The 42566-nt window shown below is 29.3% G+C and carries 39 protein-coding genes and 2 other annotated features; of the genes, 34 read left to right on the top strand and 5 right to left on the bottom strand.

The window, feature by feature from the left end:
- The 14 genes from SPD90_RS07760 to SPD90_RS07695 all read left to right on the top strand — a co-directional run.
- Positions 1 to 764 (top strand): tetratricopeptide repeat protein (locus SPD90_RS07760; RefSeq protein ID WP_320924846.1); only part of this gene is annotated, 764 nt, incomplete at its 5' end.
- Between the two features lie 561 nt (positions 765 to 1325).
- Complete coding sequence (locus tag SPD90_RS07755; protein ID WP_320924845.1) at positions 1326 to 2201, top strand: YitT family protein; 876 nt, start codon at positions 1326 to 1328, stop codon at positions 2199 to 2201.
- A gap of 126 nt (positions 2202 to 2327) precedes the next feature.
- Entirely contained in the window at positions 2328 to 3134 is an 807-nt protein-coding gene (locus SPD90_RS07750; protein WP_320626959.1) for an MORN repeat-containing protein, read from the top strand.
- Between the two features lie 95 nt (positions 3135 to 3229).
- The gene (locus tag SPD90_RS07745) at positions 3230 to 3955 is read left to right on the top strand and encodes a polysaccharide deacetylase family protein (RefSeq protein WP_320626960.1); all 726 of its coding nucleotides are present in this window, start codon (positions 3230 to 3232) and stop codon (positions 3953 to 3955) included.
- A 54-nt stretch (positions 3956 to 4009) separates the two neighbouring features.
- Positions 4010 to 4333 (top strand): hypothetical protein, encoded by a 324-nt coding sequence (locus SPD90_RS07740; RefSeq protein ID WP_320924844.1) that lies wholly within the window; start codon positions 4010 to 4012, stop codon positions 4331 to 4333.
- A gap of 339 nt (positions 4334 to 4672) precedes the next feature.
- A complete protein-coding gene (gene dnaG, locus SPD90_RS07735; protein WP_320924843.1) occupies positions 4673 to 6490 on the top strand; it encodes a DNA primase in 1818 nt (605 codons plus the stop codon).
- Positions 6491 to 6507: 17 nt separating this feature from the next.
- Entirely contained in the window at positions 6508 to 7665 is a 1158-nt protein-coding gene (gene rpoD, locus SPD90_RS07730) for an RNA polymerase sigma factor RpoD (RefSeq protein WP_320624121.1), read from the top strand.
- A 39-nt stretch (positions 7666 to 7704) separates the two neighbouring features.
- Positions 7705 to 8445 (top strand): tRNA (adenine(22)-N(1))-methyltransferase, encoded by a 741-nt coding sequence (locus SPD90_RS07725; RefSeq protein WP_320924842.1) that lies wholly within the window; start codon positions 7705 to 7707, stop codon positions 8443 to 8445.
- Between the two features lie 12 nt (positions 8446 to 8457).
- Entirely contained in the window at positions 8458 to 9555 is a 1098-nt protein-coding gene (locus SPD90_RS07720) for a Nif3-like dinuclear metal center hexameric protein (RefSeq protein ID WP_320924841.1), read from the top strand.
- A 93-nt stretch (positions 9556 to 9648) separates the two neighbouring features.
- Positions 9649 to 9891: a binding site (T-box leader), on the top strand.
- 193 nt (positions 9892 to 10084) lie between these two features.
- Positions 10085 to 10636, top strand: coding sequence for a tryptophan transporter (locus SPD90_RS07715; RefSeq protein ID WP_320924840.1), 552 nt, complete (start codon positions 10085 to 10087; stop codon positions 10634 to 10636).
- 222 nt (positions 10637 to 10858) lie between these two features.
- On the top strand, positions 10859 to 12916 hold the full coding sequence (locus tag SPD90_RS07710) for a sensor histidine kinase (protein WP_320924839.1): 2058 nt from the start codon (positions 10859 to 10861) through the stop codon (positions 12914 to 12916).
- Between the two features lie 142 nt (positions 12917 to 13058).
- On the top strand, positions 13059 to 13277 hold the full coding sequence (locus SPD90_RS07705; RefSeq protein WP_320924838.1) for a hypothetical protein: 219 nt from the start codon (positions 13059 to 13061) through the stop codon (positions 13275 to 13277).
- A 166-nt stretch (positions 13278 to 13443) separates the two neighbouring features.
- On the top strand, positions 13444 to 14613 hold the full coding sequence (gene alr, locus SPD90_RS07700) for an alanine racemase (RefSeq protein ID WP_320924837.1): 1170 nt from the start codon (positions 13444 to 13446) through the stop codon (positions 14611 to 14613).
- 145 nt (positions 14614 to 14758) lie between these two features.
- Positions 14759 to 15439, top strand: coding sequence for a TIGR00266 family protein (locus SPD90_RS07695; protein ID WP_290691881.1), 681 nt, complete (start codon positions 14759 to 14761; stop codon positions 15437 to 15439).
- Between the two features lie 63 nt (positions 15440 to 15502).
- Here the strand turns inward: SPD90_RS07695 and SPD90_RS07690 are convergent, their stop codons facing one another.
- Together SPD90_RS07690 and SPD90_RS07685 are read right to left on the bottom strand one after the other, a co-directional pair.
- Entirely contained in the window at positions 15503 to 15907 is a 405-nt protein-coding gene (locus tag SPD90_RS07690; protein ID WP_320924836.1) for a hypothetical protein, read from the bottom strand.
- Between the two features lie 296 nt (positions 15908 to 16203).
- Positions 16204 to 16815: a manganese efflux pump MntP gene (locus SPD90_RS07685; RefSeq protein WP_320625160.1), complete on the bottom strand. Its 612-nt coding sequence runs from the start codon at positions 16813 to 16815 to the stop codon at positions 16204 to 16206.
- Positions 16816 to 17018: 203 nt separating this feature from the next.
- Between SPD90_RS07685 and SPD90_RS07680 the strand changes: the two genes are divergently transcribed.
- Complete coding sequence (locus SPD90_RS07680; RefSeq protein WP_320625161.1) at positions 17019 to 17567, top strand: NADH peroxidase; 549 nt, start codon at positions 17019 to 17021, stop codon at positions 17565 to 17567.
- A gap of 42 nt (positions 17568 to 17609) precedes the next feature.
- Here the strand turns inward: SPD90_RS07680 and SPD90_RS07675 are convergent, their stop codons facing one another.
- Positions 17610 to 18710 (bottom strand): aldo/keto reductase, encoded by a 1101-nt coding sequence (locus SPD90_RS07675; protein WP_331680536.1) that lies wholly within the window; start codon positions 18708 to 18710, stop codon positions 17610 to 17612.
- Positions 18711 to 18919: 209 nt separating this feature from the next.
- Positions 18920 to 19165: a binding site (T-box leader), on the top strand.
- Between the two features lie 81 nt (positions 19166 to 19246).
- Here SPD90_RS07675 and aspS point away from each other — a divergent pair.
- The 7 genes from aspS (at position 19247) to SPD90_RS07640 (ending at position 27401) form a co-directional block, all read left to right on the top strand.
- Positions 19247 to 20542 carry an aspartate--tRNA(Asn) ligase gene (aspS, locus tag SPD90_RS07670; RefSeq protein WP_320625508.1) on the top strand — a complete coding sequence of 432 codons (1296 nt, stop codon included), beginning with the start codon at positions 19247 to 19249 and terminating at the stop codon, positions 20540 to 20542.
- A gap of 43 nt (positions 20543 to 20585) precedes the next feature.
- Positions 20586 to 20861, top strand: a complete 276-nt coding sequence (gene gatC / locus SPD90_RS07665) for an Asp-tRNA(Asn)/Glu-tRNA(Gln) amidotransferase subunit GatC (protein WP_290691704.1) — start codon at positions 20586 to 20588, stop codon at positions 20859 to 20861.
- A gap of 12 nt (positions 20862 to 20873) precedes the next feature.
- A complete protein-coding gene (gene gatA / locus SPD90_RS07660) occupies positions 20874 to 22322 on the top strand; it encodes an Asp-tRNA(Asn)/Glu-tRNA(Gln) amidotransferase subunit GatA (RefSeq protein WP_320924835.1) in 1449 nt (482 codons plus the stop codon).
- Between the two features lie 3 nt (positions 22323 to 22325).
- Positions 22326 to 23768, top strand: a complete 1443-nt coding sequence (gatB, locus tag SPD90_RS07655) for an Asp-tRNA(Asn)/Glu-tRNA(Gln) amidotransferase subunit GatB (RefSeq protein WP_320924834.1) — start codon at positions 22326 to 22328, stop codon at positions 23766 to 23768.
- Between the two features lie 164 nt (positions 23769 to 23932).
- Positions 23933 to 25462, top strand: coding sequence for a cardiolipin synthase (gene cls / locus SPD90_RS07650; RefSeq protein ID WP_320924833.1), 1530 nt, complete (start codon positions 23933 to 23935; stop codon positions 25460 to 25462).
- Between the two features lie 26 nt (positions 25463 to 25488).
- Positions 25489 to 26238, top strand: a complete 750-nt coding sequence (locus SPD90_RS07645; RefSeq protein WP_320924832.1) for a YdcF family protein — start codon at positions 25489 to 25491, stop codon at positions 26236 to 26238.
- 11 nt (positions 26239 to 26249) lie between these two features.
- Positions 26250 to 27401: an AAA family ATPase gene (locus SPD90_RS07640; protein ID WP_320924831.1), complete on the top strand. Its 1152-nt coding sequence runs from the start codon at positions 26250 to 26252 to the stop codon at positions 27399 to 27401.
- A 64-nt stretch (positions 27402 to 27465) separates the two neighbouring features.
- Here the strand turns inward: SPD90_RS07640 and SPD90_RS07635 are convergent, their stop codons facing one another.
- Complete coding sequence (locus SPD90_RS07635; RefSeq protein ID WP_290692167.1) at positions 27466 to 27852, bottom strand: hypothetical protein; 387 nt, start codon at positions 27850 to 27852, stop codon at positions 27466 to 27468.
- Positions 27853 to 28039: 187 nt separating this feature from the next.
- Here SPD90_RS07635 and SPD90_RS07630 point away from each other — a divergent pair, with 187 nt between their 5' ends.
- Both SPD90_RS07630 and SPD90_RS07625 read left to right on the top strand, forming a co-directional pair.
- The gene (locus tag SPD90_RS07630) at positions 28040 to 28918 is read left to right on the top strand and encodes a mechanosensitive ion channel family protein (RefSeq protein WP_331680222.1); all 879 of its coding nucleotides are present in this window, start codon (positions 28040 to 28042) and stop codon (positions 28916 to 28918) included.
- Between the two features lie 216 nt (positions 28919 to 29134).
- On the top strand, positions 29135 to 29782 hold the full coding sequence (locus SPD90_RS07625; protein WP_320625501.1) for a TVP38/TMEM64 family protein: 648 nt from the start codon (positions 29135 to 29137) through the stop codon (positions 29780 to 29782).
- Positions 29783 to 29820: 38 nt separating this feature from the next.
- On the opposite strand, the gene SPD90_RS07620 is transcribed toward SPD90_RS07625, so the two are convergent.
- Entirely contained in the window at positions 29821 to 30489 is a 669-nt protein-coding gene (locus SPD90_RS07620; RefSeq protein ID WP_320625500.1) for a Fe-Mn family superoxide dismutase, read from the bottom strand.
- A gap of 196 nt (positions 30490 to 30685) precedes the next feature.
- On the opposite strand from SPD90_RS07620, the gene SPD90_RS07615 reads away from it, so the two are divergent.
- The 10 genes from SPD90_RS07615 to SPD90_RS07570 all read left to right on the top strand — a co-directional run bounded on the left by SPD90_RS07615 (position 30686) and on the right by SPD90_RS07570 (position 42417).
- A complete protein-coding gene (locus SPD90_RS07615; RefSeq protein ID WP_320625499.1) occupies positions 30686 to 31264 on the top strand; it encodes a TerD family protein in 579 nt (192 codons plus the stop codon).
- Positions 31265 to 31286: 22 nt separating this feature from the next.
- The gene (locus SPD90_RS07610) at positions 31287 to 31865 is read left to right on the top strand and encodes a TerD family protein (protein ID WP_320924830.1); all 579 of its coding nucleotides are present in this window, start codon (positions 31287 to 31289) and stop codon (positions 31863 to 31865) included.
- Between the two features lie 25 nt (positions 31866 to 31890).
- Positions 31891 to 32505 carry a TerD family protein gene (locus SPD90_RS07605; RefSeq protein ID WP_320924829.1) on the top strand — a complete coding sequence of 205 codons (615 nt, stop codon included), beginning with the start codon at positions 31891 to 31893 and terminating at the stop codon, positions 32503 to 32505.
- 3 nt (positions 32506 to 32508) lie between these two features.
- A complete protein-coding gene (locus SPD90_RS07600) occupies positions 32509 to 35280 on the top strand; it encodes a calcium-translocating P-type ATPase, PMCA-type (protein WP_320924828.1) in 2772 nt (923 codons plus the stop codon).
- A gap of 77 nt (positions 35281 to 35357) precedes the next feature.
- Complete coding sequence (locus SPD90_RS07595; RefSeq protein ID WP_320924827.1) at positions 35358 to 36953, top strand: YceG family protein; 1596 nt, start codon at positions 35358 to 35360, stop codon at positions 36951 to 36953.
- Positions 36954 to 36955: 2 nt separating this feature from the next.
- Entirely contained in the window at positions 36956 to 38104 is a 1149-nt protein-coding gene (locus SPD90_RS07590) for a toxic anion resistance protein (protein WP_320924826.1), read from the top strand.
- A 122-nt stretch (positions 38105 to 38226) separates the two neighbouring features.
- Positions 38227 to 39309, top strand: a complete 1083-nt coding sequence (locus tag SPD90_RS07585) for an HpcH/HpaI aldolase/citrate lyase family protein (RefSeq protein WP_320924825.1) — start codon at positions 38227 to 38229, stop codon at positions 39307 to 39309.
- Positions 39284 to 40516, top strand: coding sequence for a phosphoribosyltransferase family protein (locus SPD90_RS07580; RefSeq protein ID WP_320924824.1), 1233 nt, complete (start codon positions 39284 to 39286; stop codon positions 40514 to 40516). The genes SPD90_RS07585 and SPD90_RS07580 overlap by 26 nt, the downstream gene beginning before the upstream one ends.
- A gap of 15 nt (positions 40517 to 40531) precedes the next feature.
- Entirely contained in the window at positions 40532 to 41620 is a 1089-nt protein-coding gene (locus tag SPD90_RS07575; RefSeq protein ID WP_320924823.1) for a cysteine protease StiP family protein, read from the top strand.
- Positions 41621 to 41622: 2 nt separating this feature from the next.
- Positions 41623 to 42417: an HAD hydrolase family protein gene (locus tag SPD90_RS07570; protein ID WP_320924822.1), complete on the top strand. Its 795-nt coding sequence runs from the start codon at positions 41623 to 41625 to the stop codon at positions 42415 to 42417.
- The last annotated feature ends 149 nt before the right edge of the window (positions 42418 to 42566 follow it).

Raw genomic sequence — 42566 nt, 5'->3', positions numbered from 1 at the left:
TTGAAAAATTCGATGAGAATGGAGAAGTATACACAAATACTGCTCAAGAAAAACAAGATGTAAAAAAAGAAGATAAAAAAGAAAATACAGAAATATCTAAAACAAAATCAAATAAAAACAATAAAAAAGACAAAAAGCATTTTGTTTTATACGCTGTAATAGCTCTATTAATAGTTGTTATGGGAGCTTTTTATTTGAATAACCAAAGAAAAATCGAGGATTTAAACAATCAAATAAGTTCTAAAGATGAAGAAATAGACCAAAAGGATAAAGAGCTTTCTGAAAAGGAAGAAGAATTAACACAAAAAGAAGAAGAGGAAAAGAAAGCTAAAGAGGAAGAAGAAAAGGCAAAAGAAGAAGCAAAACAAGAAGAACAAATAATAAAAAAGGGAGCTGAAAGTCTGTACTTCACAGCAAATAATTATAAAATGGCAGGAGACTATGAAGAGGCTATAAAATATTATAAATATACTTTAAAAGCTACAGATACAAATCAGTTTAGAGCTGATGCAATATATAATTTAGGTCTTTCATATCAAAAGCTAGGCGATGATGAAAAGGCAGAAGAATACTACAAGAGATTTGTAAATACTTATTCAGCTTCAGAAGAATACTACGACGATGCTTTCTATCATCTTGGAGTTTTATATTATAAGGATGGTAGATTACAGGATGCAAAGGATGCATTTTATACTTTAAGGGCAGAGGATCCTTCAAGTCCTTATAATAGTAGCAATGAGGTAAAAAATATTTTAAGTAAATAAGAAAATCTTTATTCTAAAAATACATAATGTAGATTTCCTATGTGTTATAAAAGAGAAAAATAGTTTTATGGATTGATTTCATAGAACTATTTTTTTTTGAAAAGATAAGGAGTACATAGTAAAATGAACTATTTCATCTAATTTTTAGAAAATTAAATAAATTATAAAATAATTACACAAGTAAAAAAATATAAAAAAAATTTTTAATATAAATAATGAATTTAAAGAAATACTACTTTCATCGCATGAAAGTTACACACCAAAAACCTTCTTAAATCAGATTTTTTATGAGTAAAACACTTATTTTTAAATTTAAAAATGAAATAAAAAAAATAGAAATATCATAATAAAGATAGAAAAAAATTTTGAAATACAAAATTGCATAAATAATATCAAATTATGGGAAAATGACTGGAAAATTGCACTTTACAGATAAAAAAAAGATACTATAATAATAGGTAAGAAAAGAAAATGAAGGAATGATAGTAAAAAAAGATGGATAGAAATAATTTAAAAGGAAAGGAGAATGTCAAAATAAAAGAAGGGGTTTAATTTTGACAAATGGATATTATGAGTAAAGTTAACAAGGTTATAGGGAAAGATATATTTTTTAGATACAGTGTGATTTTAACAGGAATGATCATATCTAGTATAGGGATTAATGGATTTATAAGACCAGCACATCTTTTAAGTGGAGGTGTTACAGGACTTGCAACTATGCTTAATTACATCACAAATATAAACGTAGGTTTACTTACATTTTTAATTAATATACCGATATTTGTACTTGGATTTATATATTTAGAAAAGGACTTTTGTATTACTAGTTTAATCAATATGGTATTATTTTCCTTTATATTAGGTATAACACAAGATATAGGGGCTTATATAAATATAAATGATATTCTACTTCAAAGTGCATATGGAGGAATCCTATGTGGAGTAGGTGTAGGACTTACTTTTAGAGCTAAATCATCTCAAGGTGGTACTGATATTATAGGTGCAATATTAAAAATAAAGAGAAATGTTCCAGTAAAAAATACAGCTTTAGCGGCAAATGTAGCTATAGTTTTATGTGGAAGCTTCTTATTTGGAATGCATCTAGCTCTATATACACTTATAAGTATGTTTTTAAATGCACAGACAATGTCTGTAGTCAAGGATGCATTCTTTGATGAAAAATCAGTCATGGTATTTACTAAAAAATCTGAAGAGATTGCAGATGATATAATGAAAAACCTAGACAGAGGTGTTACATTTTTAGATGCAGAAGGCGGATATACACATGAGAAGAAAAAAATCATATACTGTGTAGCCTTATCAAAAGAAATTCCTAAAATAAAGGAAATAGCTCTTAAATACGACAATAGAGCATTTATATCAGTAAACGATGTAAATGAAGTAAAAGGTAAAGGATTTAAAGAAAGATATTTATAATGAATAAAATATATTAGGCAGTATCAATTTTAATTTTGATGCTGTCTGTTTTTTATTGTTATAAAAGTATTATGAATATATAATAATAGTATAAATTTATTATTTTAAAGAAAGGGAGCCTTTTATATGAGTGATGTAAAAAACAATATTAATATATATAATGATTATTTAAAATCTATAAATGAAGCTAAAAAAAAGGTAAGACATGCACAAAACATAAAAAGAAGAGCGTTAAAAAAAGATATAAAAGCGACTGAAGAAGAAGTAGCATTAATTGAAAAGGGAGCTCTTACAGATGAAAAGGTAGATTTTACTTGTAATGAGGCTAAAATTTATTGTTTTACAAATGGAGATAAATATATAGGAAAAATAGAAAATGGTAAGATGAACGGTTTAGGAGTTTATATATTTTTTACAGAGGCTGAAAATGAACTAGAGTATATAGGCGAATTTAAATATAATTTAAAGGAGGGCTGCGGACAATATACTTTTCAAAATGGAAATGTGTATATAGGAAGTTTTCAAAATGATGTAAGAGAAGGAATAGGTCAAATAATATATGCAAATGGAGATGAATACGTAGGAAATTTTAAACAAGGTAAGAAAAATGGTAAGGGAATTTTTAAGTGGAATGACGGATGTACATACTATGGAGAATATAAAGACAATAAAATGGATGGAGAAGGAAGTTGTTATAATTCTTCGGGTGTTTTAATATATGAAGGTGAGTGGAAGGTAAATCAAATTCACGGAAAGGGAACTTACATTTGGAGTGAGAATAAAAAATATATAGGCGAATTTAGAAATGGAAAAAAACACGGATTTGGCAAGTTTTATTTAAATGGAGAGTTAGTTTATGAAGGAACTTGGAAATTCGACAAGCCTTGTATATTTGGAAGAAGCTTAGAGGAAATTTTTACAGTTAAATTTTAAAAAAATTACAAAAATATAATTTCGTATGTATTATAAAAAATATTTAGGATATGATAATTACTAATGAAATATTAAAACTGTGAAAGGAAGATATTATGAGTTGTGAAAAGTTTTTAAAAAAAGCGATTGCTTTAACAGTTTTATTTTTTTTAGTAAGTACATTTTCGGTAACGGCTCAAGTTGATACAGATAATAATAGTAATATAATAAAAAATAATTCAAATGATCAGATGAAAATAGCTATTACTTTCGACGATGGACCACATCCAAAGGAGACAGATAAAGTGCTAGATATCTTGGAAAAATACAATGCTAAAGCTACGTTTTTCGTAGTTGGAAAGCATGTAAAATGGTATACAGATGCAGTAGTCAGAGCTAGCAAAGATGGACATGAAATAGGTAATCACACCTATACTCATCCCGATATAAGTAATCTATCACAGGAACAGATAAAGCAAGAGATTAAATTATGTGAAGATATCATAATAGAGAAGACTGGGCAAAAGCCAAAGATATTTAGACCTCCTTTTGGCAATTACGATGAACAATCTCTAAGTAAGCTTTCTAAAGATTTAGGGTACACTGTAGTTTTATGGAGTGGAGTAGATGTAAAGGATTGGAAAAATCCTCCTCCTGATCAAATTGCCGATAAAGTAATAAATAATGTAAAATCTGGAGATATAATATTACTACACGATTATGGAACAAATAGCACCGTAGAGGCATTGGACAAAATATTAGCTTCGTTGACAGAAAAGGGTTATAAATTTGTTACAGTTTCTGAACTTTTAGAGGAGAAAAATAAAAAAAATAGTAATTAGATTCAAAAAAAATAATATTATATATTAAGATTATCTTGAGAAGGATTTGATTAAATGTATAATAAAATTTATGAGAAAAAGGAATATATAATCTTTCAAGTAAAGGGAGGTTATATAGCTTATAACACAAAAAAATGTTTTAAAGATGGACACACTCATTTAAAACATTTTGAAGCTGCAAAGACAGCCATAGATTTGGTTATCAAAAAAAGAATTCCTAAGAGTACAGATGAATATTATTTGGTCAGTTTAATCAGATTAAGTGAGGATAATAATTATATAGAAAAAATACATGAGTTAATAAATACAAGACAGAGCAAAGGTAAAAAGGATAAATACTATAATGTAACATGTAAATTGATAAAAAGGGGCTTATAGCCTCTTTTATAATGCATAGGAAGATTTTCTTATAATGTATAGGAAGATTTTTTTGCTACAAAAAATACTAAAATATATTATATAATCAAGTTTTTGGGTATAAATAACATATGCTTAAAAATATAATTTTAAAAATATTAAAAATTTTTAAATTTCTATTAAAAAATGATATTTAAGCAATTTTTTAGGATATTTTTATCAAAAAAATAAAAAATAAAGTAAGAAAAAATAATTTTATTAGAAGGAAATAAACAAAAAAAGTCGAATTATGTATAATAGTATTTGACAAATATGTGTTATAAGGTAAAATAAGAATGTTGACAAAAAATACACCAGAAGGTGATAAACTTGAATGATTTAAAAGACATTATAGAAGAAATAAAAAGCAGGTGTGACATTGTAGATGTAATATCAGATTATATGCATATTGAAAAGTCTGGTTCTAATTATACTGGATTGTGTCCATTCCATACAGAGAAGACAGGATCTTTTATGGTCAGCAAATCTAAACAAATATATAAATGTTTTGGATGCAATGCAGGTGGAGATGTAATTAGTTTTGTAATGAGATGGGAAAATGTAGACTTTATGGAGGCTGTAAAGATATTAGCTAAAAGATGTGGAATAACTTTAAATAGAAATATAAGTGAAGAAGAAAGACAAAAAATACAAGAGATAAATAAATTTAGAGAAATTCACACAGAGGCAGCAAGGTTTTATTTTGCTAATTTATTGAGCAGAAAAAATCCTGGATATGAATACCTTAAAAAAAGAGGATTGAGCGATAAAATCATTAAAAGGTTTGGTTTGGGATATTCATTAAATTCTTGGAATAGCTTGATGAATCATTTACTTGCTAAAGGCTATGACAAAGCAGATTTAGTAAAATGTGGTTTAGTTACCCATAAAAGCGAGACTAATAAGTACTATGATAGATTTAGAAATAGAGTTATGTTCCCTATATTTAACTACAATGGAAAGGTTATTGGTTTTGGAGGAAGAGTGCTAGATGATTCACTTCCTAAGTACTTAAATTCACCAGAAACTTTAATTTTTAATAAGAGATTGAATTTATATGGACTCAATATTTCTAAAAAAAGTATAAAAGACGATACTTTAATTTTAGTAGAGGGATATATGGATTTAATTTCACTTTACCAAAATAATATAGAGAATGTAGTGGCTACTTTGGGAACCGCTTTGACTATAGGTCAAGCAAAGTTAATTAGAAAATTTGCAAAAAATGTTATTATATCCTATGATTCAGATCAAGCAGGACAAAATGCTACTTTAAGAGCCATTGATATTTTACTTCAGGCTGATATTAAAGTAAAAATATTAAATTTAAAAGATTGCAAGGATCCCGATGATTTCATAAAAAAATACGGCTTTGAGGGTTATAAAAAGGCAATAGATGAATCTGACTATTATATTAAATTCAAAATAGATATACTTAAAAATAAATATAATTTACAAAATGACACTCAGAAGATGAGCTTTGTCGAAGAGGCAACTTTACTACTTAGAAAGTTGAAAAGTCCTATAGAAAAAGATTTATACGCCAAATATTTAAGCGATTTAACAAATATAAGTATAGAATCTATAAGGGCTAATGTGGGTATAAAGGTTAAAAGCAATTATAATAATAGCAAAAATAATACTAATAATAGGAAGATAGAACAAATGTCTAAAATCCAAAATGGATATTTAAAGGTAGAAGCTAAATTTATAAAATTATTGATGGAAAACAAAAAATTGAGAAATAGTGTATTAATGGATTATGAAATAGAAGATTTTTTATTTGGAGATACAAAGGAAATTTTTGATTACATAATTAAAAATAAAGAATTGGACAAAATAACTATTGACAAAATTAAAAGTTTAAACATATCTGAAGAATATGTTAAAACCATCCAAAGTATTCCAATAGAAGAAATTAATACTTACACTTTAGAAGGTACAAAAAAAATAATAGATCAAATTAGAAAAAATATAATAGATGACGAGATAAAATCGATGTCTGATGAAATAAAACAATTGTCAAATAAGCTTGAGTTATTGAAAAAGAACAATGACAATACGAAAGAGGTAGATGATAAAATTATGAATTTAAGTTTAGAAATTTTAAAAAGAGAAAAGATAAAAAAAGATTTATAGAAAGGAGGAGATAGAATATGGCGGGTAAAAAGGAAAATAAAAAATTAACGGCAAAGGCACTTATAGATAAAGGTAAAAAGCAAGGTTCTTTAACATTATCAGAGATAATGGAAGCTTTTTCAGAAACTGAGTTAGATAAGGATCAAGTTGAAAATCTTTACGAAACACTTGGAAATCTAGGAATTGAAATAATTGAAGATAAATCACAAAAGGCTGATGTTGATTTTTCTGATGATGATACAGATTTAATGGCAGATGATCATTTCAATTCAGTGTCTGATGACGACATTAAAAAAGAAGACAGCATAGATATGGAAAAAATAGACTTATCTCTTCCTAAAGGAATAAGTATAGATGACCCTGTTAGAATGTATCTTAAGGAAATAGGAAAAATACCTCTACTTAAACCACATGAAGAGATAGAATACGCTAAGAGAATGTTAGAGGGAGACGAAGTAGCTAAACAAAGATTAGTAGAAGCCAATTTAAGATTAGTTGTAAGTATAGCGAAAAGATATGTAGGTAGAGGAATGTTATTTTTGGATTTAATTCAAGAAGGTAATCTTGGACTTATAAAGGCAGTTGAAAAATTCGACTACGAAAGAGGATTTAAATTCAGTACTTACGCTACTTGGTGGATAAGACAGGCTATAACTCGTGCTATAGCAGACCAAGCTAGAACTATAAGAATACCTGTTCATATGGTTGAGACTATAAATAAATTAATAAGAGTATCTAGACAATTGCTTCAAGAGTTAGGACGTGATCCAAAACCAGAAGAAATTGCAAAGGAAATGGATATGTCTGAAGAAAAAGTAAGAGAAATAATGAAAATAGCTCAAGATCCAGTTTCTCTAGAAACTCCAATCGGTGAAGAAGAAGATAGTCACTTAGGAGACTTTATACCAGATGAGGACGCTTTAGCACCTGCAGAGGCAGCAGCTTATTCTCTACTTAAGGATCAAATAGAAGAAGTATTAGGCTCTTTAAATGAAAGAGAACAAAAGGTATTAAAATTAAGATTTGGATTAGAAGACGGTAGAGCTAGAACTCTAGAAGAAGTAGGTAAGGAATTCGATGTAACTAGAGAAAGAATAAGACAAATAGAAGCAAAGGCCTTGAGAAAGCTTAGACATCCAAGTCGTTCTAAAAAATTAAGAGATTATTTAGATTAGTTAAAATAAAAAAATTCGCCCCAAAAGGCGAATTTTTAAATGAATAAAAATAAAAACTACACATTTATAAGAGAAAGGATGAAATATTTGAAGCTTACAGATAGACTGTTAAAAATTGCATCGTTAGTAGATAAGGACAAAAAAATAGCAGATATAGGAACTGACCACGGTTATATACCTGTATATCTTTTAAATAAAAATATAATAAATTACGCTATTTTAGGTGATATAAATAAAGGACCTCTAGAAAATGCAAAAAAGGAAGTAGTTAGAAATAACTTATCTGATAAGGTAGATTTGAGATTGGGCTCAGGCATAGAGGTGCTAAAGCCAAATGAAGTAGACCAAATTATAATAGCTGGTATGGGAGGAGTTTTAATAAACGATATATTAAAGGCAAATGAACCTGTAGCCCATAGCGCAGAAAAATTAATACTTCAACCTATGCAAAGTCCAGAGGAATTGAGAAAGTTTTTATACAAAAATGGATACGAAATATTAGACGAATATTTAGTTAGAGAAGAACATAGATTATACGAAATAATAGTATGTAGATATCGAGATTTAGAGCCATCTCAAATAGATTCTATTTATTATGAAGTCGGTCAAAAATTAATAGAAAAAAATGATCCTCTAATTAAAGATTTCATAGAAAATAAAATAAGAATAAATAAAAATATATTAAATAAACTAGAAGGAAAAGAAGGTAGCGTAGTAGAAGAAAGAAAGGCTATTGTAAGTAAAAAAATAGAAGATTTAAATAGCCTATTGAGTAGATAGGGGGATTTTTATATGAAGCTTTGCAATTTAATAGAGAAGATAGAGAGCAAATACCCTACTAATTTGGCATATTCATGGGACAACGTGGGATTACTAGTAGGAGATTACGAAAATAACATAAAAAAAATACTAGTTACATTAGAAGCAAATGAAGCTGTAGTAGATGAAGCAATAAAAAATAATGTCGACCTGATAATAACTCATCACCCTTTTATATTTTCAAAAATAAGTAGAGTAAATTCAGGGGATTTAAAGGGAAGACTAATCTTAAAATTGATAAAAAATGATATAAGCCTTTATTCTATGCATACTAATTTCGATATAGCAAAGGATGGCTTAAACGACTATTTCATGGAAATTATGGGCTTTAAAAATTGTGAGATTTTAGAAGAAACTCACAGCGAAAAATTATATAAACTAGCTGTATACGTTCCAGTTGGATACGAAGACAGGATAAGAGACGTTTTAGGAGTAAATAATGCCGGCTATATAGGAAATTACAGCCATTGCACATTCAATACTTCAGGGACAGGTACATTTAAAGCAGAAGAAGGTACAAATCCGTTTATAGGTGAAATCGGTCAGATAGAAAAGGCCGATGAAGTAAAAATAGAGACAGTTGTACAAGAAAGTATATTAAATAAAGTAGTACAAGAAGTAATAAAAGCACATCCATATGAAGAGGTGGCTTACGATGTGTTTGAATTAAAAAATCAAGGACAAAAAGAAGGCTTGGGAAGAATAAGTACTCTAGACGAAGAAATGACTTTAAAAGAGTTAGCAAATAAAATTAAGTCTACTTTAAATATGGATAAGATAAGATTAGTTGGAAGCTTAGACAGTAAAATAAATAGAGTAGCCCTTTGTACAGGTGCTGGATCTGATTTAGTAAAATTATCTAAAGCAAAAGGTGCAGACGTTTTAATAACAGGAGATATGAAATACCATGAAGCGCAAGATGCACTAGATATGGGAATGAATGTGATAGATTGTGGCCATTTTGATACAGAGGATATATTCAAAGATGTCATGAAGAGATTTATAGACAGCTTTGAAGAATTTGAAACTATAAAGAGCGAAGTATACTTAAATCCATTTAAGATAATTTAGAAAAATTTAGACAATTAAAAAAATTAAATAAAAAAATAAAAAAATTAGTTGACAAAAATTAGTAAAGAGAATATTATATAAATATAAGATAACTTAAATCCTTTGATGAGGGAGAGTAATTAAGTTTAGGATCAATATAGAGAGTCGAGGATGGTGGAAGCTCGGCAAGAAGGGATTTAATGAATGGGCCTCTGAGGAGTAAATTGAAATCATATTTTGAGAGTAGACTTTACCGTGATCGCACGTTACAGCGAAAGAGTATGTTAGTACTTTAATGAGAGGTATATATTTATATATACAACTTAGGTGGCAACGCGGATAATCTCCGTCCTATACAAATGGGACGGAGTTTTTTATTTTTCAAAAAAAGTTTTATATAAACTTTCAAAATATATTTAAAAATTTATACCGAGTATTAAATAAAGAAGGAGGGAGGTGTAAAAGATGTTATGAACTTCATTTAAAGGATTTGAAAAGAAAGAAAATAAAGAATATTACAAAAATAGAAATTTTAGGAGGATTTTAGAAAATGAGAACAAATACAAATACAAAGAGATTAGTTTTAAACGCAATATTATTAGCAATGGGGTTAGTACTACATCAAGTAACACCACCAATATTTACAATTAAACCAGATACAACACTTATAATGTTATTCACACTTATGGTAATAAATAGAGATAGTTATAAAACATGTTTAGTAGCAGGAATAATAGCAGGTATATTCGCAGGGATGACAAGTTCTTTCCCAGGTGGTCAAGTACCAAACTTAATAGATAAATTCATAACTACAAATGTTATGTTTGTGATTATGGCTGCTTCATATAAATTACCTTTTATAAATAATTTATCAGATAAAACTAAAGACTTAGTAGTAACAGCAATAATGATGGTTTTAGGAACTTTAGTGAGTGGTACAGCATTCTTAACTTCAGCTCAAATATTAGTTGGTCTTCCAGGAAACTTTACAGCATTATTTATAGCAGTAGTTTTACCAGCAGTAGTTATCAACTTAATAGTTGGAGTATTAGTTTACAAGATAATAAATGTCACAGTTCAAAAAGCTGTATTAAACGCTTAAAATTTAATTTAAAATAAATAGAAAACAGATGTCGCAAAATAGAATTTTATGACATCTGTTTTTTTAATTCGTTTATTACTCGTCAAAATATATCAAAAATATCTAAAAAAAAAGAGGAAAGAATAAATAAAATTAGAATAAATAAAATATGTATATTTTTTAATTGGAAATATAGTGGTAATAGTTAAGTGTAGTTGTTTAAGTTTTTATGGGGGGAAAATAATGAAATTTTTAAATAAATATAATGACTTTGTCAACTTTATGATTGCATATATAATGATAATATGTATGTTTTTAATAGTTTTGGGGGATATGGATATTTATTATATGTATTTGATACTCGTAATAATAAATAGCTCGGTGGGGATTTTTGGATTTATTATAAGCTCTGTTACATTAAGTACAGGAGAAGAAAAGATTTATAAGGACTTAGCAAAAATTTTTGGAATAGTAGGAATTAATAATTTATTATTTTCAATGTATGTATTTAATAATTTAGAATATATAACTCTTAATCAAGAGGTTCAAATTGTATTATTTAATTTTGCAATACAAATGGTGCTTTATATTTCTTTAATACACACTTATGGAAATAATAAAAATATAATTCCATTTAAATATATTTTGGGGATTGTGGTTTTAAGTATTCCAATATTATATATCCTTGTTGCTAGATTGAATATATTGCCAAAGATATTTGATCAAAAGGAATATAGCCCTGCTAAAAATATATTATGCGCTGTATATATTTTGGGATATGTTTATTTATTGTGTAATATAAAAAGATTAGAGGGAAAGTTTTATAATAGTAAAACAGTTAAAAATATAGGATTTATATTAATTTGTACAATTGGAAGAATATTACTTATGGTGTTTTTAGGTGGTATAAATTTCTTTAATGGTAATATAAATAGTAGTACAAATATAGAATTTATAAATAGATTTAATTGTTTAAGTATGACAATTTTAAATTTTATTTATGTATATATGGTATATATTATCTGTTTTAGGGATATAATAAAAAGACCTAATCAAAATTTATATTACAATTTATTAAAAGAAAAGGATAAGCTTCAGAAGAATATAGAGAAGCTTAAAGAAGTTAGCTTCAATATGGAGTACTATAAAATTATCTATGAAGAGCTTTTAAGAAATATGCCGGCGGGAATTTTGATATCCTCAGATAATAAAATTATGTTTGTAAATAAAAAGGTATTAAATTTATTTAAATTAAAGTCAGAAAATTCTATAATCAATAAAAATATTCTTGATATAATAGATGAAAATGTAAAGGATAAATATATAGAGGACTTAAAATCCTTAAATTTAAATCAAATTGATCAAAATGTAATTAAAACTAGATTTTCATATAATAATGTGACATTTGAAGGATCTGAAATAAGATTCTATGAAAATGTTCGTGGAAGAATATTCCAAGTATCTATTATAAGTAATATAGAAGACAAAATAAAATTAGAAAATGCAGAAAAACAATTAGAGCTAAGAGATTTAATGGATAAAGCAAAAAATGAAGTTTTATCTAATATTTCACATGAATTTAAAACTCCAGTAAATGTCATATATTCTACTGTTCAGATACAGGATATAAATTTGAAAAAGGGAAATTACGGAAAAATATTAGAGTTTAACGAAATTATAAGACAAAATTGCAATCGCTTGATAAGGCTTATAAATAATTTTATAGATTCCACTAAACTAGAAAACAATCAGCTAAAAGTAAATTTAAAATGTGTAAATATCGTCTCTATTATAGAAGATATTACTATGTCCGTTATAAATTTTGCTGAAAGACAAAATATTGAGTTGATTTTCGATACAGAAGAAGAAGAACTATACTGTGAAATAGATATAGAGTGTATTGAGAGAGTTATGCTGAATCTACTTTCAAATGCGATAAAATACAACAAAAAAAATGGGACTATAGATGTAATCATCAAAAATGACGAGGAACATATTTACGTAGAAGTCATAGACAGTGGAATAGGAATTCCTAAGGAGAAGATAGATAAGATTTTTGATAGATTTGAGAGAATGAAAGATAATAACGCAGTAATTAAAGAGGGAAGTGGAATCGGTCTTAGTATAGTTAAGCAGCTTGTTAAGGCTTTAAATGGAGAAATAGAAATAGAAAGTCAAATAGGCAAAGGAACTACTGTCAGACTTACTTTTAAAAAATCAGGGGAAGTATCGGAAGAAATTTACGATGTATCACAGGATTTAGAAGAAAAGGTAAAATTAGAATTATCTGATATTAGTTGATAGCGTTTCTTGATTTTATGTCAAATATTATTTTAGATATTACAAATAATATTATTAATTCAAATATATGAGGTGATTGATAATGTTTTGTTGTCTAAATAATAAAAATAGGAAAAAACAAAAGGCTTCTTATTGCAGGGGTATGGCAGTAGGCGGTATTTTAACAATTGTTTCATTAATGATTTTAAAAATTAAAACATGTATTTGTAAAAAAGATCAAAATCAGCAGTTAAGTAATAAAGAAGATAGTGATTTCAAAGAGAATAAAGACTATGAAAAATCAAAATTAGAAGATAAAATAGAGGAGTTTAATTCTAGAAGATTGACTGTTGAAAACGAATCTAAAAATAAAAATTTATAATATATAAAATAATTTATTTAATTTTACGAATTATTAAAAAAATATAATATATTTAATGAATTTTATGCTATAATTGACTTGGAAGTAAATTATGGCATATTTATTGTGCAGGAAAAGATTTTACTTTAAAATAATTTAAGTTAATTACATACCAAGGGGGATCAATATGGAAACTAAAATTTACAATAGCAAAGAAGAAATAGATACTTCTAGACTTAGAGCATGGGTAGAAATCGATTTATCAAAATTTAAACACAATGTAGAAGTTATAAAAGAATTATTACACGACGATGTAGAAATGGTTGGAGTTGTTAAAGCTAATGCCTATGGTCATGGAGATGTAGTTGTAGCAAAATATTTTGAAAGTATTGGAATAAAATATTTCGCTGTTGCTTGTATAGAAGAAGCAATAAAACTTAGAGAAGGCGGAGTAAAAGGTGACATAATCATATTAGGTTGGACTCCTGCTTGCCAAAAAGACGACTTAATCAAATACGATTTATGCCAAACATTGGCTAACGAAGAATATGCTGAAGAATTAAGTAAATTACCTGGAACTGTAAGAGGTTATGTAAAATTAAATACAGGTATGAATAGATTAGGTGAACCAAAAGAACATCTAGATTTAATCAAGAAAATATACACTTTAGATAATATAAAAATAGAAGGTATATTCTCTCACTTATCTAGATCTGATAGTCAATTAGAAGCAGATGTAGTATTTACTAAACAACAAATAGCAAACTTTGACTATGTAATAGGTGAATTAAAAGCTGCTGGATTTGAACTTGGTAATGTACATCTTCAAAACAGCTATGGTATAGTAACTTACAGAGATTTACACTATGATTTAGCTAGACCAGGTATCATATTATACGGTGTTCCTTCAGATCCACTAGATGATACATTAGACAAATTACCAAACGGATTAAAATTCGAAGCTCCACTTTCATTAAAATGTAAGGTAGCTATGGTTAAAGAAGTATATCCAGGACAATCTGTAGGATATGGTAATAACTTCACTGCTACAGAAACTATAAAAGTTGCTACAGTTACTATAGGTTATGCTGATGGTTTATCAAGACTTGTATCTAAAAAAGATATGAAAGTTTTAGTAAATGGAAAATTCGGTAGACAAATAGGTAACGTTTGTATGGACCAAATGATGATAGATGTAACTGGTATAGATGTAAAATCAGGAGATACTGTTACTTTAATAGGACAAGATGGAGATAACTACTTACCAGTTAACCAAATAAGCTTATTAAGCAACACTATAACTAATGAAACTTTAAGTGTTATAGGTGAAAGAGTTAAGAGAGTATATCACTTATAGGATTTAATTTGAATTAAAATTATAAATTATTGAATATAAAGATACTTAGATACAAGCGATTGCATTTAAGTATCTTTTTTAATTTAAAGTGAAAATAATATATGATAAAATAAAATAAAAAAATATTATAACTGGAGGAATGTAAATGGATTATGAAATAAAAGGAAATATAGTTCCAAGTGTGGAGATAAACCTTACAAAGGGAGAGTCAGTATTCACTCAATCTGGCGGGATGTTCTACCAAACAGATGGAATAAGAATGGAAACAAATGCAAAGGGTGGTTTTCTAAAAGGTATTGGAAGAATGTTTGCTGGAGAATCTTTCTTCATGGTAACTTATACAGCTGAAAGAAATTCAAAAATTGCGTTTGCATCAACAGTTCCAGGAACAATAATACCTGTCGATGTAAGTAACAATAACAACTTCACTATACAAAAGGGTGCGTTTTTGGCAGCTGAAACTTCTGTAGATTTAAAGACTACTTTTAATAAAAAGGTGGGAACAGGATTTTTCGGTGGAGAAGGATTTATACTTCAAGAGCTTAGAGGTCATGGTATGGCGTTTTTAGAAATAGATGGAGATGCAATTGAGATAAATCTAGCGCCTGGTGAAGTTATAAAAGTTGACACAGGAAATCTTGTTGGATTTGAAAGCAGTGTTTCATATGAAATTGAAACTGTAAAAGGCGTTGGAAATATACTATTTGGCGGTGAAGGATTGTTTTTAACAAGACTTACAGGTCCAGGTCAAGTCGTACTTCAAACTATGAATATTAATGAATTTGCGCTTAAGATAGGTTCTTTTATACCTACTAGCTCTAACTAATAAATAGCGTTTTATGTAAAATACACTATGCCTATAGAACTTACTATAAGTATAGTGTATTTTTTAGTATTTTATAGAGTTTGAATAAGTTATTTGTAGCCAATAGTCGGTTATTTGATACAGACAGCCGAGTAAAATTCGCTGGTCTTGATTTTGTACTTCGCTAGGGATTTTATTATTATATCTAGAGTAATGTATTTGATTATTCGATAAAACTCTGATAACGTGCATATAAGAAGTTATCCACGGTGAAACATTTCCCTGTCTTAAGTAAGAATCGATTGAGCTTTGTAATCTTTTATCGGAGTCATCCCAAGGTAGTTGTTCTGCTAAGAGAACTTCTACTAGTTTTCTAGAGTAGCTGCATAATTCGAAATATCTCAGCGATTTTCTTTTTATCTGATTGTAAAAATCATGTAGTATTTCGTAGTTGACATTTAGGTTGTTGCTTTTCTTAAGCTTGATCAATTTGTATATATTGTCCTCTAGCTTTTCTAACACGTCTTTATTGTAATCATCTAAGAAAATATCTCTAGTTTGAGTTTCACTTCTGTCTAAGTATTTATTTAAGGCGATATCTAATTTATGAGCTTTTAGTTTGTTTTTTTCAACTAAATAGATTTTAGATAGAGATGGTATATTTTCTAGACATTTCTATTTCATATGAATTAATTAGATCGTAGCACATAAAATTCCCCTCGTTTTTAAAATTAATTAAATTTATTGTAGCAGATTTTATGATGTTTAGTGCTATTAAAATTGTTTTAACCGAATATCTTAGATAAAAATCCTGTGTGTTCATTTAATATATTCAGCCCTATAAATATTAAGATGATGCCGCCGAGTATCTGAGCGTAGTTTTTGAATACGCCTCCTAGTTTTTTACCTATTAAAACTCCTATAAAACAAAGTGACAGAGTAATTGCAAATATACTAAAACAAACAGGGAAAATAGATATACTCAAAAATGCAAAGCTGACTCCTACAGCTAAAGCATCGATGCTCGTAGCTATTGAAAGTATAAAAATCTCTCTGTTGTCGATTGTATTTATGCTTTCTATATATTTTTGCTTTTCTGCTTCGTCTTTGAATTTTATAGTTTCTGTCTCGACAGCCTCAAAAATCATTTTTAGTCCGATAAACGAAAGTAAAAACAATGCAATCCAGTGGTCTACAGATTTTATATATGATTCAAATTTAATTCCTAAAAACCATCCAATAAACGGCATGAATCCCTGAAAAAATCCAAAGAAAAAAGCAATTTTAAACGCCAATTTAGAGTTTATGTTTTTTAAAGTCATGCCCTTGCTGACAGACACAGCAAAGGCATCCATCGAAAGCGCAAATCCAGTTAAAAATATATTTATCAAGCTCATAATGGACCTCCTAAAAAAATATTTATAGCTCAAAAATTTAAAGTGTATTTAGGTATATTTTTTGAGATTATAGAAAAAATATACATAGAAGTAAAATGTAAATAGTTTATGCACTAGTAAACAATTTACATAAAGGAATATATAAATAAATATGAAAAATTTTTTTTATCTATTCTTGAATAAAATGCAAAGGAGATTTTTATATGAAAAAATGGGTATGCATCGTATGTGGATATATATACGAGGGAGAAGAACCACCGGAAAAATGCCCTGTGTGTGGTGTAGGTGCAGATAAATTTCAAGTAAAGACAGATACATTAAACTGGGCAGATGAGCACCGTATAGGAGTGGCAAAGGGCATCGATGAGGATTTAGCAGAGGATTTAAGAGCTAACTTTATAGGTGAATGTACAGAAGTAGGCATGTATCTAGCTATGGGTAGAGTCGCCGATAGAGAAGGTTATCCTGAAATTGGAGCAGCATATGATAAAATAGCTTATGAAGAGGCATTGCACGCCGCTAAGTTTGCAGAGCTATTAGGAGAAGTAGTAGAGCCATGTACAAAATCTAATTTAGAGGCTAGAGTTGAAGCCGAATACGGAGCTGCTGAAGGTAAATTAAAAATAGCTAAAAAGGCTAAGGAATTGGGACTTGATGCAATTCACGACACAGTCCACGAGATGTGCAAAGACGAGGCTAGACATGGTAAGGCATTTTTAGGACTTTTAGACAGATATTTTGGTTTAAAATAAATAGTAAAGGGGTTGTTGATTTGGCAATAACCCCTTTATGATTTATTCAAATACTGTTGAAACTTTTTCTAACCAAGATGTAATTTCAATTTTTTGAGGACAATTTTTCTCACAAGATTTACATTTTATACAATCTGACGCCTTGGCGTTTGTCGAAGCTATTTTATCGTAAATCGGTTTGATTTTCCAGTCTTCTTCAGGATATCTAAAGTATTCGTTATACAGATCAAAATACTCTGGAATTGATATATTTTGAGGACAATTATTTTTACAGTAACTGCATCCTGTACAACGAATAGCAGTTTTATTATTGATAATTTGGCATACATCTTCAATCACTTTTAATTCTATATCATTCAAAATAGGCATATCTTTCATATTGTCGTATATCTGTTCTAGAGAACTCATTCCACTTAGAACAATTTCTACTTGATCTAAAGATTGTGCAAATCGTATAGCCCAAGAAGCAGTACTTTTTTCGGGATGTATTTTTTTAAAAATTTCATCCGCCTCTTCTGGAAGATTTGCGAGAGTTCCCCCTTTTACAGGTTCCATTACTATAATCTGCTTATTGTGTTTTTTTGCAACTTCATAGCATTTTTCAGCCTCTATAGATGGACTTTTCCAGTCCAAGTAATTAATTTGTAGCTGAACATAATCGACCTCTGGATGGTCTGATAAGATTTTATCCAATAGCTCTGCATTATCATGGTATGAAAATCCTATCTTTTTTGCCTTTCCCTGTTGTTTTAGCTCTTTTAAAAATTCGAATTCATCGTATTTTTTGCAAATATCGTAGTGCTCTTTATTTAACCAATGAAGCATATAATTATCAAAATATGTCACACCACAGCGGTTTAATTGCTCTTCAAAATATTTATAGCATTCCTGATGAGATTTTACTTTCCAAGTCGGAAGCTTATCTGCAATGAAAAATGATTCGCGTGGATGTCTTTTTACTAAGCATGTTTTTAAAGCTTTTTCACTTTCTCCATCTAGATAAGTATAAGCTGTATCAAAGTACTTTCCGCCTTTTTGCAAAAAAGAGTCGACCATTTTATTTAAAAGAGGAAAATCAATGCTTTTATCATCGTTTTCATCTATTTTTGGAAGTCTTAAAAAACCAAAGCCTAATTTATTCATATCGATGCCTCCTAAGTATATGTTATAAATAATTATATTCAAAATTTATTGCATTTAAAAGAATAAAAAGATGCTAAATTGGAAAATATATAAGTAAAATGTTTAAATATAAAAATTAAAAAAAATAAATAAATAGTTAAAATTTTGAAAAATTAGTTGCAATTAGCATTTTTTTATCTTACAATGTATACATAGTCAAAAATTAATAATTAAATGCAATGAAAAAGAAAGTAGGTTTAATGTGGATTTATAGAGAGTAGAGGATGGTGGAAGCTCTACATGATACTTAGATTGAAATAACGCTTTGGAGTGGTTAGAAGAAATTACGTTTCGTAAGAGTAAAACTAAACGGAGCCTCACCGTTAAAGGAGGAAAAGTATAATAATTGTACTTTACGAAGGTGGACACATATGTGTCAACTAGGGTGGTACCGCGGAATATATCCCGTCCCTATACTATTGTATAGGGGCGGTTTTTTATTTTAAAGATAATCGCATTTATGCATTAAATATTTTAAAGAAAGGGATGAAGTAACAATGACGCTAAATAGAACATTTGCAAATGAATTAAAAGATTCAAAAGATGAAGTTATATTACTTAGAGGTTGGATATACAAAATAATCGACTTAAGTAATGTAGTATTCATAAAATTAAGAGATAAAAGTGGAATAGTACAACTTGTAGCAACTAAAGAACAAATAGAAGGTTTGAGACTTGAAAACGCTATAGAAGTAACAGGTAAAAAGAGCGAAAATGAAAAAGCACCAGGCGGTGTAGAAGTTGTAGTAGACGAAATCAAGGTATTAGGAAAAACATATTACGACAAGCTTCCATTTGAAGTAAACAGCTTCAAAAACAAAGCTGCTCTAGAAACTCAATTAGACAACAGAACAATAGCACTTAGAAGACCAGAAATACGTGCAATATTTAAAGTTCAAAATGAAATAGAACAAGCTTTTAGAGATTATCTAAGATCTAAAAACTTCGAACAAATACATACTGCAAAAATTATAGACTCATCTACTGAAGGTGGATCTGAAATGTTTACAGTAAACTACTTTGATAGAAGATCTTTCTTAGCTCAATCACCACAATTCTACAAACAAATGATGGTAGGAGCTGGATTTGAAAGAGTATACGAAATAGGACATGCATATAGAGCTGAGCTTCACAATACTTGGAGACATTTAAATGAATACGTGAGCTTAGACGTAGAAATGGGATTCATAAAAGATGAATTCGAGCTTATGGACTTAGAAGAAGGCTTCTTAGATTACTTATTCAAACATTTAAATAAGGTTTGTAAAAAAGAATTAGAAATGTACAAAATCGATCTTCCAAATGAAGTTAAAATACCAAGAATAACTTTAGCAGAAGCTCACAAAATATTACTTGAAGAATACGGTAAAAAATCACCAATAGGAAATATAGATGCTAAAGGTGAAGAATTAATCTGTAAATACGTAAAAGAAAAATACGGAACAGAATTTGTATTTTTAACTAAATATCCAGTGGCAAAAAGACCTATGTACACTATGCCAGACGACGAAGATCCTACACTTACAAAGAGCTTTGACTTAATATACGATGGTCTTGAAATAACTACAGGTGGACAAAGAATACACGACTATGAAATGTTAAAAGAAAACATAATCAAATTTAGATTAAAACCAGAAGATTTTGATTTCTATCTAGATACATTTAAATACGGTATGCCACCACATGGAGGATTTGCAATAGGTTTAGAAAGACTTACTATGAAAATATTAAAACTTTCAAACATAAGAGAAGCTACATTAGTACCAAGAGACATGAAAAGATTAACTCCATAAAATAAGATATAACATTTAATAAAATAAAAAGGAGATGGATATTATGGCAATTAGTAAGGATCAAGTTAAATATATTGCACAGTTAGCTAAGCTTCACTTTGAAGAAGACGAAGCTGAAAAATTTGCAAAGGAATTTGAAAATATATTAGAGCAATTCAAAACACTAGATGCTCTAGACTTAGACGATGTTGTAGTTGAAAGACCAACAGTTTCAGTAACTAGAAAAGATATACCTAAAAAATGTGAAATTGAAGACTTATTTAGAAATGTAAAAACAATGAGAGACACTGCTATAGAAGTGCCAAAAATCATTGAATAGGAGGTCATTTTGATGAGTATAAGAGAAACAGTAGCTAAGATTAAGTCTGGCGATATAAAAAGTTATGATGTCGTTAAATCATACGTAGATGTTATAGAAAAAAAAGAAGATAAAATAGATGCTTTCCTACTACTTCAAACTGATGAAGCTCTAGAAAAAGCAAAAGAAATAGATGAAAAAGTTAAAAACGGAGAAAAACTAGGAGCACTAGCCGGTATACCAATAGCTATAAAAGACAATATATGTACACACGGTGTAAAAACTACTTGTGCATCAAAAATGCTAGAGGATTTCGTTCCACCATATGATGCTACTATAATTAAAAAATTATTAGCTGAAGATGCTATATTAATAGGAAAAACTAACCTAGACGAATTTGCAATGGGTTCTTCTACAGAAAATTCAGCTATGAAGATAACTAAAAACCCAATAGATGTAACTAGAGTTCCAGGAGGATCTTCAGGTGGTTCTGCAGCAGCAGTTGGTTCTGAAATGGTTCCACTTGCACTTGGTTCTGATACTGGTGGTTCTATAAGACAACCTGCATCATTCTGCGGTATAGTAGGTATGAAACCAACTTACGGTTTAGTATCTAGATTTGGTCTTATAGCATTCGGTTCTTCACTTGACCAAATAGGACCATTCTCTATGAGTGTAGAAGATAATGCTTATCTACTTAACGTACTTGCTGGAGAAGATGATTTAGACTGTACTACTGCTAAAGGACGTGAAAAGGTAGATTACACTAAAGATCTAGGTTCAGATATAGCTGGTATGAAAATAGGTATACCAAAGGAATTCATAGAAGAAGCAGGTTTAGACCCTGAAATCAAAGAAATAGTACTAAAAGACTTAGAAGCTTTAAAAGAATTAGGCTGTGAGGTTGAAGAATTTTCTCTACCTATAACTAAAGATGGACTTGCTCCATATTATATAATATCTTCTGCTGAAGCTAGTTCAAACTTAGCTAGATTCAACTCAGTAAGTTACGGATATAGAGCAAAAGATTACACATCTGTAGATGATATGATAGAAAAAAGTAGAAGTGAAGGATTTGGTAGTGAAGTAAAAAGAAGAATAATGCTTGGAACTTATGCATTATCATCTGGATACTACGATGCTTACTACAACAAGGCTCAAAAATTCAGAGCAAAATTAAAATCTGACTTCCAAGAAGCCTTCAAAAAATACGATATAATACTTGGACCAGTATCTCCAATACTTCCATTTAAAATAGGTGAAAGATGTGAAGACCCTACTGCAATGTACTTAGCTGATATTTACACAATAAATATAAACCTAGCTACAGTGCCAGCATTATCTATGCCAGGAGGAAAGAGCAAAGAAGGTCTTCCAGTAGGTATCCAATTAATAGGAGATACATTTACAGAAGATAAGATATACAAAGTAGCTTATCAACTTGAAAAGAAATTAGCACTAGAATTTGATAGAGAGGTGTAAGATATGGTATATGAAACAGTCATAGGACTTGAAATACATGCTGAATTAAAAACTAAAACAAAAATATTCTGTAGCTGTTCTACAGAATTCGGTAAAAAACCTAATGAAAATACTTGTCCAATATGTCTAGGTATTCCAGGAACTTTACCAGTGTTAAATGAAGATGTAATAAAGCTTGCAATTAAAGCAGGGACTGCTCTTGATTGTACAATAAACAACTACAATAAGATGGACAGAAAAAACTACTTCTATCCAGACTTAACTAAAAACTTCCAAACTTCACAATATGATTTACCAATGTGTAGTAATGGTCTAGTAAAATTTGATTTTGAAGGAAAAGAAGTAAAGGTTAGAATAAACAGAATACATATAGAAGAAGATGCAGGTAAGCTTGTGCATTTAGAGGATGAACCATATTCATTAGTAGATTACAATAGATGTGGTGTGCCACTAATTGAAATCGTTACAGAACCAGATTTACGTTCTCCTGCTGAAGCTGCTGAATTTATGAGACAATTAAAGGGTATTCTTGAATATGCTGAAGTATCAGATTGTCGTATGGAACAAGGTTCAATAAGATGTGATGCCAACATATCTATAAGACCACTTGGACAAGAAGAATACGGAACAAAGGTAGAAATAAAAAATATAAACTCATTTAGAGAAGTTCAAAAAGCTCTAGAAAAAGAAGAAAAAAGACAAAGAGAATTATATCAATACGGTGAACAACATAAGATAAAACAAGAAACTAGAAGATGGGATGCTGCAAAGGCTAAAACTTTACCAATGCGTTCAAAAGAAGAAGCTCATGACTACAGATACTTCCCAGAACCAGACTTAACACCAATTATAATAGAACAATCTTTTGTAGATGAAACTAAGGCTAATTTACCAGAAATGCCAATTCAAAAACGCGAAAGATTTGTAAGAGATTACAAAATACCAGAAAAAGACGCTGCTATAATAATAGCTAATAAGACATTAGCACATTTTTATGAAGATGTAGTAGCACTAGGTGCAGATCCTAAGACAGTTGACAATTATATATTAGGAGAAATGCTTAGACTTCTAAATGCTAAAGGATTAGAACCAGAAGATATAACTATGGAACCTAAAAACTTAGCAGAACTGATAAAGGTTATAGCTGAAGGAAAAATAAGTAAAACTGCTGGTAAAGAAGTATTTGAAGAAATGTTTGAAACTAACAAGGATCCAAATACTATAATAGAAGAAAAAGGACTTGCTCAAATAAGTTCATCTGACGAGCTTGAAAAATTAGTCGATGAAGTACTTGCTAAGAACCCTCAATCAGTAGAAGACTTCAAAGCAGGTAAAAAACAAGCTGCAGGCTTCTTAATGGGACAAGTAATGAAGGCTTCAAAAGGAAAAGCAAACCCACAAGTTGCTAAAAAGATGATAGACGACAAATTAAACGCTTTAGCTTAGTAGATAATTTAAAAAATTGATTTTAGGGAACCATTGTGTAATAATTAAATTATATGATGGTTCTTTTTTAAATAAAATTTATGAAAAGAGAAAAGATTAGCGAATTTGCTATATCAAATATAAAAAATAATATAACTATATTGTAAAAAGAAGGTAAATATATTATGAATATTTTATTGAAAAGATCAGTACAAAGAGCTCTACTTTTAGTGACCTCATTTGTAATACAAATCGCGGTATTGGTGTTTTTTATATTTCAATATAAAGGAAATTTCCTACATTTTTATCTAGGTTCATTAACTCTTAGTATAGCGATAGTTTTTGTAATTATAAATAATAAGAGCAACCCGAGCTACAAAATCGCATGGATTATACCTGTGCTTATTTTTCCTATATTTGGAGGGTTGTTTTACTTATTATACGGTGGAAATAAATTGAGCACTAGAGAAAAATTAAAAATGGTAATCCAAAATATAAAAATGACTAATTCTCTAAAACAAGATGATAAAATAATAGAAAATTTAGGCAAAGAGAATATATACGCTCAAAATCAAAGCAAATATATTTTAGATTACGCAAAATGTCCTGTTTACAATAATACAGAGACTACTTACTTTAAAATCGGAGAAGAAAAGTACGAGGCCCTTTTAAAGGAATTAGAAAAAGCGCAGAAATTTATCTTTTTAGAGTATTTTATTATACAGGAAGGGAAGATGTTCAACTCCATACTAGAAATTTTAGAGAGAAAGGCCAAAGAAGGCGTAGATGTAAGGTTGATTTACGACGATGTAGGTTGTCTAGTTACGCTGCCACATAATTATCATAAGGAAATAGAAAAAAAGGGAATCAAATGTAGAGTGTTTAACCCTATAAAGCCGTTTTTTACTAGAAGATTAAACAATAGAGACCACAGAAAGATAGCTGTAATAGATGGAAATGTCGGTTTTACTGGTGGTATAAATCTAGCTGATGAATATATAAATGAATACGAAAAGCATGGATATTGGAAGGATGCTGCTATAATGCTAAAGGGAGATGCAGTGTGGAGTTTGACGATAATGTTTTTATCTATGTGGGATTATATAGACAATATAGATGAAAATTATCTGAGATTTAAGCCTTCTGCAGAAAAAAGATATACGAGCAAGGGATATGTTCAACCATTTGATGATAGTCCGCTTGTGAACGAGCCAATAGGTGAAACTGTTTATTTAAATTTAATAAACAAAGCTAAAAAATACATATATATAAATACTCCTTATTTGATAATAGACAACGAAATGGCGACTGCACTTAAAATAGCATCTAAATCAGGTGTAGATGTTAAAATAGTGACTCCTTATATTCCAGATAAGGTATTTGTCCACGCAGTTACAAAATCATACTACGAATCATTTATAAAGGACAATATAGAAATCTACGAGTTTACTCCTGGATTTATGCATGCAAAGACATTTGTAGTAGATGATGAGTACGCAGTAGTTGGAAGTATTAATTTGGATTTTAGAAGTCTGTACCTACATTATGAGTGTGGTGTATGGCTTTACAATACAGATAGTATAAAGGACATAAAGGAGGATTACCTAAAAACTCTTGAAAAATGCCATAAGGTTACTATACAGGAATGTAAAAATACAAGTAAGATTAAAAAGTTCTTTAGATTAGTTATAAGATTGTTTGCGCCACTATTATAGCAGTGAGCAGATTATGGAGAAGATTTATGATAAAAAAATATATGGATTTGATATTTGGATTTTTGATGATTTTTTATTTTTTATTGATAAATTCAATGTCTTTATTGAGGTTTAAATACATATTTTTAGTTTTGGGGTTTTTATGTATTTTTTACCATTTTATTAAAAAATACTTAGATGGCAAAAATAAAGTTTATAAATTTATAAGAAAGGTGTTTATAATAGCACTGGCATTGTTTTTTATGATAGAAGGATGCATGATTTTTTATCCTAAGAAAAATTTAAAAAATGATTGTGATTATATAATTGTTTTGGGCGCATTAGTGAATAAAAACCAAATAAGCAAGAGTCTACAGGATAGGTTAGATACATGCATAGATTATTTAGATAAAAGCGAAGACGATTGTTATATCGTAGTTTCGGGAGGTCAAGGTAGAGGGGAAAATGTAACCGAGGCTTCTGCGATGAAGAAATACTTAGTTTCTAAAGGAGTTAGTGATGATTTAATTCTTATGGAGGATAAATCAACTACGACAAAGGAAAATTTCGTGTTTTCGAAAAAATTAATAGAACAAAAAAGTAGTAAAAAAATAGAAAACCTAAATATAAGAATAATAACGACAGATTTTCATACCTTGAGAAGTAAGTTGATTTCGTATAGAGCTGGATATAAAAATACTAGCTTTTATACTTCAAAATCGAGCTACTACTTATATGTTTTAAATTATACAAGAGAATTTTTTGCATTAATATGTAATGTTATATTTAATTACTAAAGGAGAACAAGATGCTTAATAAATTTAATATAAACGTGGATGAATTAAAAGCAAATATAGATGGAATAAAATCTATGGTAAATAAGAAAAAAAACTATCAAGATATAAAGAAAAAGGTATTAAATAAGCATATAGAATTAGATGATCAAAATATAATCGATATATCTATAGATGTGAATGTAGCTCGTAATGAAAATGGCGAGGAGGTCGTCTTAAATTCAAAAAATGTAGACCAGATAATAAACGATATAGCGGGGACTATTGTAAGAAATACTAACGAAAACATGGTCATGCCTAAAAATATAATTATTTCTTCTAAAGAAAACATAATGGAACAAATTGAGTATCAAAATATAGAAAAAACTTACGATGATGTAGATTTAGGGATTATGAGTATAGAAAAGCCGAGATACAGCATGGATGAGGTTTTTTTAAATCAAGATATGAAAAAAAATATTTCGAGAATACTGGCTATAAGTAAAAATAAAAGAAAAATAGTAGAGGAGCTAAAAATTCAAAATTCTCTAAAGGGAGGTAACTCTATACTTTGCAATTTCTATGGAGAAAGCGGCAGTGGAAAAGCCTCTGTAATACACTGCATAGCAAGTGAGATAAATAAAAATATAGTTACAGTCAACTACAACATGATAGAGGCAATACCTGTTTACGATATACCAAAGACTATAAAGGCGATATTTGAAATAGCCAAAAAACAAAATGCTGTAGTCGTTATCACAGAGAGCAATAGGCTTATAAAACAGAAAAAAGTAGATTCAAGCGAGTACTACGATAATCTAATCAACGTAATAAAGGGTTCGATAAAAGTAGAGATTGGAAAATTTGACTCCTTATTATTTTTTACTTCGACTAATAAAGATAAAATAGACGAGTATTTTAGCAAATTGTTCTTTATAAACGTGGAATTTAAAAATCCAGACGAATACGAACGCGAAAAGCTATGGGAGTTTTGTACTAAGGAAAATGTAAAATTATCTCCTATATTAGATCCTAAGAGCTTAGCTCAGAAGTATCAAAATATAAGTAGAGCTGATATTAAGGATATATTATTTATAGCAGCTTCTATTGCTTTAGAAAACAATAGAGATATTCTATACGAATCAGATTTTGATTCGGCGTACAGTCAGGTTTTAGAAAGATACTAATTTTATTTTGTGAAAATTAATAGAGGCTTTTGCAAATTTTGTTTTGCAGAAGCCTTTAATATATTTAACATGAAAAATCTATATTTAATTGAATTTCCTCCCCGTCTATAAATAAATTATCTTCAATTAAATAAACAACGCTATTTCTAAAAAAATATGCATCTTTATCAGAAAGCTCAAAAGGGCAATTTTTCTTATCTAGTACAATATTATTTACTTTTACTACTAAAAATTCGTTTTCAAATACAACATCTACTATCAAGTTATGTATAAATTTGACTTGGATATTTTTTAGGTAAGTATCGATAGATTTAAAAATAGAATCAAATATACAGTGTTTTAGTGCAAGCTCTTTATTGTAGCCGCATTTTGCACAATAGATGTAATTAGATGATGTTTCTGATGTTATAGTTGTGTATTCCTCATTACAAATGCTGCAAAATCTTTTCATTTTTGTTTCCCCCTCGTTTTGAAATAATATATAATTAATTTAATTATGATTAAATAGTAGCACTAAAATTCTGAAAATGGCACAGGTAAGTAATGGTAAATATATTTTGAAATTTATTAAATATTTTCGATGAAAATATGTTATCATATATAGATATGCGAGAAAAATGTATTGAGGAGGAATTTTTGTGGAAGAAATATCAAATATGAATTTTGAAAATCTATCTTTTTCAACAGTTATGAGAAGACTTTCAAACTGGGCATTAAACGATGGTATAAATGCTGGTGTAAAACTTATAATAGGTGTGCTTGTAATAATTATTGGATTTAAGTTGATCAATAAAGTATCTAATAAGTTTTTAAAATTTGCAGAGTTGAAAAGCATAGACGTTACTCTAGTTAAATTTTTAAAATCATTTATAAATATATCTTTGAAATGTCTATTATTATTGATAATAATTGGAGGATATTGGGATATTGAATTGACTGGATTTGCGGCTATTTTAGCTTCAGCAGGGGTTGCAATAGGTTTAGCACTTCAAGGAAGTCTATCGAATTTTGCTGGTGGATTTATAATACTTTTCTTGAGACCTTTTAAGGTAGGCGATTATATCCAAGCAGCAGGATTTGAAGGAACAGTTGAGCAAATAGGAGTATTTTATACTAATTTAGCGACTGTAGACAATAAATTAGTAATGATACCTAATGGTACTCTATCAAATGGAAGCTTGATAAATTTCACAGCTAAAGAAACTAGAAGAGTTGATTTTATTTTCTCAGTTGGATATGATACAGAGCTTTTAAAGGTAAGACGAGTTTTAAAGGATATAGTGGACAAGCATAATTTAATTTTATCTAAGCCAGAGCCTTTTATAGGTCTTGTTGAACACAATGCTAGCTCGTTAGATTTTGCTGTTAGAGTATGGGTAAAAACTGAAGATTACTGGACGGTCTACTTTGATTTACTAGAAACTGTAAAAAATAGATTCGATGAAGAAAATATAAATATACCATATCCACAAATGGATTTACATTTTATAAATCAAATAAATCAAAAGCAAGATTAATTATAAAAAACTGGTCGATACTAACTATATCGGTCAGTTTTTTTTATTAAAAATATATTACAAATTTGTTATGAAATTGTAAGCATATTTAAATAAATAATTTCGTGAAATAATGTATAATCATATTATAAAAGAACATAATTATAAGAGATTGAAATACAAATGTATCTCTTTGATATAAAAGTTTTATAATTTAAAACTGAGGAGCGTGGTAATATGGAATATATACAAAGTTTACTAAATTTAGTACAAGATTACTGGATACTTTCAATCTGTGTGGGGTTTTTTAGTGCTTTTGTAGAGAGCTTTGTTCCTATGCTGCCATTAGTTGCAATCGTAACAGCAAATGCTGCCTTGTTTGGAATGGCAAAGGGATTTTTGATATCCTGGATTGGATCTGTTACAGGAACTATTTGTTTATTTTTAATAGTTTCTAAAATCGGAAATAGTAAGAAATTACTTGAGAGAGTTAAAAGTGAAAAGGTTAAGAAAGCTATTTTATGGATAGATAACAGGGGATTTAAGCTTTTGTTTATAGCTTATGCTTGTCCGTTTTTACCTGCATGTGTGATAACTATAGCGGCGGCTCTTAGCAAGAGACATATAACTACATTTACATCAGCAGTTTTATCAGGTAAGTTCATAATGTTTTTAGTGATAAGTTATATTGGACAAGATATATACGGCTTTATAACTAGCCCAGTTAAGATAGTAGGATTTTGTTTGATTGTATTCTTGGCTTGGAAGCTAGGTAATAAATTAAACAAAGACTTAGATTATATAGAAGAAAAAAGACATATTAAGACAGAGGGAAATTATTTAGATGACAGTGAATATATAGAAATGAAAAAAAGAGTTAGATAAAAATTAGAGGTTATTTTGCAAACCTCTAATTTTGATGTTTAATAATTTTCGGATATATTTTTATCGACTTGATCCCAATTTACGAAGCTGAAAAATTTATCTACAAACTCACATTTATCTGAATAAAGTTTTTTGTCTAAATTTAAGCAGAGTATTATTTGGTGCTTAAATGATATGGGACAGTAAATTTCATCAGAGGTTGTTAAATACAGATTTCCGTCAGGCTTACAGGCTAAAAAAATCCAATCGGAATTTGAATTTATAGCTGAGCTTTTAAATTCTCTTTTGAAACTATTAAAGCAGGTAAATGATTTATCTATTTTTTTTAGAAATTTTTCACCTGGAGAAGTTTTTCTAGCAGATAGATTTTTAAAAAAATATTCAAAATTAATTGCATACGATGCGTTTAATTTAACCTTCAGAGCTATTTCTTCTGGCATAGAATCTAAATTTTTTAGAAGATCTTCTAAAGATGCATCTTTAAATTCTTTATTATCTTCTAATATAAGGTTTAGATTATCTATACATGAAGTATATTCGTCGTACATAGTTTTTAATTGAGTTTCGTTTATAAATTGATTTAATTCGCAAAAGGAATAATCGAGCTTTATAGCCTCTAATTTAGCTGAGCTCAAAGCATATGTACAACTTAAATCGATTGTCGTACAAAATAATAATATCGACAAAAATAAAATTAATTTTTTCATTAGATTCACCTCTAATATATTATGTTACAAAATAGTTAAAAGTATTATAAAATTCATTTATAATATACAAAAATTATTTATAATATATAATAGAATGTATCTTTGCAATCTATTTGTAATAAAATTTGAGATACGTTATGCTATAATGATATTAAACATTATAAAAATTTAATAAAATTTAAAAGGAGAGATAAAAATGGCAATCACATTATCAAAAGGTCAAAAAGTTAGTTTAACTAAAGGAAATCCAGGGCTTAAACATCTAGTTGTTGGACTAGGATGGGATACTAATAAATACGATGGAGGATTTGATTTTGACTTAGATTCAGCTGCTTTTTTATTAGGAGAAGGTGGAAAAGTAAATAATGATGCAGATTTTATTTTCTACAATAATTTAAAGCATTCATCAGGAGCTGTTGAACATCTAGGAGATAATTTAACTGGAGCAGGCGATGGAGACGATGAACAAATAAAGGTTGATTTAAGTTTAGTACCAGCTAATGTAAGTAAAATTGCTTTTACTGTAACTATACATGAAGCTCTAGAAAGAAGACAAAACTTTGGACAAGTAAGCAATTCATTTGTAAGAGTTGTAAATGAAGATACTAAAGAAGAGCTTTTAAACTATGAATTAGGTGAAGATTTCTCTATAGAAACAGCTGTAGTTGTTTGTGAAATATACAGACATAATGGAGAATGGAAATTCAATGCTTTAGGTTCAGGGTTTGAAGGAGGGCTTGAAGCTCTTTGTAAAAACTTTGGAATAAATATATAAATATAAGTGAGGGGGAGTAAATATGGCAATCACATTAAAAAAAGGTCAAAAAATCGATTTAACTAAAGGAAATCCAGGTCTTAAACATATTAAGTTAGGATTAGGCTGGGATACTAATGTATTCGATGGAGGAGCAGATTTCGACTTAGACGTAAGTTTATTTATGGTTGGAAAAAGCGGAAAAGTAGAACACGATGAAGATTTTATATTCTACAATAACTTAAAGCATCCATCTGAAGCCGTTGAACATTTAGGAGATAATAGAACTGGTGATGGCGATGGAGATGACGAAGAAATATTAGTAGATTTTTCTAAAATGCCAGACTATGTGGACAGAATAGCTGTAACAGTTACTATATACGAAGCTAAAGAAAGAAGACAAAATTTTGGACAAGTAAATAATTCTTATGTAAGACTTTTAAATTCAGATAATGACGAAGAATTACTTAGATATGATTTAGGAGAAGAATTCTCTATAGAAACTGCAATAGTTGTATGTGAAATATATAAACATAACGGCGAATGGAAATTCAGTGCAGTAGGTTCAGGATTTGAAGGAGGACTTGAAGCTCTTTGTAGAAACTACGGTTTGGACGTATAATATGAACTAATATGGAGGAATAGACATGTCAATAAATCTTAAAAAAGGACAAAAAATCGATTTAAAAAAATCTAATCCAGGACTTAGCACAGTTAGAGTAGGATTAGGATGGGATCCTGTAAACCAAGGTGGAGGAGGATTTTTAAAATCTCTATTTGGTTCAGGAAAGGCTGATATAGATTGTGATGCTTCTGTATTTTTATTAAATGGAGATAGCAAGCCAATTGATTTAATTTATTTTGGAAATTTAAGAACAAGAAACGATTCTATAATACATACAGGTGATAATTTAACTGGAGAAGGAGAAGGCGATGACGAGGTTATCTTAGTAGACCTAGATAGAATAGATCCTAAGGTAGATAAATTATTATTTGTTGTAAATATTTACGACTGTGTCAGAAGAGGTCAAGACTTTGGTATGATCCAAAATGCATATATAAGAATTACAGATGCTAAAAATAATTCTGAAATAGCTAGATACAACTTATCAGATGATTATAGAGGAAAAACAGGATTATTGGTTGGCCTTATATACAGATATAATGGAACTTGGAAATTCAATGCAATAGGAGAAGGAACAAGAGACACAGGCTTAAACGACATGAAGAAAAATCTTGAAAGAAAAGCATATGGAGTGTAAAAAATGAAATTTTATGGTGAGACGAAAGAGAGCGTACTAAAAGAGCTCAATGTAGATAAAAATAAAGGTCTTTCTAATGATGAGGTAAAAGAAAGAAGAGAAAAATACGGCCTAAATGAATTTACGCCTAGAGAAGAAGGTAGCTTTTGGGATGATTTAAAAGATGCCCTATCAGAGCCTATGATAGTGATATTAATCGTAGCAGCTATAATAAGTGCTGTTATTGGAGAATTCCACGATGCAATAGGTATAGTATGTGCTATAGCAATAGGTATAGCGATAGGAATGATCACAGAAGGTCGTTCTAAAAAGGCTGCAGAAGCTCTATCAAAATTGACAGAAAATATAGAGGTAAAGGTACTTAGAAATTCACAGGTAGAACAAGTATCAAAATCAGAATTAGTTCCTGGAGATATAGTTTTTATAGAAACAGGAGATATGATTCCAGCAGATGGTAGACTTATAAAGAGCATAAACTTAAAGGTCAGAGAAGACATGCTTACAGGTGAATCTGATGATGTATCTAAAAAATGCGACGTAACTATCGGCATGGAAAAGGTCGAAACTAAAGACGGTATAAAAGAGCTTGAACCAATACCAGCAAAACAAATAAACATGGTATTTGGAGGAACTCTAGTTGCATATGGTACAGGTATGATGGTTGTAACTTCTATAGGAGACGACACTCAAATGGGAGATATAGCTAAAAACCTATCAGAAGAAGACGAGGAAACTCCACTTCAAATAAAGCTTGGACATTTAGGTGGATTAATAGCTAAGGTTTCAAGTGCCATAGCAGGATTACTATTTATATTTATGGTAGTAAGAATGGTCATGAATGGATTAAAAATAGATACTTCAGGAGTATTTGCATTTTTAGATTCTATAGATGAAGTAAAAACTGCATTTACTGTTTGTGTAGCTTTAATAGTTGCAGCAGTTCCAGAAGGTCTTCCAACTATGATAAATATGACTCTTGCTATAACTATGCAAAAAATGGCGAAGATAAATGCCTTAGTTACTAAGAAAGAGGCTTGCGAAACTATAGGTTCAGTTTCAGTTATATGTTCAGATAAAACTGGTACATTAACTCAAAATAGAATGACTGTAGAAGTAGCTTATATAGACGGTAGATATGTAGAAGACGACAATATTAATTCAAATAGTTATTTCTTAGAAAACTGTACAGTAAACTCTACAGCAGATATAGAAGTTCACGATGACGAAACTAAGTATCTAGGTAGTGCTACAGAATGTGCTCTACTTCTTAGAAATAAAGACACTGATTATAGAAAAATGAGAAACGATGCAATTATAATTGCACAAAATCAATTCTCTTCTAACTTAAAGAGAATGTCTACTATAATCGCACAAAATCACAAATACGTACTTCTTACAAAAGGTGCTCCAGAGGTAATTCTTGAGCTTTGTAAGTTTGTCGAAGAGCCAGATGGAGTAAAAGAACTTACACAAGATAGAAAAGAAAAAATACTATCTGAAATAGCTAAATTACAAGAAAAATCTATGAGAGCATTGGGATTTGCATATAAAGAAATGCCTATATACGAAGAATCAAAAGAAGCTGCAATAGCGCTTGAGGATGAAGATATAAGCATAGAAAAATGCGAAGAAAGCTTAGTATTTGGCGGATTCGTAGGTATTAGAGATCCACTTAGACCAGATGTAGCTGAATCTGTTAAAACTGCAAATCATGCAGGTGTAGCAGTAAAAATGCTTACAGGAGATAATATAAACACAGCTAGAGCAATAGGAGAAGATTTAGGTCTTCTTAAAAATAATATGAGGGCTGTAGAAGCTTCATATATAGATACTTTAACTGATGAAGAATTAAAAGAAGAAATCAAGACTATTTCAATAGTTGCTAGAAGTAAACCAGATAGTAAGATGAGAATAGTTCAAGCTTTACAAGCAAATGGAGAAGTAGTAGCTGTAACAGGAGATGGTATAAACGATGCACCAGCTCTAGCTAAAGCAGATGTAGGTATAGCTATGGGTATATCTGGAACAGAGGTTTCTAAAAACGCTGCTGACATCATACTTACTGACGACTCATTCTCAACTATTGTAAGTGGTATAAAATGGGGTAGAGGAATCTACGATAACTTCCAAAGATTCGTCCAATTCCAGTTGACAGTTAATATAATTGCGTTCTTAGTTGCGATTATTTCACAAGTATTAGGTCAAGAAATGCCATTTACAACTATACAATTACTATGGGTTAATATAATAATGGATGGACCACCAGCACTTGCTCTAGGTCTTGAACCAGTTAGAAACCACGTATTAGACAGAAAGCCTGTCAACAGAAATGCAAGTATAATCACAAAATCTATGATTTTCACAATTGTAGGTAATGCTTTTTATATAACATTGATACTTATGTTACAATCTTCATTTAACATATTAAATGTTACACCAGAGCAAAATGAAACAGTAATGTTCTGTATATTTGCATTTAGTGCATTATTTAACGCATTTAACTGTAGAGAGTTTAACTTCGACAGTATAATTCCAAATTTAACTAAAAATAAATTAGCTATAGAAATTATACTAGTTACAGGAATAGCACAAATTATATTTACACAAGTATTTAGAGATTTCTTCAATGCCGTTCCTCTTAGCATAACAATATGGCTAAAGGTATTAGCTCTAGCATTTACTGTTATAGTAGTAGATGAAGTAATTAAATTTATAGGCAGATTATTTAAAAAAGAAGACAAAAAAGATAGCAATATGCCAAAAGTAGAGGCATAACAATGTTTTAGCTGCTTTACTTTTATTTAAAAATAAAGCAGCTAAAATAATAAATGGCAGATTATAAGGAGGATAACATGGAGTTAGGTAGCAAATCAAATATATTTAGTAAAATATTCTCCAGCCAATCAGATAGAGGCAACTACACCTCATCTAAAGGATATGAAAATTATTTTTTAGCATATATAGGTGTTGGTGATGCAGAGGTTTACGATTTAGAAATTTACGAATTAAATAGAAAAATAAAAAAAAGAAAAAATATCGCTCTATTTACTAACAGCATATTAAATCCAGATGATTTTGATATAATATCTTATTTGAAAGCTAAAGCTTCTAAATACAATGGAAGTGTTTTTGATTTAGATATAGATTTAGTAGGATATGAAGAGATAAACAACAGGATAAAAAGAGCTTTTGATATTTTCTTAAAATCAGAAGGAGATAAATTCAACAACGACAGGGTTAAGTTTAATTTTATAATAAAGGTAATGAGTTGGATAAGAATTTATATAAATCCTTTAGTTATAGATTACAATGATGCTCCAAAGGTTGTAGTTTATGGAAATATTAAAAAACACGAGCTATACTTTTTGTTAATTCTCTATATCGCTGGATTTGATATTTTGTATATAAATCCAAATGGATTAGGTGAGCTTCAAAATATAGATACAAATAAATACAATATAGAAATTGAAAATAATCCAATTCAAAACGATATAATTTCATTTGAAGAAAGAGTAAAAAAAGGAGAAATATTAGATAAATCTTCTATAAAAAAAGCATATACTGTAGGAGCACAGGCATCAAAAAAAATAAGCGATGAACTTTTAAACGACGCTGGATTTATAAAACCATGGCAGCTTCAAAATAGAAATATAAAGACGCTGCTTTTAAGCTCTACAGTAGATGAGGTCGATATATATTGGAAAGAGCCGATGAAACTTAGACCTGGATTTAAGTTCGATCAAGAAATTGTAACTTTGCCAGTATTTTTCACAAAAATAGATGGAGTATACAGAGATTTAGATGAATATTATTCATTAGTGGATAAATTACAAATAGATGATTTTTCTTATTTTGTACAGTTTGACAACAACATAAGACCTCTTTCTAAGCCATTTGTTAGAGAGGGATACAATCTATCTTTCTTTATCGAAAATAATGGAAGGCTCAATAAAAAAGCAATTATAAAAGAGGGCAATTTTTCTATTTCAAATTTAAGCTTGAGATGGCAGGAAAATATATTAAATAAAATAGAAGAGACTATTTTAAGCGATATGTTTATAGAGGGGCTTAACAAGGATGATATAGTAAAAGGTCTTTACACTGTTTTAAATATGAATGAAAAATTCGTGTATTTGATAAATAGCTTTGATTATGCAAACATAAATCCTAAGCTGATAATATATATTGAACAGATGAGGATGTTTACTAAAGAAATAGTATTTTTATTGTTGACTTTAAGTAAAATAGGTTTTGATATAGTCATCTTTACTCCAGGAGGAGTAAATTGCATTGAAAATATTATAAACAGTCAAATAGTGGATATTCATAGACTAGATGTAATAAATTATAATTTAAAATACAAATCATCAAGACAAACTAGCTATAATAATAGTAGTAGAAATTCGAGTTCATGGATTGAAAAATTATTCGGGAAATGGAGTGATTAGTAATGGGTATAGATATCAGTAAATTTTCAAATAACAACGACGAGGTTGTAGAAGTAGTAGAGAAGCAACAGCCAGCTGTACCAGAGGTGGCTCAAGATAACTTTGATATAGTTGAATATACAAACAACAAAAAGATGGAGCTTAGAAAATCTAAAGAAGTAGAAAACTTGACATCTTTAATAGAAGTAGACAATCCAAATACAATTCTTCAATTTGGTAAGGAAGCTTCTGAGGGGATAGCTAGAGTTTCAGATAACTTGCTTTCAACTATAAAAATGAACCAAAATGAAAAAAATTCAGAAATGCTAGTTAGATTGACTAAAATAATGGATAAGTTCGATTTAGATGATTTTGCAAAAACTAAAGAACCTAATTTCTTCCAAAAAATGTTTAAAAAGGCAAATAGCGCTATAGAAGTTATGTTCCAAAAATACGAAACTCTAGGCGGAGAAGTCGAAAAAATTCAAATCGAGCTTCAAAATTACGAAAGAGAAATAGGCGATTCAAATAAACAATTAGGAGCTATGCTAAATGAAAACTTCAACTACTACAACGAGCTTCAAAAATACATTGTAGCAGGTGAAATGGGCGTAGAAGAGCTAGAAAACGACCTACTTCCACAATTTAAAGCTAAGGCAGATATGGGAGATCAAATGGACATAGCTAATTATCAAGAGCTATTAAACATAAAGGATATGCTAGTTCAAAGAGTTTACGACTTGAGAATAGCTGAAAATATTTCTCTTCAAACAATACCTATGCTTAGAACTATGCAACACAACAACTACGGATTAATAAGAAAAATAAACAGCGCATTTGTAGTAACTCTACCAGTATTTAAGCAATGCTTATCTCAAGCAATACTTATCAAAAAACAAGAGCTTCAAACTAAGTCTCTAAAAGCGCTTGACGATAAGACTAATGAATTACTACTTAAAAACGCACAAAATGTATCTAATGCAAGTACTCAAATTGCGAAGATGGCGACTTCAAGCTCTGTTCAAATAGAAACTCTAGAAAAAATGCACAATACTATTAAAAATGGTATAGAAGAAACTATGAGAATAGAACAAGCTAATAGAGATGCCATAGCTCAAAATACAAGACGACTAGAAGAATTGAATACTAATATAATAACTAACAGAAGATAATTTGTATTAAAGCTACGATTTAAATAATGAAATAAACTATTAAAAAGCAATTAAGCCGCAAAATAATACGTTTTGCGGCTTTCGTTTTAAAATGTATTTGCAACTAATTGTAGGAGGACGAAGTGAAGTATTTTAATTATATAGACGATGAAAAATTAGACGAAATTTTTTATAAAAAACCACAAAAGTTCGATAAAAATACTGAAAAAGATATTTTAAAGTATTCTCTAGGGGCTTTTTTGTATGTTCCAGCCAACAAATACAGCCAAATATATAAAAGTGTTGTAAATCAAGATAAGCACCCTAAGCCACTCGCTATATGTTTAGAGGATGCTATAGGTGAGTTTGGAGAAAAGGAAGCTATAGAAAGCTTAGAATTAGTCTTAAGGGATTTATCAGAAGATGTATTTGGCAAGCTGGAGAATTTACCACTGATTTTTATAAGAGTCAAGGATCAGGAGCAGTTGAAGAGGATAAAGGATATATTGATAAAAAATAGAGATTTTATAACTGGGATAATAATTCCAAAGGCGACAGGAGTTTTATTAAAGGCATTTATCGGTATATTGGACAGCTTAGGGCTTCAAGATATGTACGTTATACCTATAATAGAATCTAAGGATTTTATATACAAGGAGATAAAGGAAGCTTATTTCAGAGAAATGTATAACAGTATTTTAAACCATAAAGAAAGGGTATTAGGAATAAGGATAGGACTTACGGATGTTCTAGGAATGTATGGAATTAGAAGAGATAAAAATTTCTGTATATACGACAATTTAATAGCGACTTCATTTATTGAGGATGTGATAAATTATCTAAATAGAGAAGAGCTAGACATACCTATAAGTGCTGGAGTTTCAGAGCTATTCAATATGGAGGATGAAATTATAAAGCAAACTTATATAAAGGAAATAATGCTCGATAAATACCACGGTTTTGTAGGAAAGACAGTAATTCATCCAAAGCAAATTGAAATTGTTCAGTCGCTTTCGGCTGTTACTTACGAGGATTATATGGATGCGAAGGACATAATAGATAACTATCACTCTGAGATAGGAGTCAAAAAGAGCTCTTCTGGAGATAAAATGAATGAGTACAAGCCACATTATAAATGGGCTAAAAAAATCATGAGCTTATCGTATGTATACGGTGTTTTAAGAGAGGGGGTAGATTACAATGCACTTATTGGAGCTTCAATGTAGAGACGAATTAGATTTTAAATACGATATAAATATACAAGAGAATATACTTAATTTAAATATAGAGGATTATCTAGATTTGGCGATTAGAAATAATAAAAAGAGAAGATTTTTATTTGTATCTAAGTGCCTTGGAAAGCACCTTCCATGTAAGGCTATGGATATGGATAAGCTGGGATACGATATAGTTAGAGCATATGAAAAAAAACAAGATTACTTAAATTCTGGACTAGTTATATCATTTGCAGAGACAGGTACAGCTCTAGGCCACAGTGTATTTAACTATATAAATGCAGATTATGAATTTATACATACAACTAGAGAGAGAGTAGAAAATAAAAAGTCACTAGACTTTTTAGAGGAACACTCACATGCTACAAATCACAATCTATACTACGAAGACTTAAAGCGATTTGAAAGCGGTGAGGAGGTAGTGCTAGTAGACGACGAGATAACTACTGGAAATACTTGTATAAATCTTATAAGAAAAATAAACAGCATCTACCCTAAAAAAAGATATACAATCTGTTCTATCTTAAATTGGATGGACTGTGATGCCTTCGATAGATTTAAAAATTTAGAAAACGAGATAGATGCAAAAATAAATTTTGTATATCTATTTGCCGGAAATTTTGAATTTGAGTGTGACGAGGATAAGGTCGAAAAATTGATTTTAGAAAGCGAAAGAGAATGTAAGGTATTTACAAAAAATAAGGATTTAAAAGTATCGTACACTTATCTAGATATGAAAAAATATGAAAAAAACGAAAAATATATAAAATATACAGGTAGATTCGGAATGAATAAAGAAGATCAAAATAATCTACTAGAAGAGGTAAGAAGAGAAAGCAAAAAATTAAAGGTTAAAGACGGAGAGAAGACTTTATTTCTAGGAAGTGAAGAGTTTATGTATATTCCTATGCTGTTTGCAAAGCAGTTCGAAGGAAAAAATATATACTACCATTCAACTACTAGAAGTCCTATTGTAGATTTAGAAATAGAAAATTATCCTATAAAGAGCAAATTCCCTCATAATAGCCTATACAACAGAGGTGTTCAAAACTACGTGTACAACATAGATAAGTACAATTATGAAAAGTGCTTTTTCTTCTGTGAATTAAATAGAGAAAAAAACGACTTCGATGAAATAATAAATATAATTTCAAATACAGGTATAAAAGAATTAAATATAGTAATATGCAATAAATAAAAAAGGAGAAGATGTATGAAAGAATTTTCAACATATAAAAGAGACGATGTTGTCTTTTTATTAAAGGACATATCGGATTTAATAAAAGAAGAGGACAATTTAACTAGAGAGAAAAAAATTCAAAGTGGCACTCACTATTCAGAGATGATACCTATAGAATATCAAGTTAGTGATGTTTATTTGAATTTATATAGAGAAAAATTAGAAGAAACTAAAGACAAGCTAGCATTTGCAGTTGGAGTTATGAGCGAAAAGATTTTAAAGAGAAATCAAAAGGATGTTGTCTTGGTTTCACTTGCTAGAGCTGGTACACCTATAGGTATATTGGCTAAGAGGTATATAAAGAAGAGATATAACTTGAATTTACCGCACTACACTATGTCCATAATAAGGGACAAGGGCATAGATGTAAATGCAATCAAATACATAATAGAGAAGCACAAAGATTCAAAAATACAATTTATAGATGGATGGACAGGCAAGGGCACTATAGCAAATGAATTAAAAAAAGCTTGTGTAGAGCTTGAAAAAATATTTAAAAGACCTTTTGATTCATCTTTGGCTGTGCTTGCGGATCCATGCGGGTATTCTAATCTATACGGCGTAAGAGAGGACTTTTTAATTCCAAGTGCTTGTCTAAATTCTACAGTCAGCGGTCTTGTAAGTAGAACTGTGCTTAGAAGTGACTTAATAGGAAAGGACGATTTTCACGGGGCAAAATACTATAGGGAGCTAAAAGACGTCGACGAATCTAATAATTATATAGATATGATTAGCGCGTGCTTTGAAGCTCAGTACGAAAATATAGATGCTGCTATGAATGGTTGGACTGAAGATATAATTACAAAAATCGGCGATGAAGATGTCAAAATGATAAAACAAAAATACGATATAGACGATATAAATTTCATAAAGCCAGGAGTTGGAGAGACTACTAGAGTTCTATTGAGAAGAATACCTTATAAAATACTTGTAGACGATTTAAACGATGAAAAGCTAAGACATATATTGATTTTAGCTGAAGAAAAAAACGTAGAGGTAGAACAAATCGATTTAAAAGCATACAGCTGCTGTGGGATAATCAAGAGAGTGAGGGATGTATAAAGATGGTAGTATTTTCTGATTTGGATAGGAGTATAATTTACTCTAAGAAGTTTATACAGGAAGAATCAAATCCACTTGATATAGAGATTTACAAAGGTGAAAATATATCTTATATATCGAGAAAAACTATTGAAAATATAAAAAAGATAGAGAAAAACAGCGATTTTATACCTACCACGACGAGAACTATCGAGCAGTTTAAGAGAATAGATTTTAAAAAGTACGGTCTTGATTTTAAGCACGTCATTACTTCAAATGGAGGAAATATTTTAATAGATGGAGAAATAGATATAGAATATAAATATTTTATAGATGAAAAATTAAAATTGAGTTCATATATTTCCGATATAATAAAGTTGTTTAAAGAATATAAAAATATAAATGGCATTAAAAAATTTAGAGTAGCAGAAAATTTATTTTTTTATATTGTTGTGGATGAAGAGAGATTTGATTTAAATAATTTAAACTCCTTCACAGAAAAAATACGTGATTTAAATTGGGATGTCTACATAAGTGGAAGGAAAATATATTTTCTACCTAGGGAGATAAAAAAATCTACTGCATTAAAGTATATCTGTGATAAATATGGATATAAAAATACTTTTGCAATAGGTGATTCTACAATGGACGGTGATATGTTAAATTTTTGTAATTATTCTTATATATTGAGACATGGAGATTTTGTGAATTATATAAAAAGAGGCGACAAATTTATAATAAGTGATAAAAAAGGATTTCAAGGAAGTGAAGAAATTTTAGATAAAGTCATATTATGTCAAAATAACTTAAAATTTTAAAATATAATGTAAAATATTGTAATAAAATAGAGTATAATAAAAATACAAAATGTTGATAATTTTTGATATAATATAATTGTAGAAAAATATTAATTTAAAAATTATTAAATTAATTTAGATTTTTTTAAAATTAAATAAAGGGGTGATAT

Origin of the sequence: Intestinibacter sp. (assembly GCF_034113885.1) — a bacterium.
GTDB lineage: Bacteria > Bacillota > Clostridia > Peptostreptococcales > Peptostreptococcaceae > Intestinibacter.
Note: the sequence above shows the minus strand (reverse complement) of the source record. Positions and strands in the feature narration are given on the sequence as shown.

Coding starts and splice junctions, on each gene's coding strand:
- cls (WP_320924833.1), top strand. CDS start 23,933: ATGAATATTTTATTGAAAAGATCAGTACAAAGAGCTCTACTTTTAGTG.
- SPD90_RS07615 (WP_320625499.1), top strand. CDS start 30,686: ATGGCAATCACATTATCAAAAGGTCAAAAAGTTAGTTTAACTAAAGGA.
- SPD90_RS07745 (WP_320626960.1), top strand. CDS start 3,230: ATGAGTTGTGAAAAGTTTTTAAAAAAAGCGATTGCTTTAACAGTTTTA.
- SPD90_RS07600 (WP_320924828.1), top strand. CDS start 32,509: ATGAAATTTTATGGTGAGACGAAAGAGAGCGTACTAAAAGAGCTCAAT.
- SPD90_RS07715 (WP_320924840.1), top strand. CDS start 10,085: ATGAGAACAAATACAAATACAAAGAGATTAGTTTTAAACGCAATATTA.
- SPD90_RS07645 (WP_320924832.1), top strand. CDS start 25,489: ATGATAAAAAAATATATGGATTTGATATTTGGATTTTTGATGATTTTT.
- SPD90_RS07710 (WP_320924839.1), top strand. CDS start 10,859: ATGAAATTTTTAAATAAATATAATGACTTTGTCAACTTTATGATTGCA.
- SPD90_RS07720 (WP_320924841.1), top strand. CDS start 8,458: ATGAAGCTTTGCAATTTAATAGAGAAGATAGAGAGCAAATACCCTACT.
- gatA (WP_320924835.1), top strand. CDS start 20,874: ATGAGTATAAGAGAAACAGTAGCTAAGATTAAGTCTGGCGATATAAAA.
- SPD90_RS07605 (WP_320924829.1), top strand. CDS start 31,891: ATGTCAATAAATCTTAAAAAAGGACAAAAAATCGATTTAAAAAAATCT.
- SPD90_RS07590 (WP_320924826.1), top strand. CDS start 36,956: ATGGGTATAGATATCAGTAAATTTTCAAATAACAACGACGAGGTTGTA.
- SPD90_RS07685 (WP_320625160.1), bottom strand. CDS start 16,815: ATGAGCTTGATAAATATATTTTTAACTGGATTTGCGCTTTCGATGGAT.
- SPD90_RS07580 (WP_320924824.1), top strand. CDS start 39,284: ATGCACTTATTGGAGCTTCAATGTAGAGACGAATTAGATTTTAAATAC.
- SPD90_RS07750 (WP_320626959.1), top strand. CDS start 2,328: ATGAGTGATGTAAAAAACAATATTAATATATATAATGATTATTTAAAA.
- SPD90_RS07570 (WP_320924822.1), top strand. CDS start 41,623: ATGGTAGTATTTTCTGATTTGGATAGGAGTATAATTTACTCTAAGAAG.
- aspS (WP_320625508.1), top strand. CDS start 19,247: ATGACGCTAAATAGAACATTTGCAAATGAATTAAAAGATTCAAAAGAT.
- SPD90_RS07680 (WP_320625161.1), top strand. CDS start 17,019: ATGAAAAAATGGGTATGCATCGTATGTGGATATATATACGAGGGAGAA.
- SPD90_RS07610 (WP_320924830.1), top strand. CDS start 31,287: ATGGCAATCACATTAAAAAAAGGTCAAAAAATCGATTTAACTAAAGGA.
- gatC (WP_290691704.1), top strand. CDS start 20,586: ATGGCAATTAGTAAGGATCAAGTTAAATATATTGCACAGTTAGCTAAG.
- SPD90_RS07625 (WP_320625501.1), top strand. CDS start 29,135: ATGGAATATATACAAAGTTTACTAAATTTAGTACAAGATTACTGGATA.
- SPD90_RS07725 (WP_320924842.1), top strand. CDS start 7,705: ATGAATAAAAATAAAAACTACACATTTATAAGAGAAAGGATGAAATAT.
- SPD90_RS07575 (WP_320924823.1), top strand. CDS start 40,532: ATGAAAGAATTTTCAACATATAAAAGAGACGATGTTGTCTTTTTATTA.
- SPD90_RS07705 (WP_320924838.1), top strand. CDS start 13,059: ATGGCAGTAGGCGGTATTTTAACAATTGTTTCATTAATGATTTTAAAA.
- SPD90_RS07595 (WP_320924827.1), top strand. CDS start 35,358: ATGGAGTTAGGTAGCAAATCAAATATATTTAGTAAAATATTCTCCAGC.
- alr (WP_320924837.1), top strand. CDS start 13,444: ATGGAAACTAAAATTTACAATAGCAAAGAAGAAATAGATACTTCTAGA.
- SPD90_RS07635 (WP_290692167.1), bottom strand. CDS start 27,852: ATGAAAAGATTTTGCAGCATTTGTAATGAGGAATACACAACTATAACA.
- gatB (WP_320924834.1), top strand. CDS start 22,326: ATGGTATATGAAACAGTCATAGGACTTGAAATACATGCTGAATTAAAA.
- SPD90_RS07755 (WP_320924845.1), top strand. CDS start 1,326: ATGGATATTATGAGTAAAGTTAACAAGGTTATAGGGAAAGATATATTT.
- SPD90_RS07740 (WP_320924844.1), top strand. CDS start 4,010: ATGTATAATAAAATTTATGAGAAAAAGGAATATATAATCTTTCAAGTA.
- SPD90_RS07675 (WP_331680536.1), bottom strand. CDS start 18,710: ATGAATAAATTAGGCTTTGGTTTTTTAAGACTTCCAAAAATAGATGAA.
- SPD90_RS07620 (WP_320625500.1), bottom strand. CDS start 30,489: ATGAAAAAATTAATTTTATTTTTGTCGATATTATTATTTTGTACGACA.
- SPD90_RS07695 (WP_290691881.1), top strand. CDS start 14,759: ATGGATTATGAAATAAAAGGAAATATAGTTCCAAGTGTGGAGATAAAC.
- SPD90_RS07640 (WP_320924831.1), top strand. CDS start 26,250: ATGCTTAATAAATTTAATATAAACGTGGATGAATTAAAAGCAAATATA.
- rpoD (WP_320624121.1), top strand. CDS start 6,508: ATGGCGGGTAAAAAGGAAAATAAAAAATTAACGGCAAAGGCACTTATA.